The 57,177-nt window shown below is 73.3% G+C and carries 47 protein-coding genes and 1 pseudogene (2 of these 48 running past the window's edge); 25 read left to right on the forward strand and 23 right to left on the reverse strand.

Annotation, left to right across the window (positions count from 1 at the left end; translation table 11 throughout):
- Positions 1-112, forward strand: the end of a protein-coding gene (locus OM98_RS04535; protein ID WP_010533399.1) for an MFS transporter. 1,331 nt of this gene lie to the left of the window's left edge; 112 of the gene's 1,443 nt are visible here — the last part of the coding sequence; the start codon falls outside the window, past its left edge; the stop codon is at positions 110-112.
- Here the strand turns inward: OM98_RS04535 and OM98_RS04540 are convergent.
- Positions 42-545 (reverse strand): hypothetical protein, encoded by a 504-nt coding sequence (locus OM98_RS04540; RefSeq protein ID WP_010533400.1) that lies wholly within the window; start codon positions 543-545, stop codon positions 42-44. The two genes, OM98_RS04535 and OM98_RS04540, sit on opposite strands and share 71 nt — an antisense overlap.
- 662 nt (positions 546-1,207) lie before the next feature.
- Here OM98_RS04540 and OM98_RS04545 point away from each other — a divergent pair.
- Complete coding sequence (locus OM98_RS04545) at positions 1,208-2,284, forward strand: transglycosylase family protein (protein ID WP_010533401.1); 1,077 nt, start codon at positions 1,208-1,210, stop codon at positions 2,282-2,284.
- A gap of 142 nt (positions 2,285-2,426) precedes the next feature.
- Complete coding sequence (locus OM98_RS15975) at positions 2,427-4,067, forward strand: PHP domain-containing protein (RefSeq protein WP_010533402.1); 1,641 nt, start codon at positions 2,427-2,429, stop codon at positions 4,065-4,067.
- 17 nt (positions 4,068-4,084) lie between these two features.
- Here OM98_RS15975 and OM98_RS04555 read toward each other — a convergent pair whose 3' ends face one another.
- Entirely contained in the window at positions 4,085-4,534 is a 450-nt protein-coding gene (locus OM98_RS04555) for an FAD synthase family protein (protein ID WP_010533403.1), read from the reverse strand.
- Positions 4,535-4,783: 249 nt separating this feature from the next.
- Between OM98_RS04555 and OM98_RS04560 the strand changes: the two genes are divergently transcribed.
- From OM98_RS04560 to OM98_RS04575, 4 genes are read left to right on the forward strand one after another with little or no spacing between them, the layout of a single operon-like run.
- Complete coding sequence (locus tag OM98_RS04560) at positions 4,784-6,028, forward strand: DUF1972 domain-containing protein (RefSeq protein ID WP_010533404.1); 1,245 nt, start codon at positions 4,784-4,786, stop codon at positions 6,026-6,028.
- Positions 6,025-7,263, forward strand: coding sequence for a glycosyltransferase (locus OM98_RS04565; protein ID WP_010533405.1), 1,239 nt, complete (start codon positions 6,025-6,027; stop codon positions 7,261-7,263). Before OM98_RS04560 ends, OM98_RS04565 begins: the two co-directional genes overlap by 4 nt.
- Positions 7,260-8,372, forward strand: a complete 1,113-nt coding sequence (locus OM98_RS04570; RefSeq protein WP_010533406.1) for a polysaccharide pyruvyl transferase family protein — start codon at positions 7,260-7,262, stop codon at positions 8,370-8,372. The genes OM98_RS04565 and OM98_RS04570 overlap by 4 nt, the downstream gene beginning before the upstream one ends.
- 33 nt (positions 8,373-8,405) lie before the next feature.
- On the forward strand, positions 8,406-9,881 hold the full coding sequence (locus tag OM98_RS04575) for a lipopolysaccharide biosynthesis protein (RefSeq protein WP_010533407.1): 1,476 nt from the start codon (positions 8,406-8,408) through the stop codon (positions 9,879-9,881).
- A 26-nt stretch (positions 9,882-9,907) separates the two neighbouring features.
- Here OM98_RS04575 and OM98_RS14465 read toward each other — a convergent pair whose 3' ends face one another.
- The 6 genes from OM98_RS14465 to OM98_RS04605 are packed head-to-tail and all read right to left on the reverse strand — an operon-like array spanning position 9,908 to position 19,438.
- Positions 9,908-10,567 (reverse strand): YveK family protein, encoded by a 660-nt coding sequence (locus OM98_RS14465; RefSeq protein WP_010533408.1) that lies wholly within the window; start codon positions 10,565-10,567, stop codon positions 9,908-9,910.
- Positions 10,564-11,931: a hypothetical protein gene (locus tag OM98_RS04585; RefSeq protein ID WP_139017570.1), complete on the reverse strand. Its 1,368-nt coding sequence runs from the start codon at positions 11,929-11,931 to the stop codon at positions 10,564-10,566. Before OM98_RS04585 ends, OM98_RS14465 begins: the two co-directional genes overlap by 4 nt.
- Positions 11,928-15,542: a PKD domain-containing protein gene (locus OM98_RS15045; RefSeq protein ID WP_010533410.1), complete on the reverse strand. Its 3,615-nt coding sequence runs from the start codon at positions 15,540-15,542 to the stop codon at positions 11,928-11,930. The genes OM98_RS04585 and OM98_RS15045 overlap by 4 nt, the downstream gene beginning before the upstream one ends.
- Before the next feature lie 28 nt (positions 15,543-15,570).
- Positions 15,571-17,943, reverse strand: a complete 2,373-nt coding sequence (locus OM98_RS04595; RefSeq protein ID WP_010533411.1) for a LamG domain-containing protein — start codon at positions 17,941-17,943, stop codon at positions 15,571-15,573.
- On the reverse strand, positions 17,940-18,665 hold the full coding sequence (locus OM98_RS14730) for a hypothetical protein (RefSeq protein WP_010533412.1): 726 nt from the start codon (positions 18,663-18,665) through the stop codon (positions 17,940-17,942). Before OM98_RS14730 ends, OM98_RS04595 begins: the two co-directional genes overlap by 4 nt.
- A gap of 53 nt (positions 18,666-18,718) precedes the next feature.
- Positions 18,719-19,438, reverse strand: coding sequence for a CDP-alcohol phosphatidyltransferase family protein (locus OM98_RS04605; protein ID WP_010533413.1), 720 nt, complete (start codon positions 19,436-19,438; stop codon positions 18,719-18,721).
- A 229-nt stretch (positions 19,439-19,667) separates the two neighbouring features.
- Between OM98_RS04605 and OM98_RS15050 the strand changes: the two genes are divergently transcribed.
- Positions 19,668-21,683, forward strand: a complete 2,016-nt coding sequence (locus OM98_RS15050) for a glycosyltransferase family 2 protein (protein WP_010533414.1) — start codon at positions 19,668-19,670, stop codon at positions 21,681-21,683.
- Between the two features lie 48 nt (positions 21,684-21,731).
- On the opposite strand, the gene OM98_RS04615 is transcribed toward OM98_RS15050, so the two are convergent.
- The 3 genes and pseudogenes from OM98_RS04615 to OM98_RS04625 all read right to left on the reverse strand — a co-directional run bounded on the left by OM98_RS04615 (position 21,732) and on the right by OM98_RS04625 (position 25,654).
- Positions 21,732-22,739, reverse strand: a complete 1,008-nt coding sequence (locus tag OM98_RS04615) for a glycosyltransferase family 2 protein (RefSeq protein WP_029362688.1) — start codon at positions 22,737-22,739, stop codon at positions 21,732-21,734.
- 53 nt (positions 22,740-22,792) lie between these two features.
- Positions 22,793-24,017: pseudogene (locus OM98_RS14470) on the reverse strand (IS110 family RNA-guided transposase).
- 332 nt (positions 24,018-24,349) lie between these two features.
- Positions 24,350-25,654 carry an MATE family efflux transporter gene (locus tag OM98_RS04625; protein WP_010533416.1) on the reverse strand — a complete coding sequence of 435 codons (1,305 nt, stop codon included), beginning with the start codon at positions 25,652-25,654 and terminating at the stop codon, positions 24,350-24,352.
- A gap of 394 nt (positions 25,655-26,048) precedes the next feature.
- On the opposite strand from OM98_RS04625, the gene OM98_RS04630 reads away from it, so the two are divergent.
- The 3 genes from OM98_RS04630 (at position 26,049) to OM98_RS14735 (ending at position 31,791) form a co-directional block, all read left to right on the forward strand.
- Positions 26,049-29,483 carry an efflux RND transporter permease subunit gene (locus tag OM98_RS04630; protein ID WP_010533417.1) on the forward strand — a complete coding sequence of 1,145 codons (3,435 nt, stop codon included), beginning with the start codon at positions 26,049-26,051 and terminating at the stop codon, positions 29,481-29,483.
- A gap of 272 nt (positions 29,484-29,755) precedes the next feature.
- On the forward strand, positions 29,756-30,865 hold the full coding sequence (locus tag OM98_RS04640; protein ID WP_010533418.1) for a hypothetical protein: 1,110 nt from the start codon (positions 29,756-29,758) through the stop codon (positions 30,863-30,865).
- On the forward strand, positions 30,862-31,791 hold the full coding sequence (locus OM98_RS14735) for a glycosyltransferase family 2 protein (protein WP_010533419.1): 930 nt from the start codon (positions 30,862-30,864) through the stop codon (positions 31,789-31,791). Before OM98_RS04640 ends, OM98_RS14735 begins: the two co-directional genes overlap by 4 nt.
- A 33-nt stretch (positions 31,792-31,824) precedes the next feature.
- Here the strand turns inward: OM98_RS14735 and OM98_RS14740 are convergent, their stop codons facing one another.
- Positions 31,825-32,802 (reverse strand): glycosyltransferase family 2 protein, encoded by a 978-nt coding sequence (locus OM98_RS14740; protein ID WP_010533420.1) that lies wholly within the window; start codon positions 32,800-32,802, stop codon positions 31,825-31,827.
- 56 nt (positions 32,803-32,858) lie between these two features.
- Entirely contained in the window at positions 32,859-34,340 is a 1,482-nt protein-coding gene (locus OM98_RS04655) for a lipopolysaccharide biosynthesis protein (RefSeq protein WP_010533421.1), read from the reverse strand.
- A gap of 147 nt (positions 34,341-34,487) precedes the next feature.
- Here OM98_RS04655 and OM98_RS04660 point away from each other — a divergent pair, with 147 nt between their 5' ends.
- Positions 34,488-34,730, forward strand: coding sequence for a signal transduction histidine kinase (locus OM98_RS04660; RefSeq protein WP_010533422.1), 243 nt, complete (start codon positions 34,488-34,490; stop codon positions 34,728-34,730).
- Between the two features lie 120 nt (positions 34,731-34,850).
- On the opposite strand, the gene OM98_RS04665 is transcribed toward OM98_RS04660, so the two are convergent.
- From OM98_RS04665 to OM98_RS04675, 3 genes are all read right to left on the reverse strand, one after another.
- Complete coding sequence (locus OM98_RS04665; protein WP_010533423.1) at positions 34,851-35,882, reverse strand: hypothetical protein; 1,032 nt, start codon at positions 35,880-35,882, stop codon at positions 34,851-34,853.
- A gap of 164 nt (positions 35,883-36,046) precedes the next feature.
- A complete protein-coding gene (locus OM98_RS04670; protein WP_010533424.1) occupies positions 36,047-36,832 on the reverse strand; it encodes a ferritin-like domain-containing protein in 786 nt (261 codons plus the stop codon).
- Between the two features lie 2 nt (positions 36,833-36,834).
- Positions 36,835-37,830: a hypothetical protein gene (locus OM98_RS04675; RefSeq protein WP_010533425.1), complete on the reverse strand. Its 996-nt coding sequence runs from the start codon at positions 37,828-37,830 to the stop codon at positions 36,835-36,837.
- A 177-nt stretch (positions 37,831-38,007) separates the two neighbouring features.
- Between OM98_RS04675 and OM98_RS04680 the strand changes: the two genes are divergently transcribed.
- The 3 genes from OM98_RS04680 (at position 38,008) to OM98_RS04690 (ending at position 41,243) form a co-directional block, all read left to right on the forward strand.
- Positions 38,008-39,852, forward strand: coding sequence for a hypothetical protein (locus OM98_RS04680; RefSeq protein WP_010533426.1), 1,845 nt, complete (start codon positions 38,008-38,010; stop codon positions 39,850-39,852).
- A 44-nt stretch (positions 39,853-39,896) separates the two neighbouring features.
- Positions 39,897-40,607 (forward strand): DUF4097 family beta strand repeat-containing protein, encoded by a 711-nt coding sequence (locus OM98_RS04685; RefSeq protein WP_010533427.1) that lies wholly within the window; start codon positions 39,897-39,899, stop codon positions 40,605-40,607.
- A gap of 117 nt (positions 40,608-40,724) precedes the next feature.
- Positions 40,725-41,243 (forward strand): mycothiol transferase, encoded by a 519-nt coding sequence (locus OM98_RS04690; RefSeq protein WP_010533428.1) that lies wholly within the window; start codon positions 40,725-40,727, stop codon positions 41,241-41,243.
- A 139-nt stretch (positions 41,244-41,382) separates the two neighbouring features.
- Here the strand turns inward: OM98_RS04690 and OM98_RS04695 are convergent, their stop codons facing one another.
- The 4 genes from OM98_RS04695 to OM98_RS16340 all read right to left on the reverse strand — a co-directional run bounded on the left by OM98_RS04695 (position 41,383) and on the right by OM98_RS16340 (position 44,879).
- Positions 41,383-42,816 carry a carbohydrate-binding domain-containing protein gene (locus tag OM98_RS04695; protein WP_010533429.1) on the reverse strand — a complete coding sequence of 478 codons (1,434 nt, stop codon included), beginning with the start codon at positions 42,814-42,816 and terminating at the stop codon, positions 41,383-41,385.
- 218 nt (positions 42,817-43,034) lie between these two features.
- Complete coding sequence (locus OM98_RS04700; protein WP_010533430.1) at positions 43,035-43,985, reverse strand: VTC domain-containing protein; 951 nt, start codon at positions 43,983-43,985, stop codon at positions 43,035-43,037.
- Positions 43,982-44,635, reverse strand: a complete 654-nt coding sequence (locus OM98_RS04705; protein ID WP_010533431.1) for a DUF4956 domain-containing protein — start codon at positions 44,633-44,635, stop codon at positions 43,982-43,984. The genes OM98_RS04700 and OM98_RS04705 overlap by 4 nt, the downstream gene beginning before the upstream one ends.
- A 121-nt stretch (positions 44,636-44,756) precedes the next feature.
- Positions 44,757-44,879 carry a VOC family protein gene (locus OM98_RS16340; RefSeq protein WP_010533432.1) on the reverse strand — a complete coding sequence of 41 codons (123 nt, stop codon included), beginning with the start codon at positions 44,877-44,879 and terminating at the stop codon, positions 44,757-44,759.
- Between the two features lie 278 nt (positions 44,880-45,157).
- Here OM98_RS16340 and OM98_RS04715 point away from each other — a divergent pair, with 278 nt between their 5' ends.
- From OM98_RS04715 to OM98_RS04730, 4 genes are all read left to right on the forward strand, one after another.
- Positions 45,158-45,706: an MBL fold metallo-hydrolase gene (locus tag OM98_RS04715; RefSeq protein WP_010533433.1), complete on the forward strand. Its 549-nt coding sequence runs from the start codon at positions 45,158-45,160 to the stop codon at positions 45,704-45,706.
- A gap of 80 nt (positions 45,707-45,786) precedes the next feature.
- On the forward strand, positions 45,787-46,788 hold the full coding sequence (locus OM98_RS04720) for a phosphodiester glycosidase family protein (RefSeq protein ID WP_010533434.1): 1,002 nt from the start codon (positions 45,787-45,789) through the stop codon (positions 46,786-46,788).
- Between the two features lie 5 nt (positions 46,789-46,793).
- Positions 46,794-47,942 carry a bifunctional glycosyltransferase family 2/GtrA family protein gene (locus OM98_RS04725; RefSeq protein ID WP_010533435.1) on the forward strand — a complete coding sequence of 383 codons (1,149 nt, stop codon included), beginning with the start codon at positions 46,794-46,796 and terminating at the stop codon, positions 47,940-47,942.
- Positions 47,943-48,073: 131 nt separating this feature from the next.
- Positions 48,074-48,928, forward strand: coding sequence for a VOC family protein (locus tag OM98_RS04730; RefSeq protein ID WP_010533436.1), 855 nt, complete (start codon positions 48,074-48,076; stop codon positions 48,926-48,928).
- Between the two features lie 40 nt (positions 48,929-48,968).
- On the opposite strand, the gene OM98_RS04735 is transcribed toward OM98_RS04730, so the two are convergent.
- Positions 48,969-49,283, reverse strand: a complete 315-nt coding sequence (locus tag OM98_RS04735; protein ID WP_010533437.1) for a hypothetical protein — start codon at positions 49,281-49,283, stop codon at positions 48,969-48,971.
- Between the two features lie 144 nt (positions 49,284-49,427).
- Here OM98_RS04735 and dnaB point away from each other — a divergent pair, with 144 nt between their 5' ends.
- The 4 genes from dnaB (at position 49,428) to OM98_RS04755 (ending at position 52,978) form a co-directional block, all read left to right on the forward strand.
- A complete protein-coding gene (dnaB, locus tag OM98_RS04740) occupies positions 49,428-50,813 on the forward strand; it encodes a replicative DNA helicase (protein ID WP_010533438.1) in 1,386 nt (461 codons plus the stop codon).
- Between the two features lie 249 nt (positions 50,814-51,062).
- Positions 51,063-51,641 carry a hypothetical protein gene (locus OM98_RS04745; RefSeq protein ID WP_139017571.1) on the forward strand — a complete coding sequence of 193 codons (579 nt, stop codon included), beginning with the start codon at positions 51,063-51,065 and terminating at the stop codon, positions 51,639-51,641.
- Between the two features lie 95 nt (positions 51,642-51,736).
- The gene (locus OM98_RS04750) at positions 51,737-52,378 is read left to right on the forward strand and encodes a 2'-5' RNA ligase family protein (RefSeq protein WP_010533440.1); all 642 of its coding nucleotides are present in this window, start codon (positions 51,737-51,739) and stop codon (positions 52,376-52,378) included.
- A 36-nt stretch (positions 52,379-52,414) separates the two neighbouring features.
- Positions 52,415-52,978, forward strand: coding sequence for a YetF domain-containing protein (locus tag OM98_RS04755; protein ID WP_029362691.1), 564 nt, complete (start codon positions 52,415-52,417; stop codon positions 52,976-52,978).
- A 22-nt stretch (positions 52,979-53,000) separates the two neighbouring features.
- Here the strand turns inward: OM98_RS04755 and OM98_RS04760 are convergent, their stop codons facing one another.
- Together OM98_RS04760 and OM98_RS04765 are read right to left on the reverse strand one after the other, a co-directional pair.
- Positions 53,001-53,918 carry a hypothetical protein gene (locus OM98_RS04760; protein WP_010533442.1) on the reverse strand — a complete coding sequence of 306 codons (918 nt, stop codon included), beginning with the start codon at positions 53,916-53,918 and terminating at the stop codon, positions 53,001-53,003.
- A gap of 81 nt (positions 53,919-53,999) precedes the next feature.
- Complete coding sequence (locus OM98_RS04765; RefSeq protein ID WP_010533443.1) at positions 54,000-55,193, reverse strand: glycosyltransferase; 1,194 nt, start codon at positions 55,191-55,193, stop codon at positions 54,000-54,002.
- Positions 55,194-55,416: 223 nt separating this feature from the next.
- Between OM98_RS04765 and OM98_RS15815 the strand changes: the two genes are divergently transcribed.
- The gene (locus tag OM98_RS15815) at positions 55,417-56,052 is read left to right on the forward strand and encodes a TetR/AcrR family transcriptional regulator (RefSeq protein ID WP_010533444.1); all 636 of its coding nucleotides are present in this window, start codon (positions 55,417-55,419) and stop codon (positions 56,050-56,052) included.
- A gap of 43 nt (positions 56,053-56,095) precedes the next feature.
- Positions 56,096-57,177, forward strand: partial view of an MFS transporter gene (locus OM98_RS04775; RefSeq protein WP_010533445.1) — the 5' portion only. 175 nt of this gene lie beyond the right edge of the window; only the first 1,082 of its 1,257 coding nucleotides appear in the window; its start codon is at positions 56,096-56,098; the stop codon falls past the right edge of the window.

Below are 57,177 nucleotides of genomic sequence, written 5' to 3' on the forward strand. Positions count from 1 at the left end.
GCTGGAAGCCTTCACCATCGCCGTCGCGAGCATCATGGCGCTCACGCTGGCCGCGATGGGCGTGTCCATCGCGGACCGCGCCCGGGAGAAGGCGGCCTCGGCGAGCCTGTGACGGCACGGCGCTCCCGCCACCGCTGCGGCAGCTCCCGCAGCCGCTCGACGGGCAGGAACGCCGCCCAGCACACCACCGTGGGCAGGAAAAGGATGCGCAGCAGCACCAGCACCGCCAGGTGAAGCGCCCGTCCGCGCAGGAACAGCACCACCGGGGAGCACAGCTCCATCAGCAGGCCCGCCCACTGCGCCGGCACGAACACCCACGGCGTGTGCTCCACCATCCAGCGGGCCGGGCCGTTGCCTCGTCGGATCACCGCCCAGGTGAGGATCGCGCTGTTGCCCCAGGCGGCCAGCGACCCCGAGTAGCCGATCTTCGCCAGCACCGAGCAGAAGTACGTGGCGACCACGGCGATCTGGATCGCCCGGAGTGCCCACCCGGCCGCCTTGCTCGCCGTGTCGTCGCGCCAGGTGGCCTCCGCCACCACGAGCACCGAGCGCCTCCCGGCCGCCCGGGAGGCGCCGTGCCCTGCGGCAGCCCCGGTCGCGGGCGCCGTGCGCGCGGCGCTACCCTTCAGGCCGTGCTCCCACCAGGGCGGATCCCCTCGCCGTGGTGCTCGAGGAATCCGTCGGTGGCGCGCCAGGTGTCCGGCACCCTGAAGGAGGCCTCGCACCAGCCGTCCCCGCTCGGCTCCCCTTCCGCGCGGGGCGGCCTGGACAGGCGGTGCACGGGCACCCGGGGGACGAGGCCCTCGGGCCGGGCAGCAGGGGTCCCAGCTCAGCGAGGAGACCGGGCGACGAGAGGGGCACGCGCACAGCCAACCACGGTCACGACCGCCCGAGGGGCGCACTCGCCCCCGCGTCCCGGCGACGAGGAGCGCGCGCCGGCGTCCCAAGGTTCAATACGCCTCCTTTGCGCGACCCGCCAGCCGACACTCCCGCGCGTCTCGGCAAAAAGTTGGCAAAGCCGAGGGTCGGGCTTGGTCAGCAAGGGTTTTCCCGGGTCCCCGGGCCGGGCACGGTGGAGGGGCTTCGCCGCAGGATCGCAGGACTTCGCAGGTCACGGGCACCTCCCGGGGCGAGCGGGATCCCGGTCGGCCCGACGGCGGTGCCCCTTCCCCGCTTCCCCCGTTCTCCGACCTCCTCAGGAGCCCCGATGACCTCCACCCGTCAGCCGTCGCATCGCGCCGAGGGTGCCCCCGTCTACTTCCGCGGCGCTCGCATAGCCCCGAAGCTCGCCGCCGCCACCGGTGGCGCCGTGATCGCCACCGGCCTCGGCCTGGGTGGCGCCGGCGTCGCCACCGCCGACACCTCCGTCTGGGACGAGGTCGCGCAGTGCGAGTCCGGCGGCAACTGGTCGATCAACACCGGCAACGGCTACTACGGCGGCCTGCAGTTCTCCGACCGCACCTGGGACGCCTTCGGCGGCGAGGAGTACGCCTCCACCGCGAACAAGGCCAGCAAGGCCGAGCAGATCGCCATCGCCCAGCGCACCCTCGCCGCCCAGGGGCCCGGCGCCTGGCCCACCTGCGGCGCCCGGGCCGGCCTCACCAAGGCCAACGGCGGCGCCGACAGGAATGCGACGCCGGACGGCTCCTCCAACAGCTCCTCCTCCGGGGATTCCTCCTCCAGCAGCTCCGGCGCCCTCGCCGTCGACGGCAAGTTCGGCCCGAACACCACCCGCGCTCTGCAGGGCTGGATCGGCGTCAGCCAGGACGGCTCGCTGTCCAGCGGCGACATCAAGGCCCTGCAGTCCAAGGTCGGGGCGAGCGCGGACGGCAAAATCGGCTCCGAGACCACCCGCAAGCTGCGCGCCGCGATGGGGCTGTCCAGCAACGGCGCCTGGGACTTCCGCTCGAACTACTCCACCGTCAAGGCCCTGCAGCAGTTCCTCAACGAGGGTGGGCAGAGCGTCTCCACCGGCGGCGCGAGCTCCTCCGACTCCTCCTCGAGCTCCTCGAGCAGCGCAGACCTGGTGGTCGATGGCAAGTTCGGCCCGAACACCACGCGCGCGCTGCAGGGCTGGATCGGCGTCAGCCAGGACGGCTCGCTGTCCAGCAGCGACATCAAGGCCCTGCAGAAGAAGATCGGTGCCGAGCAGGACGGCAAGATCGGCGCCGAGACCACCCGCAAGCTGCGCGCCGCGATCGGGCAGGGCAACAACGGGGTCTGGGACTTCCGCACCTCCTACTCCACCGTGAAGGCGCTCCAGCAGCACCTCAACGCGAACTGACCCGGCCCGGGCCCGGCATCGACGGGCCTGTCCATCCGACGCACTCAGGTGGCATGTCGCGTGCATATCGCAGGCGACATGCCACCTGAGTGCGTTCGGGGGACGGGGTCGCCCGGCGCGGTGCCCGTGAGAGGCTCGCCGCATGAGCCTGCCCGCCGACTCGCACGTGCACAGCCAGTTCTCCTGGGACACCGGCGGGCCCGCGCTCGCCGCCGGACGTATGGAGGCCACCTGCGCCCGTGCCGTGCGGATCGGCCTGCCCGCCCTGTTCTTCACCGAGCACCTGGATCTCGACCCGGACTGGTGGACCGCCCCGGAGGACATGGAGGACCACGCGAAGCCCCTGGTGGGCGACGACGGACTGGTGCGGACGCCGGCCTTCGACGTCGAGGGCTACCTCGCGGAGGTGGAGCGCTGCCGGGCACTGTTCCCCGGCCTGCGCATCGGCACCGGTCTCGAGGTCGGCCAGCCCCACCGCCACCTGGCCGGTGCCGCCCCCTGGCTGGGCCTTGACCGCTTCGACCGGGTGCTGGGCTCCCTGCACACGATCCCGGACGGAGACGTGCGCTGCGAGCCGAACACCGCCTTCCGCCGGCACGTGCCGGGCGAGGTGGTCCGGGCCTACCTGGCCGAGATCCCTGCGATGGTGGCGAGCGACGCCCCCTTCGCGGTGGTCACCCATCTGGACTACGCGCTGCGGTACTGGCCGGAGGAGGGGGTCGGGCCGGTGGATCCCCGGGAGTTCGAGGAGGAGTTCCGGGTGGCGCTGCGAGCGCTCGCCGCGAGCGGCCGCGCCCTGGAGCTGAACACCCGGCGGCTGTGGCCCTGGCTGGTGGACTGGTGGCGGCAGGAGGGCGGCCGCGCCGTGAGCCTCGGCAGTGACGCCCACGAACCGGCCCGCCTGGCCCACGGCCTGCCCGAGGCCGCCGCCATGGCCGAGGCGTTCGGCTTCCTGCCCGCCGCCGACCCCGCCGAGCTCTGGCGACGCCGTGAGCCGCTCGCCGTGGCGACGCCGCCGCGCGACGAGGTGCACGACGAGGAAGAGACCACCGGTGGCCGGGAGCCGGAGGGGATGCCGGGGGACGACCCTTCGCGCGACGAGGCGACCGCGCTGACCGAGCGGCGCCTCGCCGCCCTCCTCGCCCAGCGCTATCCCCGCGACACCGCCGGCAGCGACCGCGGGATGGGCTTCGGGTTGGAGCTGGTGCGTGCCGCCGGGATCGACACCGTCGAAGGGCTCGCCGCGGCGCTGGACGGGGTCGACGGCCTGGCCGTGCGCCGCCACATGGACACCGCCACCGAGGTCACCCGGGTGCGACGGCTGGACGACGAGCTGCTGGCCCGCTTCGGGGAGGACTACATCGTCGCGACCGCCGGCATCGGCCGGGGCGAGCACCGCGAAGAGCAGCTGCGGGCCCGGCACGAACGGCTGCGGGACCAGGTCGTCGCGACCGCGGACTACCGGCTGCTGGGCGAGGACTCCCCGCCGCGGCTGCGCGGGACGACGATGCCCGCCGCCCGCGTGGTGCGTGAGGTGGCGCACCTGCTCGCCGAGCGCGACGGGGCGTCCCGCGCCCTCTTCGACGGGGTGGTCAGCCGCTCCGGCGGTCTGGACCACGCCGCCCGCGCCCGCCCCGTCGCCCTGGACGCCGAGGAGCCGCTGTGGGTGGCGACCCAGATCGCCCCGCGGGAGGCGGAGCGCCTGGCCGTCCAGCTGCTGGAGCGCTACGGCGAGGGCCTGGTGCTGATGCGGGCGGGGGAGCGGATCCACCCGCCCCGCTGAGCCGACCCTCCCGCAGGTCAGCTCAGGCGCAGCGCCGTCGGGTCCAGGGGCGGCGCGGTGAGCGCGTCCAGGGCCCGGCGCAGCTTCGTCGAGGAGGTGTGCGCGGTGTACGGGAAGTAGACGACCTCCACCCCGACCTCGGCGAACTGCTCCTCCAGGCGGCGGCCCTTCTCGGTGCCGCGCCAGTCGTCACCCTTGAAGAAATGCGTGAAGCCCACCGCGCGCCAGGCGTCCATCTTCGAGGGGGTGGTCTCCACGTGCACCTGGTCCACCACGCGCACCCCGGCCACGATCTCGGCCCGCTCGACCGTGGGGATCACGGACTCGACGCCCTTGACCTCGCGCAGCATCTCGTCGCTGACCACGCCCGCGACCAGATGGTCGCACTGCTCCTTGGCGTGCTGGAGCAGGCGCAGGTGGCCGATGTGGAACAGGTCGTAGGCGCCCGCGGCGTAGCCGATACGCATCCGGGGTCCCCCTCCGGGTCTCGATGTTCGGCCCCGTCGGGTGCCCGAGGCCGTGACATCCGTGAGGACTCCCGGTCGACGCCCGGCAGAGACCGGGACCGACCCGTGAGACGGGCCGCAGATCGACGGATTCGGAACAACGGATGAATCGCGGGTAGCGTACCCTGAATGTCCGATCTACGACAGTTGTCCGGACCGGAAGAGTGACCGGGAGCGTCCTGGGCTGGCCGAGGAGTAGTACGCGCAGTGATGACCACCAGACCCGTCCAGGACGTGGCGCCCCGGCGCCCCGTCGCCGCCCCTCCCGCCCGTCCGGTCCGAGGATCACGCTCCGGCCTGCTGGAGATCGCGATGGTCGGCACCCGCGGCGTCCCCGCCGCCTACGGGGGATTCGAGACCGCGGTCGAGGAGGTGGGCAGGCGCCTCGTGGAGCGCGGGCACCGGGTGACCGTGTACTCCCGCCGCGCCGAGCAGCGCGTCCGCGAGCACCTCGGGATGCGCGTCGTGCACCTGCCCGCGCTGCACCAGAAGCAGCTCGAGACCCTGAGCCACACCGGCCTGTCCGCGCTGCACCTGGTCACGCGGCACCGTCCCGACGCCGCCTTCGTCTTCAATGCCGCCAACTCGCCCTTGCTGGGGGTGCTCCGCGCCCGCCGGGTGCCCGTCGCCCTGCACATGGACGGCCTGGAGTGGCGCCGTTCCAAGTGGGGGCCGCGCGGCCAGGCCTACTACCTCCGCGCCGAGGAGCACGGCGTGCGCACCGCTGACGCCCTGATCGCCGACGCCCCCGGCATCGCGGACTACTACCGCCACCAGTTCGACGTGCCGACCGAGCTGATCCGTTACGGCGCCCCGATCCTCGAGGACGTCGCCGCCGCCCCGCTCGTCGAGCTGGGCCTGGAGGCGGGCCGCTACCACGTGGTCGTCGCCCGCTTCGAGCCCGAGAACCACGTGCGCGAGATCGTCGAGGGGTACCACCGCAGCGACGCCCGACTGCCGCTGGTGGTCGTCGGCTCCGCTCCCTACAGCGCCGGCTACACCCAGGCCATCCAGCGCGCCGCCGAGACCGACCAGCGGATCCGCCTGCTCGGTGCCGTCTACGACCAGGATGTGCTGGACGCCCTCTACACCCACGCGGCCACCTACGTGCACGGCCACTCGGTGGGCGGCACCAACCCCTCGCTGCTGCGGGCCATGGGCGCCGGCACCCCGGTGATCTCCTACGACGTCGGCTTCAACCGGGAGACCCTCGACGGGGACGCCTGGTTCTTCACCGGGGCCGAGGACCTGCCGGCCGCCCTGCACGAGGCCGAGGCCGACGCGGAGGTCACCGCCCGCCGCGGCGCCCGCCACCGCGACCGGGCCCGTGAGGCCTTCCGCTGGGAGGACGTCGCCACCGCCTACGAGGACCTCGCGCGCCGCCTCGCGGCCGGGGAGAGCGTGCACCCGCGCGCCCGCCGCGCCCGACGCCGGGTCGAGGAGTGGCCCGGGTGAGCGGCCGCCCCCGCACCGTCCTGGTGGTGCACCCCGGCGGCGAGATGTTCGGCTCGGACCGGATGATGCTCGAGACCGTCACCGGCCTCACCGGCGCCGGTCACCCTGTTGAGGTGCTGCTGCCCGAGGGCGGGCCGCTGGTGGCCGAGCTGGAGGCTGTCGGGGCGCGGGTCACCGTCGCCCCGGTCCTGGTGCTCCGCAAGTCCCTGCTGAAGCCCCGTGGTTGGCCGCGACTGCTCTCCCTTGCGGTGCGCGGCGGGGTCGCCGGTTGGCGCCTGCTTAGGCGCCATCGACCCGACGCCGTCTACGTCTCCACCATCACCCTGCCGCAGTGGCCCCTGCTGGCGCGACTGGCCGGCGCCCGCGCGATCACCCACGTGCACGAGGCGGAATCCTCCGCCCCCCGCGTGGTCCGCACCGGGCTGTACCTGCCGCACCTCGCCGCCACCGGAGTGGCCGTCAACAGCGAGGTCGCCCGACGCACGCTGGCCTCCGCCCTGCCCCGGCTCGCGCGCCGGGCCGAGGTGATCCACAACGGCGTCGCCTCCCCGGACGAGCCGCCGCCACCCCGCCCGGAGATCGAGGCCGAGCTGCGGGTGCTGTACGTCGGCCGGCTCTCCCCGCGCAAGGGCCCCGACCTGGTGATCGAGGCCGCCGCCCGGCTGCAGGAGGAGGGCATTCCGGTGCGGGTGCGGATCCTCGGGGCCGTCTTCCCCGGCTACGAGTGGTTCGAGCGGGAGCTACGCGCCCAGGCCGAGGCCTCGGGTGTGCCCGTCGATCTGCTGGGCTTCGACCCGGACGTGTGGCCCGCCCTCGCCGCCGCCGACGTGCTGGTGGTGCCCTCCCGAGGGGACGAGTCCTTCGGGAACACTGCCCTGGAAGGGGTGCTGGCACGGCGGCCCGTGGTCCTCAGCGACCGGCCCGGACTGCTGGAGGCGGCGAGCGGCTACGCCACCACCCGCGTGGTCCCCGCCGATGACGCCGCCGCGATCGCCGCCGCCCTCGCCGAGGTGCGTACCCGCTGGTCGGAGCTGGGCGCCGAGCTCGACCGGAGCCGGGAGGAGGCCCGCGACCGGCACGCCCCCGCGCGCTACCGGTCGCGCATCGTGGCGGCCGTCACCGGGGAGCCCCTGCGCCCCGTCACGGCGGACGACGGGGATGCAGTGAATGTCTATTATGTCCCGATCGCCCGGAACGACCGGGGCGCAGCGGAGACCCCGGAACGAGAGTCATGACCGGCAGCACCACCCCGGCGGGCACGCCCCCGCGCATCCTGATCCTCTGGGCGGCGGAGGCCTCCGTGAACCTCGGGGTGGCGGCCCTGGCCCGCGGCTCCCGGGACCTGCTGCGCCGCGCCCACCCGGACGCCGAGTTCGTCTATGCCGACTACGGCAGCCGCCCCCGCGAGATCCCCTTCGGCCTGCCCCGCTCCCTGCTGCGCGAGCGCGTGCAGGGACGCTTCGGGATGCAGGAGTACCTGGCCGGCTTCGACCTGGCCTGGGACACCCGCTCTGGCGACAGCTTCGCCGACATCTACGGCGTGCCCCGCCACCTCACGATGAGCCTGGTCCACGAGTTCACCGTGGAGGCCGGCACCCCCGTGGTGATGGCCCCGCAGACCATCGGCCCCTTCGCGACCCGCCGCGGCCGCGCCCTGGCCCGCCGCACCCTGCGCCGCTCGGCCCTGGTCATCGCCCGCGACCCCCGCAGCGCGGAGGCCGCGACCGAGCTGGGCCGCGCCCCCGACCTCACCGCCGCCGACCTGGTCTTCGCGATCGACCCGCCCGAGCCCGGCCCCGACCGGGACGTGCTGGTGAACGTCTCCGGCCTGCTGTGGACCGAGAACCCCCACGTCGACGCCGCCGGCTACCGCCGCGCGATCCGCGAGACCGTCCAGGGCCTGCGCGCCGAGGGCCGCGAGGTGGCGCTGCTGGCCCACGTGCTCGAGTCCGACAACCCCGACAACGACGTGCCCGCGGTGCGGGCGCTGCGTGAGGAGCTCGGGGAGGACCTCGAGATCATCGTCCCCACCGACCTGGACTCGGTCCGCGGCGCCATCGCCGGGGCGAACCTGGTGATCGCCTCCCGCATGCACGCCTGCCTCAACGCCCTCTCCGTCGGGGTGCCGACGATCCCGCTGGCCTATTCCCGCAAGTTCGCCCCGCTGCTGGGCTCGGTGGGCTGGGAGACCGGCTTCGACCTGCGCCACGACGACCTGTTCTCCCTGCCGCCGCGGGTGCTGGCCGCCGCCTCCCAGGTGCGCCGGGAGGACGCCGAGGCCGCCGCCGCGCGCGGCTGCGCCAGCCTGGAGGCGGTGCTCGAGCTGGTCCGGACCCTGCGGTGACGCCGCGTCCGTCCCACCCGCGGGGGTGCCGGCGTGGCCGCTAGCCTCGGCTCGACCGCCGCCCGCGGCGCCCTGATGACCCTCGGCGGCCAGGGCGGCCGCATCCTGCTGCAGTTCCTCGGCATCGTGGTGCTGGCCCGCCTGCTCGACCCGGAGGACTACGGGCTGCTGGCCGTGGTCACCGTGATCATCGGGGTGGGGGAGATCTTCCGCGACTTCGGGCTGTCCTCCGCGGCGGTCCGCGCGAAGACCCTCAGCCACGGCGAGAGCTCCAACCTGTTCTGGATCAACTCCGGGATCGGGGCGCTGCTGGGCCTGATCCTCATCGCGATCTCCCCCCTGGTCGCGGATGCCGTCGGGCGCGAGGAAGTGCAGGGCATCGCCCAGGCGATGTCGCTGGTGTTCCTGCTCAACGGCCTGGCCACGCAGTTCCGGGCGCACCTGATGCGCTCGCTGCGGTTCCGCCAGCTCGCCACGGTGGACGTGTGTGCCCCGGCGCTGGCGCTCGCCGTCGCGGTCGGCGGGGCGCTGCTGGGCTGGGGGTACTGGGCGCTGGTGGCCCAGCAGATCACCCAGGCGCTGGTGGTGCTGGTGGGCGCCGCCCTGGTGGGGAGCTGGCGGCCCGGTCGACCCCGGCGCGACGTCTCCGTACGCTCCTTCCTCCGCTTCGGCACCGGCCTGGTCGGCTCGCAGCTGGTCAACTACGGCACCAACAACGTGGACACGGCCATCGTCGGCGTCGTCCACGGTGCCACCGACCTAGGCCTGTACAACCGGGCCTACCAGCTGGTGATCACCCCGCTCGCGCAGGTGCAGGCGCCCGTCACCTCGGTGGCGGTGCCGGTGCTCTCGAAGATCCAGGACGAGCAGGCCCGCTTCGGCGCCTACCTGCTGCGCGGGCAGCTTGCGCTGGGCTATCCGATCTCGCTGGTGCTGGCCCTGGTGGCCGTCGAGGCGGAGAACATCGTCGCGCTGATGCTGGGGGAGAAGTGGCTCGCGGCGGTCCCGCTGCTGCAGCTGTTCGCCCTGGCCGGTATCGCCCGCAACCTCGCCTACGTGGGCTACTGGGTGTACGTGGTGCGCGGCCTCAGCCGCTCCCTGTTCCGCTACTCGCTGCTGACCGGGGCGGTCCGCGTGCTCTGCGTGGCGATCGGCGCCTCCTTCGGCGTGGTGGGCGTCGCCGCGGGCCTCGCGATCGCCCCCTGGATCGCCTGGCCGATCTCCCTGGCCTGGCTGTCCCGGGTGACGACAGTGCCCACCCGCGGCCTGTACGCCGGGGCGCTGCGGATCATCGCGGTGGCGGTGCTGGCCGGGGGCACGGGGTTCGGGCTGTCGCTCGCGCTGCCCGCGCTCCCCGCTGTCCTCGAGATCGCCCTGGTGGGCCTCATGATGCTGCTGGTCGCCGCGGCCCTGTGCCTGCTGCCCGCCTTCCGCCGCGACGTCCGCGACCTGCGCGACGTGGCCCGGCTGGTGCGCGACCGGCGCTCCCGCCGGAGCGACCCCGCCTGACCCGCTCGGGTCGGCGGGGCCGTGGCTCAGCGCTCGGCGCGCCGACCGTTGGCCGCGCCGCTGCCGGGGTCCCGGATCAGGCCGATGACCAGCACGATCGCCAGTCCCACCACGGCGCCGCCAGCCATGCCGATGACGGCCTGGCGCGGGGTGTTCGGGGCCGACTGCACGGTGGGGGCCACGGCCTCGTCGATCACCTCGGCGGAGACGGTGGTGTCGCCCTCCGGGGTCTCGGGGGTGACGGCCTGAACCTGCTCGATGAGCTGCTCGGAGACGGCGGTGGCGATCTCGGCGGAACGCTCCCCGTCCGTGGTCGTCGCCGTGACCTCGAGGATCGCGGTGTCCTGGGGGATCGTCACCTCGATCTGCTCGGCGAGGTCGGCGGCGTCGCCCTCCAGACCCAACTCTTCCACCACCGGGGTCAGCACCGTGGAGCCCTCCGCGAGCTGCGCGTAGGTGAGCATCTGGGCGAGCGTGTAGGTGGAGCCCTGGGAGAGCGCGGTCGCCGAGGCGCCGTCGTCGGCGGTGAAGTGTACGGCGGCGGTGGACTCGTACTGCGGGGTCTGCATCGAGGACCAGCCCGCGCTCGCGATCCCGCCGATGACGGTGGCCACGGCGATCACCCACCAGAGGCGACGCACCGCCGGGATCAGGGTGCGGGCGATGAGGGTCTGCTCGGTGGTCATGCGGGGATCTCCAGCTCGTCAGTGGTGGTGGTCACGGGATCGTGGGGGTCGGTCGGATCAGGGTCGTCGGTCGGGTCGGGGTGCTCGGGCGGTTCGTCGCCGGCGCGGAGCCGGGGGCCGGGTGGACGGTCGTGCAGGGCGGGCAGGCCGTCGGGGCCCGGGGCGGCCCAGGCCACCGTGAGGCCGACGCAGAACCACAGCAGCACCCCGTACTGGGTGATGAGGTCGACGACGAACAGGGCGGGCACCTGCCCCGCCACGGCGATCGCGGCGGGGGAGCGGGTGAGGCGGTTCCGCAGCGCCCAGATCGCGCAGAGCAGCACCGCCAGCAGCAGCGCCGTCGGCACCATGCCGTAGCGCAGCAGCATCAGCAGCACCGCGTTGTCGACCGAGGCGGCGAAGGTGCCCAGGTAGTGGCCGTCTTCGGTGACGGTGGTGGTCCAGTCGCCGGGATTCCCGAACCAGGAGACCTGCCGCAGCAGGGTCCACAGGTCCGCCCGGTAGCCGGCGCTGCCGGAGGCCTCGGAGCCGGCGGCCCCCAGCACCATCCAGACCAGCGGCACCACGGCCGCCAGGCACACGGTGCCCAGGACGGCGATGGTCACCCGCGTGCGGCGGGCGAGATCCGGCTGCAGCAGCGTCGCCAGCGCCAGGGTGAGCACCAGGGTGATCAGACCGGCCCGACTGAAGGTGACCACGGTCGCCATCGACACCAGTCCGACACCGAGGATCGTGGGCAGCAGCCGCCAGCGGGCACCGATCACGAAGGCCGAGGACATCGCCAGGCAGGTGCCCAGCGCGATCGAGTGGCCGAGGGCGCCCTCCGCCCGGGGCAGCCCGCCGCGGGTCTGGATCTCCGTCCAGGTGGAGCGCAGCGGCTCCGCGCCGGGGATGCGCACGAAGGGGTTGGTGCCCGTGGCCACCTCGAGCAGGGCGAGGGCGGCGGCGACGACGGCGATCACGGCGATCGTCCGCACGATGAGCAACGGTTCGACCCGGCCCGGGGCGACACGGCCGCCGAGGTAGGACAGCACCCAGATCGAGCCCGCGCCGACCAGCGCCGCGTAGTCCACCGCGCCCACCGCCTGCAGGCCCAGGATCAGCAGCACGAAGGCCGCCATCCAGCCGTCCGCGGGCCGCAGCGGGACCGGCGTGGCCAGGCCGATCACCAGCAGCACCGTGGCCAGGGCGATGCCCGTCCACTGGATGCCCGCGGAGACACTCACCCACACGGGCACGAAGAACAGCACCAGCGTCCAGCCGACCACGGTCACCCGTGGCAGGGAGCGCGCCAGGATCGACGCGACCACGGCGGTCGCGGCGAGCACCAGCAGCAGCGCCAGCAGGGGGATCATCGCGCTCATCCCTCACCCCCGTCCGAACCATCCGTGCCGTCCGCTCCGTCGGCGTCCTCCTCGGGAGTCGCCTCGGCGGCCTGCGAGGCGAGCTCCTGCACCTCGAACTCCTCGACGGTGACGACGGCCGCGTCGCTGCCGCTGCGGGAACGGTAGGCGTAGACGCCGGGGGCGCCCTCCCCGGTGAGCGCCTCGGAGGCGTCCACGGTGTGCTCCAGCTGCCAGTCCTCGGGCTCCTCCTGGCCCTCGACCCAGGCCTTCGCCCGCAGCGTGGTCTCCCCGTCACCGGTGACCTCGCTGTCCAGGTGGATGGTGTCGCCGTCCTGCCAGGTGTCCGGCAGCGGCTGGCTGGACAGCACGGTGCCGTCGCGCTGGATCAGCAGCCACATGGAGCCGTCCGCCCGGTGCCACACCAGGGCGCGGTAGTTGCCCTCCGCGGTGGAGCGGGCCACCGTCCCGGCGTACAGCGAGCCGGCGTCGGGGCCGGGGGAGAGGGTGTAGGAGACCTCGCTCGCGGTGTCCCTGGCCTGCACGGAGGGCAGGGTCATGGTGCGGCCGCTGCCCGGTGGCAGGGTCAGCACGCCGGCGCCGCCGGACACGGAGGCGGCAATCGGGGTGCCGCCCGCCAGGGTCCAGTCCCCGCCGGTGTCCGCGGTGCCCCAGGAGCCGGTGGCCTCCCGCTCGAAGGAGTCGGAGACGACCACCTCGCCGCGGCTCACCTCCACCTCGGTGGTGGCCTCCGAGGTGGCCCCGTAGGAGTCGGTGACGGTGAGGGTGACGGTGTAGGTGCCGTCCTCGGCATAGGTGTGCTCGGCGGTGACGCCCTCGCCGGTGGAGCCGTCCCCGAAGTCCCAGACGTACTCCGCCTCGGCGTCGTCGAACAGCTCCGTGCCCGAGGCGTCGACGGCGAGCTCCCGGCCGGTGGCGGTGGCCTCGAAGGCCGCTGCCGGGGCCGCGTGCTCGACGGTGACCTGCTCGGTGACGCTGTGGCTGCCGCCCTGGTCGTCGGTGACGGTGAGGGTGACGGGGTAGGTGCCGGCAGCACCGTAGGTGTGCTCGACGGTCTCGCCCTCGGCGGTGGTGCCGTCGCCGAGGTCCCAGTCCCAGGAGACGATCTCGGCGCCCTCATCGGCCGTGGACGAGGAGGCGTCCAGCTGCACGGCGAGTCCGGAGGCCTGCTCGGTGAAGGCCGCGGTGGGGGCCTCCCAGACGCGGCCGAGGCGGTAGTGCTCGGCGATGCGGTCCCGGGGAAGCACCCGGTCGTACACGGCGGCCTCGTCAAGGTCCCCGGTCAGGAAGTCGGTGCTGGGCCGGTCGGGCCAGCCGTTCACCGAGTCGCCGCCGAATCGCCAGGAGCCCTCGCGGTCGTCGGCCCCGGTGACGTCCGGGTCGGTGGCGAGGACCTGCCCGTCGACGGTGAGGGTCATCCCGTCGGCGCCCTGGGAGGCGACGACGTGGTGCCACTGTCCGTCGTTGAAGGACTCCTCGGTGCCGATGGTATGGGTGGTGCCGTTCGGGTAGGTGCCGAACCGGAGCGTGCCGGCGTCTGTCATGTACACCTGTCGGTCGTAGGTGAGGGAGGTGCCGGAGCTGCGGTCGCCGAAGCCGAGCAGCTTCCCCCCGGTGGTGGTCTCGGTGCGGACCCACACCTCGGCGCTCCACTCCTCGGGCGCCGGGCCCGTCGCGCCGTTCTCCCCGATGGTCGCGTCGCTCCCGCCGTCCAGGCCCGAGGGGCCGGTGGCCGAGTTCGAGATGCCGTCCTGGCCGGGTGCGACCCCGGCCCCGAACAGGGCGGGGTCGGTGCCGGCCCAGGCGGCCTCGGTGTCCCCGAGCGGGTAGTAGAGCAGCGGATCGTCCTCCAGGACGGCGGCGGTGTAGGAGGGGGTCTCGCCCTCCTCGGCCTGCAGGTCGATCCCGGCGCTGCTGACTTCGTTGCCGTCCCCGTCACGGGCCCGCACGGTGTAGGTGTGCGTGGTGCCGGGCTCGGCAGTGGTGTCCTCGAGGCCGATCTCGGGCTGCTCCCACCAGGTGGAGTCCGCGACGACGGTGTCCACGGGGTCGTCCAGGTCCTCGCGCCACAGCTCGTAGGTGAGGGTGAGGTCGTCCCGGTCCCAGGTGCCGGGGATCGTGAGCCGTGTCCGCCCCGGGATGCCGGGATTGGCGACCGGCTGCCAGTCCTCGCCGCCGATGCGGGGCCCGTCGGCGGCACCGCCCTCGGGGTCGGTCGCGAAACGCACGATGCCCTGGTAGTTGCCGTCGTTGACGCCGACGAACTCGCCGGCCACCGCGATGTACTCGTCGTTGCCGGTGATGGTCAGGCCGGCCTGGCCGAGACCGGTGGCGGTGCCGACGAGGAAGTCCGGGTACCAGACATAGGGGGAGGGCGCGGGGCTGCCGCCCCAGTTCTTGTAGCCCGAGACATCGCTCTCGGCGACCACACCGCGGGCCTCCGTCGTGAAGGCCTCGACGTAGCGGTTCTCGCGGGGGTCCTGCTCGGGGGCGAGGCCCACGGTCTCGCAGGAGTGGGTGTGGCCGGTGGTGTAGACGGTCTCGCCGCTCGAGAACACGCCGTAATGGTCCCCGTGGCAGTCCGCCACCCAGCGCAGCTCACCGGTGCCGGCCTCGGCGGCGAAGGTGCCCTCGAGCTTCCGCTCCTGATCCCAGAAGGCCCAGCCGGTGCCGTAGACGGCCCCCTCGTCGGCTGCGAGGGCGAAGATGCCGGCCTGACCGCGCGCTGTCGCCAGGGCGCCGCTCTCCACGGTCTCGGGGAGCACCCAGTCGGTGTCGACCTCACCGGTGGTGCGGTGCACGGCCCCGATGCCCTTCAGGCTGCCGTCGCCGTTCACCGCGGTGAAGCGGCCGCCGAGGACGATGTCTTCCCCCGCGGGGTCCGCGACCATCGCGTCGATCTGTCGATCGGGCTCGGGGGCCCAGGCGCGCAGGGCCCCGTCCTGCTCCGCGAAGGCTGCGGCATTGCGCCGTGCCGCCCCGTTGGCCTGGGTGAACAGACCCCCGGCGTAGACGGTGTCCCCGTCGGCCACCAGGGAGTACACCCCGGTGCCGCCGATCGCGGGGCGGAAGTCGTCGAGCACCTCGCCCGTCACCGGGTCCAGGGCGGCGATCCCCCAGCGCGACTCCCCGTTGACCCGGTTGAAGGATCCGCCGATGTAGATCCGGCTGCCGTCGGGGGAGGCGGCGACCGCCTTGACCGGACCGTTGACCTCGGGGGCGAAGTTCTGGTCGAGGTCCCCCGTGGTGATGTCGTAGGCCAGGGCGTTCGTGCGGGGCGTGAGCCAGGTGCCGGGATCCGCGCGCGGCGCGCGGGCGTTGTCGAAGCCGCCGACGGCGTAGACGGTGTCGCCGATCATCGTCTGCGCCCAGACGTAGCCCTCGTCGATCTGCACGGTGGGCAGGGCATCCGCCGTCACCACGTTCTCGTCCCGCTGCAGCAACGGCGGCACACCCTCGTCGGCACCCGCCGGCGGCGAGACGCCGGGGCCGAGCACCGAGGTGGCGAGCACCAGGGCCCCGAGCAGGGTGAGGGCCAGGGCGGAGCGCAGGGCCTGCGGCCTCGGCGGGACGGGGTCGCGGGTCTCGTGGTCACGCGGGGAGTCGTGCACAAGAACCTCCTGGGGTGGGGCGGCAGCGTCAACCGCGGCCGATCTCGTAGTGGGCGGTGATCTCCGCGGGCGTCAGGACGCGGTCGTAGACGGCCGCCTCGTCCAGCTCCCCGTCGAGGGAGGTGTCCGAGGGACGGTCGGGCCACCGCGGGCCGAGGTAGTCGCCGCCGAAGCGCCAGTAGCCGCGATGCCCGCTGGCCTCGGTGACGTCCGGATCGGAGGCGACGACCTCCCCGTCGACGGTAAGCGTCATGCCGTCGGCGCCCTGGGAGGCGACGACGTGATGCCACTCGCCGTCATTGAAGGACTCCTCGCTGGTGACGGTGTCCGGCCCGGAGGGGTAGACGCCGAACACCAGGCGGCCCTCATCGGTCATGTAGACGAGGCGGTCGTGACGGGAGGAGCTCCAGGTCTGGCGGTTGCTGAAGCCGGAGATCCGGCCGCCGTCGCGCGAATCGCTGCGCATCCAGACCTCGGTGGTGAACTCCTCCGGGGCGGTCGCGGAGGAGCCGTCCGGCGCCAGGTAGGCGCGGGAGCCGCCGTTCAGGGTGGAGGAGCCGGTGTCCGAGTTCGCGATGCCGTCCGTGTCCGCGCCGACCCCGCTGCCGGTCAGCAGCTCCTCGTCGCCGACGAGGGGATCGGTGGTGTCCCCGAGCGGGTAGTAGAGGATCGGGGAGTCCGCGAGCACGGCCTCCGAGTAGTCCGAGACGCTGCCGTCGACGACGTCGATCGTGACGGGGGCGCTGGAGACCTCGTTGCCGTCGGCGTCGCGGGCCACCACCGTGTAGGTGGCTTCGCCGGGCTCCGCGGCGGGGTCCTCGAGCTCGATCTCCGCGGGGTTCCACCAGGTGGAGTCCGCCGTCGTCGAGTCCGCGGGCTCGGAGGCGCCCTCGCGCCACAGCTCGTAGGTGAGGGTGAGGTCGTCGCGGTCCCAGTTGCCGCCGATGCCGACCCGGGCGGTGCCCGGTCCGGAGCTCAGGGCCTCGGGCTGCCAGTCCTCGCCGGCCAGCTCCGGGCCCATCCGCGGACCGCCCGCCGGATCGGTGGAGAAGCGGACGATGCCCTGGTAGCGGCCGCCGTTGACGCCGGGGAACTCCCCGGCCACCGAGATGATGTCCTGGGTGCCGGTGATCGAGAGCACCGCCTGGTCGAGGCCCGAGGTGGTGCCGTTGTAGAAGTGCGGCTCCCAGGCATAGGCGGAGGGTGCGGGGGTGCCAGTCCAGCTGGTGTAGTTGCGGTCCGGATTGGTGCCGAGGGTGCCGCGGGCATCGGTCGTGTAGGCCTCGACGTGGCGGGCCCGGGCGGGGGACTGGTCGGCGTGCAGGCCCATCGTGGAGCAGCCGTGGGTGTGGCCGGCCGCGTAGACCGTCTCCCCGGTGGAGAACACGTCGTAGTGGTCGCCGTGGCAGTCGGCCATCCAGCGCAGCTCGCCGTTGCCGGCCTCGGCGGCGAAGGTGCCCTCGAGGTTGCGCTGCCGAGTGCTCCAGGTCCAGCCGGTGCCGTAGACGGCGTCCCCGTCGGTGCTCAGCGAGGAGATCCCGGCGTGGGTGCGGTTGCCCACGTAGATGCCGTTCTTGATGACGTCGGAGAGCTCCCAGTCCTGGTCCAGGGCGCCGCTGGTGCGGTCCACCGCCGCCAGGCCCTGCTTCTCGTCGTCCCCGTTCACTGCCATGAAGCGGCCGCCGAGGATGATGTCCTGCCCGGCGGGATCGGCGACCATCGCGTCGACCTGGTGGTCGGGCTCGGGGGCCCAGGCGCGCAGGGCGCCGTCGCGGGTGGCGAAGGCGGCGACGTTGCGGCGGGCGGTGCCGTTGGCCTGGGTGAACAGGCCGCCGGCGTAGACGGTGTCCTCGGTGACGGTGAGGGAGTAGACGCCGGTGCCGCCGATGGCGGGGCGCACGCCGTCCACCAGTTCGCCGGTCCGCGCGTCGAGCACCGCGATGTTCCAGCGGGACTCGCCGTTGACGCGGGAGAAGGAGCCGCCGATGTAGATGCGGCTGCCGTCGGGGGAGGCGGCGACGGCCTTGACGGGGCCGTTGACCTCGGGCGCCCAGTCCGGATCGAGCTCGCCCGTGGTGATGTCGAAGGCCAGGGCGTTGCTCCGCGGGGTGAGCTGCGTGCCGGGCGCCGCGAGCGGGGCGCGGGCGTTGTCGAAGTCGCCGACGGCGTAGACGGTGTCGCCGTTCATGGTCTGGGCCCAGACGTAGCCCTCGTCGATCTGCACGGTGGGCAGGGCGTCGGCGGTGACGACGTCCTCGGTGCGCTGCAGCACCGGGGGGACGGCCGCCTCGGCGCGGGGGGTGAGGCCGGGCGTGAGCACGAGCGTGCTCGCCACCAGCGCCGCCATCAGGGCGAGCGCGGTCAGGGACCGGAGACCGCCGGTACGGGTCGCGGCGGTCACGGGGTGGTCCCCGTGAAGACGGAGGCGGTGTCGCCGGGGGTGGGCTGCACGGTCACGGTGACCTCACGGTCCGTCGGGTCCTCCAGCAGGAAGACGTACAGGGCGCTGGTGCTCTCGCCGGCGGCGAGCTCCCCCTCGAAGGGGGCGAAGGGCTCGGAGAAGGTGGGGACGGCCAGTTCCCCGTCGGCCGTCTCCACGGAGACGGTGGTCGAGCCCAGGTCCTGGGCCTCCTCGCCGTCGTTGCTGATCTCCACCTCGACGACGAGCGCGGGGCCGTCGACCTCGCCGGGGGTGGCGGCCTCCACCTCGGTGGCGCCGATCTCGCCGAGGGAGACGACGAGGCCGTCCCCGACCTCGGCGGTCTCGTCGATGCCGGCCTCGGTCTCGTGCACCTCGGGGGCGGCGGTGGGGCCGACCTCCTCGGGGTCGGCGGGGGCCTCCCAGGTGCTGGTGGGCTCCTCGGGGGTCGGGTCGTCCCCGGCTGCCCGGGTCTCGGGGGCCTCGGAGCTCCAGTCCTCGGGGCTCCTGGTCGATCCTCCGCCGTCGGAGGCGCCGCCGCCGGCGGTGCTGCCCCCGGTATCGGAGGCGGTGCCCGGGTCGGCGGCGGGCTCCTGCTCGGAGCAGGCGGAGGCGCCGATCGCGAGGCCGGCGGCGAGGGTGGTGGTGGCGAGCACGCGCAGCGCGCGCCGTGGTCGAAGGAGGGAGCGGGGGGAGTCGAGCATCTCGGTCTCCAGACGCGGCAGGGCGGGAACGGGGCGGCCGGGGGCGGCCGGGGTCAGGTGCTGGGCAGGGCACCCATCTCGCGGAACCACTTGGCGGCCGCGAGGAGGAGGAAGCCGACGCTCGCCGCGGTGAGCAGACCGTAGCCGAGCAGGAAGGGCACGGGCAGTCCCCACAGCAGGAAGACGAGGCACACCAGGCCGAAGTCGGTGGGCGCCAGCAGCAGGGAGCGCCCGAGGGTGCCCCCGCCGCGCTCATGGGTGGAGGCGGTGCCGTGCTTGCCCTTGAGCAGGTCGTTCAGCAGCATCGCGGAGAAGAAGGTGCTCGCGCTGATCGAGAAGAAGATCGGCACCAGCAACGTCCAGGTCTGCCCGTCCGGGACGGTCCGGAACATGCCGATGAGCACGGCGAGGTGCAGGGAGGAGATCTTCAGGGTGTCGATGAAGTGGTCCAGCCACTCGCCCTGGGGGCTGCCGCCGCCGCGCAGCCGCGCCACCTGACCGTCGGCCGAGTCCCAGGCGTAGCCGAGCGCCAGCAGCAGGGCGATCACGATGCCCATCACCACGGTGCGGGGCGCCGCGGCGATCAGGACGATGGCAACGGCCGAATGCGTGGCGGAGACCAGGGAGACCTGGTTCGGGGTGAGGCCGATCCGGTAGGCGACGGCGGCGAGTACGCGGCCCAGCCGACGGTTGACGTAGACGGAGTAGGCGGGCGCACCGCGGGCGTGGCCCTTCTGTGCGCGGCTGAGCCGGTGATAGGCCTCGGCGACCATGCGTACTTCCTGATCGTGCGGGGGGTAGGGGTGGGGGAGGACGGTCGGGATCCCCGTCCGTCGGAGTCGTCCGGTATGGTCCGGATCATCCGATATCGCCTGAAACATACCCCGCGCCGGGATCGTTCTTGGTTTTCGTGTGACCTGTTCGAGGCGTTGTGATCGGTTCGTGTCCTAGCCGTCGCGTGATCGCGACGGTCCCCCTCCCGTCCCCTCCTGGAGCCGTTCCGTGCCCGAGTCCTCCGGCAACGTCCTCGCCCTCAGCAGTACCTGGCCGAGCGGCGGCCCCGAGCCAGCGGTCTCCGCCGTGGAGGGAGAGGAGGAGCGGATTCCCCTCGCGGTGGTCGTGGTGAGCTACGGCGACCCCGCCCTGATCGCCCGCACCCTCGACCCCGCCCTGGACGCGGACCCCTCCGCCCTCGTGGTCGTGGTCGACAACTTCTCCCGCGCCGACCATCGCGAGCGGGTCCGCGAGCTCGCGGCGGAGCGCGGGTGGCTGCTGGTCCCCGCGGCGAACGAGGGCTTCGGGGCCGGGGTGAACCGCGGGCTTGAGGCCGCCATCCGCCGCGGCCACCGTGCCCTGATCCTGCTGAACCCGGATGCTGTCGCCCCGCTGCCCGTGCTGCAGGAGCTGGCCCGCCAGGTCACCGCGGACCCCGAGGTGCTGGTCTCGCCCTTCATGGACACCTCCGCGGGGCACCGTCACTACCGCGGCACCTCGGTCAACCACCGCACCGGCCGGATGCGCTCGGTGTGGACCGAGGGGGACACCGACCCCGAGTGGGGCAACTGGCTCAGCGGCGCCTGCCTTGCCCTCAGCGACCACGCCGCCGAGCGGCTCGGCGGGATGAGCGAGGACTACTTCCTGTACTGGGAGGACGTGGACGTCTCCCGGCGGGCCGCGGCCCGGGGCCTGCGACTCGCCCTGCGCCCGGACCTGCGGGTCGTCCACGACGAGGGCGGCACCCACGGGCGTCGTCACTCGCTGGCGAAGTCGCCGCTGTACTACCGCTGGTCGATCCGCAACCGGCTGCTGTTCGGGCGCCGTCACCGCCGCGGACTCGCCTGGTGGCGCTGGGTGGCCGCGACCCCGCGCGAGTCCTGGATGATCTGGCTGCGCGGCGGGCGCAAGCAGCTGTTCACCGACCCCCGCGGTGTGCTGGGCGCGGGTCGGGGCCTGCTGGAGGGGCTGACCCTGCTGGGTCGGCGGCCCGGCCCCGGTCCGGCCGAGCGACGCGGCGGGCTCTCCGAGGACCTCGGGGCGGACCCTGCCCCGGACGGGGCGCCGGGGGAGCGGCGCGGGACGGGCCTGAGCCTGCGCATCGCCGTGCCCACCTTCCGGCGGCCCGCGCAGCTCGCCCGGCTGCTCGCCGCCATCCCCGAGCGGGTTCAGGAGCTGGCGGCGACCGAGCCCGAGCTCACGGTCGACGTGCTGGTGGTCGACAACGACCCCGAGGGCTCCGCCTCCGCCGTCGTCGCCGCGGCCGAGGGTCCCGTGCCGCTGCGCCACGTGGTCGAGGCGACACCCGGCATCGCCGCCGTGCGGGAGCGCGCCCTGCGTGAGAGCGGCCAGAGCGACCTGCTGGTCTTCATCGACGACGACGAGGTTCCCCGCGCGCGCTGGCTGACCGCGCTGCTGGAGGTGTGGCGCGCCCACCGGCCCGCCGCCGTCGCCGGCCGCGTCGTCTCCCTGCTGCCCGAGGGGCTCGACCCGTGGATCGTCGCCTCCGGCACCTTCCGCCGCCCCGAGCGCCCCACCGGCGCCCGGCTCGACGCCGCCGCCACCGGGAACCTGCTGCTGGACCTGCGCCGGGTGCGGGCCGCCGGGATCGGCTTCGACCCCGCGCGCGGGCTCTCCGGCGGGGAGGACACCCTGTTCACGCGGCGCCTGGCCGCCGCGGGGGAGACCCTCGTCTGGTGCGGGGAGTCCGTCACCGAGGACGAGGTGGTGCCCGAGCGCCTGACCCGCGACTGGGCCCTGCGTCGCGCGGTCAGCACCGCGAACTCCACCGTCGACACGGCCCTGCACCTGGCCTCCGGCGGGGCTGGGCGCCTGCGGGTGCGGGCCCGCTACGTGCTGGGCGGCGCGGCGCGGCTCCTCGCCGGGCGCGGGCGGGAACTGCTGGGCCGGGCGACCGGGAACCTGGTCCACGAGGCACGCGGCGCCCGGGCCGCCGCCCGGGGACGCGGCATGGTCTCCGGCGCGCTTGGTCAGCGGGTGCAGGAGTACGCCCGCCCGGACTGAGGTGCGCGACGTGACCTGCGCGGCGTGAGCGGTGGCGTCGTCCCGGGGTCAGGCTCCCCGGGTCGCCCGGCGCGGCGCGCGCTGCCACCGCGGACCGGAGCGGGCGTAGGGCGCGGCGACGAAGCCGAGGCAACCGGCCAGCACCCCGAGGCCGCTGGCCTGCCGGATCTCGCCGCGCGCCCGCAGGGGCAGGGACCCGCGGACCCGTCCCAGCAGGGTCTGCAGGGTCCCGGCCGCCAGCTGTCGCAGGCCGATGAGGACCCACCGGGCCTGCTGCCCCCACCGGGCGACGAGGTCCGGCGCGAGCAGCCGGTCCACCAGCACGTGCGTGGCCGACTGCGCCCGCCGTCGGGCGAGGTGGAAGGCGCGGGTGTTGCGCTCCGGCGGGATGGTCTCCTCGACGCCCGCCTCGGCGCACCAGAGGATGCGGCCGCCCGCGGCGGTGAGCTGCCCCGTCAGCAGCGAGTCCTCCCCGCCGGACAGGCCGAGGGCGGGGTCGAACCGCAGCCCGTGCGCCTGCACGAACGCGAGGTCGAGCAGCAGGTTGTTGGTGGCCGCGCGGGACAACGGGTAGCCGGTGGGCAGGCCGGGACGCTCCTCGCGACGGGAGACGCCCCCGGCGGCGATCCAGGGGTCCTCGCCGCCCAGGAAGACCGGGTGCACGGGGCCGGCCACGGCGGTGGCCTCGTGCCGCGAGGCCGTGGCGAGCAGGCCGGTCAGCCATCCGGGACGGGGGCGTTCGTCGTCGTCGAGGAGCACGAGGACATCGGCCCCGGCGGCCTCGGTGAGGATCCGGTTGCGGGCGTGGCTGATGCCGGGCCGCGGTTCGTGGACGTAGCGCAGGGGCACCGCCGTGGCCGCCGCGGCGGCCTCCACCGCGGTGCGCGCGCTCGCCTCCGGGTCGTTGTCCACCACCAGCAGCTCGACCCGCGGGGCCGGGTCGCCGCTGCGCATCACGGCGCGGGCCTGCGTCTGCAGGGCGGGCAGCAGGGCGGCCAAGGTCTCCGGGCGACGGTAGGTCGCGGCGGCGACGACCACGCGGGAGGGCTGGGGCACGGCGGGACCTCCGGGTCGGCCAGGGATGCAGGGGGGTGTCCCTATGTTCTGAGTCAAGCCGCAAGAGCGGCCGGCTCTGGGGTCGGGGTGGTGGTCGGGGGCTGGTAGTAGGTGCCGTCGCGGAGCATCGCGAAGATGACGTTGCAGCGGCGGCGGGCCAGGCAGATCACGGCGGCGTTGTGGCGCTTGCCCCTCGGCGCGTTTGCGATCGTAGTAGGCCTTGGAGATCGGGTCCGAGTGAGAGGCGACCCAGGCGGAGTAGAACAGCGCGTTCTTGAGCCGCTTGTTGCCTGAACGTGCGGGGAACTCTCCGCGGATCGAGGTGCCGGATCTTCGTGTGACCGGCGCGATTCCGGCATAGGCCGCGAGGTGGCCTGGGGTCTCGAACGCGGAGGCGTCGCCGATGGTCAGGAGGATCTGGGCGGCGGTCTTGATGCCGATCCCCGGCATGCTCATCAAGACCGAGGCGAGAGGGAAGTCCTCCAGCATGGTCTCGACCTCCCTCGCCACGGTCGCCCGCTGCTCCTTCAGCTCCTTCACCTGACCAGCGACTCTGGGAATCACGAGCTCCACTGCCGCGGTCGCTGGCACGATCACGGTCTGCTCCGCGAGCGCGGTGAAGATCTGGTCGATCAGTACTTCGGGGTTGCGGCGCGAATGGGTCCGGGCGAACCGTAGAACCCTGCTCCGGCCTGCACTCTTGAACCCGGTCGGGCCTCCGAACTTCTCCAGCAGGTCCAGCACGAGCCCGGTCGAGAGGGTCCCGCCGACGAAGACTCGCTCGAGCGCGGGATGAATCTGCGTGAGCAGAGACCGGATCCGGTTCAGCGCCCGCGTGGTCTCGTGGGCGAGGTCCTCGTCGAAGCCAGCGAGCACCTTCAGAGCGGAGAGGACGTCGCTGTCGCGGTCGACCTGTCGGAGGGTGTGGGGCATGGTCCGGGCCGTGTCAGCGATGATGAACGCGTCCCGCGCGTCGGTCTTTGACCTGCCCGGATAGAGGTCTGCGGCCTTCCGCATCGCCAGGCCCGGCAGGTAGGCGACGGAGCAGCCGACGTCGCGGGCGACCGCGATCGGCAACGCTCCGATGGTGTTGGGCTGATCGACCACCATCAGTACTTCACCGTGGTTCTGCAGCTGGGTGAACAGCTCGCGGAGCTCGGACTCGTCCTGCGGGAGAGGCTTGTCGAACAGCTTGTTCCCGGCGGGATCTAGCGCGCAGGCATGATGACTGCTCTTCCCGACGTCGAGGCCGACGACGACCGCGAATCGTGTGTCCATGATGCTGTCCTTCCCTGGAGCATCATTGCTGGTCGCAGTCTTGACACCCGGTGCCGGCACCCACGTTACGAAGAGACCTCAGCAATGCTGGGCCGTGTCCCTATCAGCGGTCAACGCGTGTCTCCCGGCCGGGCGGCAACACCCCCCGGACCATTGATGGCAGGGCAACAAAGCCATACCCGGCCGAGCGACCAGACCCCGTCCATCGGGGTGCTCACAAGGTAACGGGCGGCGCGCCGCGGGGAACCGTGCGACGCGCCGCTCGCAGCGAAGACTAGAGAGCCCGGGGCGGAACGGACAAATCGGTCCCGTCCGCTGTGGATCGGGAGGGATCAGTCCTCGAGCCGCATCCAGGCATCGCCCCGCACCCGCAGGCCCAGCGTCACCGCCCGGGCGATCAGGAAGATCAGCGTGCAGGCCACCCACAGCGCCGCCAGCCCCCACGGCCCGGACCAGCCCGAGACGTACACGAAGCCCGCGAAGGGCAGGGTGACCAGGGCATTGATCACGCCGACGCGGGCCAGGTAGGGGGCGTCGCCGGCGCCCATCAGCACCCCGTCCAGCACGAAGACGTAGCCGGCCACGGGCTGGGCGATCATCAGCACCCAGAGCGCGGCGCGCAGGTTCTCCTGCACGGCGACGTCGGGGGTGAACAGGGCGGGGACCACGTAGCTCGCGCCCAGCAGCAGCACCCCGGTCACCACGCCGCCGCCCACGCCCCACCACATCAGCCGACCGGTCACGGCGCGGACGGCGGGGGCGTCCCTGGCGCCGAGGTGGCGGCCGGTGAGGGCCTGCCCGGCGATGGCGAGGGCGTCCAGGGCGAGGGACAGCAGGGTGAACACGGTCAGGGCGATCTGGTGGGCGGCGAGCTGCACGGTGCCGAGCTGCGTGGCCACCAGCGTCCCGGCCAGCAGCACCACCCGCAGCGAGAGCGTCCGCACGAACATCGGCACCGCGTCCCGGCCCGCCGCCGCCATCTGCCCCGGGTGGGGGCGCAGCCCCACCTGTTCGCGCCGCGCGGCCCGGGCCACGACCACCAGGAGCACCAGGGCCATGCCCCACTGCGCGATCACGGTGCCGATCGCACTGCCGGCGATGCCGAGGCCCGCCCCGAAGATCAGCGCCGCGTTCAGCGGGATGTTCACGAGCGCACCGGCGACGGCCACCACCAGCGGCAGCCGGGCATCCTGCAGGCCGCGGACCAGGCCGGTGGCGGCCTGCACGGCCAGCATCGCGGGGATCCCGGCGGCGCTGATCCGCAGGTAGATCGTGGCCTGCTCGAGCACCTCGGGGCTCGGCCCGAAGAGGACCAGCAGCGGTCGGCCCGCCAGCAGCAGGATCAGCGCGGCCGCCAGGCCGATCGCGAGCGCCAGCCAGCAGGCGTCGATCCCGCGGGCCAGGGCCTCCCGGCGGCGCCCGGCCCCGAAGGCCCGGGCCACGGCGGCGGTGGTCGAGTAGGCCAGGAACACCGACAGCCCCACCACCGTGGTGAGGATCGCCGAGGCCAGGCCCAGGCCCGCCAGCGGCACCGTGCCCACCCGGGCGATGAAGGCCGAGTCCGCCATCACGAACAGCGGCTCCGCCACCAGCGCCCCGAGGCTCGGCACGGCCAGGCGCAGGATGTCCCGGTCCACTGCCTGCCGCGCCCGGCCCGGGGACGTCCCTGCCGGGTCGGGGGAGGGCGGGGAGTCGGGGGAGCGCGAGGTCACCCCACCATTCTGGTCCAGCCCGCCCCGTGGTGGTGCCCCCACCGTGTCGGGTCCGCACCGCTGAGAACGGGCGTCAGGTGCACCGTCAAGGCTCAGGAGGCGTTCGTGGTGCACGGGGAGCCGGTTTTCAGCGCTGAGGCCAGCCGCCGTGCCCGGGTGTGACCTGATCGGGCCCCAAACTCCTACGGAGGTCGGATACGGAGGCGTATCGGGGCGTGGGAGAGTACCCGGGCAGGGTTCCGGAGGAGTGTGCTCCGCAGCTGGTCGACGGTCCGGGCACCCCGCGCCACGCGCCACCTTGACCTCCCCGAGGAGCCTCATGTCCCGCCTCGCTCGCCTGAGCCTGAACAACCGCGCCTTCATCGCGCTGGTGTGCATCGCGGTCTCGATCATCGGCGCCTTCGCCATGACGACCATGCGCCAGGAGCTGATCCCCTCCGTCTCGCTGCCGCAGGTGCAGGTGGTGACCTCCTCGCCGGGCTCCTCCTCGGAGCAGATCCAGGAGCGCATCTCCGGCCCCATCGAGCAGGCCGTCAGCGGGCTCGAGAACGTCGAGTCCACCACCTCGACCTCGCAGGCCGGCACCTCGATGGTCACCCTCGAGATGTCCTACGGCACCGACGTGGCCCGCACCTCCAACCAGGTCGACGCCGCGCTGAACCAGATCGAGGACCAGCTGCCCGAGGACGCCGAGCCGCAGGTCGTCTCCGGCGGCACCAGCGATCTGCCGGCCGTGGTGCTCTCGGTCTCCTCCGACCTCGAGCCCTCCGAGCTGGCCGATCGCCTCGACGCCGCCGTGGTCGAGGACCTCGAGCGCATCGACGGCGTCTCCTCCGTGGCCGTGATCGGCGCGCCCGAGGAGATCGTCCGCATCACCCCCGACGAGGACGAGCTGGCCGCCCGCGGCCTCAGCGAGTCCGACATCTCCACCGCCCTGGACGAGAACGGCCTCTCGGTGCCCGGCGGCTCCGTGACCGACGGGGACAAGAGCCTCGACGTGGTCGTGGGCCAGTCCATGGACAGCATCGAGGACCTCGAGACGATGGTGCTGATGCCCTCCGAGGAGGCCCAGGAGCAGGCGCAGTCCGCCGGCCAGACCCTGGAGACCACCACCCTGGCCGACGTCGCCACCGTGGAGCGCACCACCGAGGACGCCACCTCCATCTCCCGCACCGACGGCCGCGAGTCCCTGGTGCTGATGGTGACCGCCACCGCCGACGGCAACGTCGTGGACATCTCCGAGGACGTCGACGCAGTCCTCGAGGACACCCTCGCCGACGTCGGCGGCGACGCCGAGAGCGCCGTCGTCTTCGACCAGGCGCCCTTCATCGAGGAGTCCATCGTCGCGCTCGCCGAGGAGGGCCTGCTGGGCCTGGTGATGGCGATCGGCGTGATCCTGCTGTTCCTGCGCCGGGTGCGCCCCACCATCGTCACCGCGATCTCGATCCCCACCTCGCTGCTGATCGCCTTCATCGGCATGCTGGTCACCGGCTACACGCTGAACATGCTGACCCTGGCCGCGCTGACCATCTCCATCGGGCGCGTGGTCGACGACTCGATCGTGGTCATCGAGAACATCACCCGCCACCTGTCCTACGGCAAGGCGCGGATGCGGGCCATCCTCGACGCGGTGGGCGAGGTGGCCGGCGCGATCACCGCCTCCACCCTGGCCACCGTCGTCGTGTTCCTCCCGATCGCGCTGGTCTCGGGCATGTCCGGGGAGCTGTTCCGGCCCTTCGCCCTCACCGTGGCGATCGCGATGCTGAGCTCCCTGCTGGTCTCCCTGACGATCGTGCCGGTGCTGGCGTACTGGTTCCTGCGCCGCCCCAAGGACGCCCCCTCCGCGCACGACGAAGAGGGCGCCGCCGCGGCCCGCGAAGCCGCCGAGGCGAAGGAGGAGCGCTCGATCCTGCACCGGATCTACGCCCCGATCCTCCACCTCACCCTGGACACCCTGCCCCGCCGCCTGGCGACCCTCGCGGTCTCCCTGGTGGTCCTGGTGGGCACCGTGTTCCTGGTGCCGCTGCTGACCATCAACTTCCTGGGCGACACCGGGCAGAACCTCGCATCGATCACCCAGACCCTCCCCGCCGGCACCTCGCTCGAGGACTCCTCGGACAAGGCCGCCGAGGGTGAGGAGGCGCTGATGGACCTCGACGGCGTCGAGACGGTGCAGACCACCATCGGCGGCAGCCAGTTCTCCTTCTCCAGCGCCGAGAACGAGATCAGCTACTCCATCACCACCGACACCGAGGCGGACCAGGAGGCCCTGACCGACGAGATGGTCTCGGTGCTGGCCGACATCCCCGACTCCGGGGAGGTGGAGGCGGCCGACGTCACCTCCGCCACCGGCTCCACCTCGGTGGACATCCAGATCACCGGCCCCACCGCCGAGGCCCGCCAGGAGGCCAACGACCTGCTGCTGGCCGAGCTGGACCCGCTGCCTGCGGGCGTCGAGGAGGTCACCAGTGACCTGGAGGGCGACCAGCCCACCGCCGTGGTGACCGTGGACCGCGAGGCCGCCGCCGAGCGGGGCTTCACCGAGGAGGCCGTGGTCGGCCTGGTGGCCCAGCAGCTCTACCCGGGCGCCATCGGCACCATCACCCTCGAGGACACCGAGCTGGACATCGTCGTGGAGCAGGGCGACAGCGTCGACACCCTGCAGCAGCTGCGCGACCTCGAGCTCGCCCCCGAGGTGTCGCTCACCGACGTGGCCTCCGTGGACGAGGAGCTCTCCCGCCCCTCGATCACCACCCAGGACGGCCTGCAGACCGTCACCGTCTCCCTCGCTCCCGAGGGTGAGGACGTGGGCGCCGTGACCACGGCGGCGAACGAGGCGATCGAGGCGGTGGACCTGCCCGAGGGCGTCTCCGCCACCGTGGGCGGCACCTCCGCGGACATCGACGAGACCTTCGGGCAGCTCGGCATCGCCATGCTGGCCGCGATCCTGCTGGTGTACGTCCTGCTGGTGTGGATCTTCAAGTCCCTCGTGCAGCCCCTGGTGCTGCTGGTCTCGATCCCCTTCGCCGCCACCGGCGCCCTGGGCCTGCTGGTCATCACCGGGGTGGCCCTGGGGCTGCCCTCGATGATCGGCCTGCTGATGCTGGTGGGCATCGTGGTCACCAATGCGATCGTGCTGATCGATCTGGTGAACCAGTACCGCCGCCAGGGCATGGGCCTGGACGAGGCGCTGCACCTCGGCGCCGCCAAGCGTCTGCGCCCGATCCTGATGACCGCCGCGGCGACGATCTTCGCGCTGCTGCCGATGGCCTTCGGCATCACCGGCAACGGCGGCTTCATCGCCCAGCCGCTCGCGGTGGTCGTGATCGGCGGCCTGATCTCCTCCACCCTGCTGACCCTGGTGATCGTGCCGGTGCTGTATCGGATCACCGAGGGCCCGGGGGAGCGGCGCCGCCTGCGCCGCGAGGAGCGGGAGGTCGCGGAGAAGGCCGCCGCCGACCGGGCGGCCGCAGAGCGCCGTGCCCGCCACCGTAGCGAGGCCGCCGAGGAGACTTCAGTGCCCACGGAGGCCGCGGCGATGAGCTCTTCTCCGGTCCCGAGCGCGGAGAGTTCCTCCGCATCGCAAGTCGGCCCGGAGGACACCGCCGCGCGCGGGGCAGATGTTGCCCCGGCGGAGGACTCGACCCCGGCGGCCTCGACCGGCCCCGCGGCGGCCGGACACGGCGCCCGCAAGCCCTCCCTCAAGGAGCGCGGCGGCCTCGTGGGCATCCTGCGCCGACGCCGCCGACGCTGATCTCCGGCTCCCGAAGACCGGACGCCGGTGCGTCCCGCCCTCGCGGCGGGGTGCGCCGGCGTCCTGCGCGTTCCGGCCCGGCATCGGGCCGATGCCGCAGGGTCCGGTCCCTGCCCCGTAGAACCGTCGGATGGCACCGCGGACAGGAGTGGAAACGACAGGAGTGGAAACATGGTAGAAAAGGGGCGAAAACGGTGCGTCTCCCGATTGGTCGGGAGGTCCGCCCTGCCCCGCCGCCTCCCCGTCCGCCCGCACCGTCTGCTGAGGTAGTCATGTTCCAGCGTGCCCGCCCCGAGAGCCCCACGGTGGGGCAGATCACGCGCCGCCGTGTGATCGGGGCGAGTGCGGCCACAGGTCTCGTGCTGGCGACGTCCGGGGCCACGGGGCAGCGCGAGCAGCTGTCCGACCGGCGGGTCGCGACCAACCTGTTCACCACGGGGCCGCCACCGGGGATGGGTGCGACCATCGGATCCTTCGACGACACGGGCTCGAACGCGGCGGACCTGCACGAGGACCTGCGACGCATTTCTGAGCTCGGAGGCACGTGGGCGCGGATGAACCTCTCCGCCGGCCACCTGGTGTCCGATTGGGACGCGCCCGACGGACCCGTCACCCTCCGCCCCGCCGCTGTTGAGCAGAACCATGCTCTGCTCGACGATGCCGCCCAGCGCGGGCTCGCCATCTGCATGATGTACATCAACCACTACCCTCGCACCGAGGCGAGCCACGCCACCTGGGTCGAACGGACCACTGCCTGGTGGAGAGTCGCCAGTGCCGAGTTCGCGCCCAAGATCGCGATGGCGCAGATCTTCAATGAAGCAGCCGGCCATCACTACCGCTTCTACCGGGATGTTCCCGCGGTACGCGAGGAGGCCTATCGCCGGGAGATGGCGGATCTGATCCTGCTGGCTCGCTCGGTGATCCATGAGTTCAACCCTCAGGTGCAGGTCACCACCAATCTCTACGGCTGGCCCGTGGGACCGGACATCGAGGAGCAGTGGCACCGCGAACAGGCGGATCTCGCCCCGGTGCAGGACCTGCTGACCGTGGACGCCTACGTGGACTGGGGCGATGAGGGCGCCGAGACGCTGAACGGGTTGATCCCCCGCGTCGCGCGGCTCGAGGAGGCCTTCGGCAAGCGGGTCGCGATCGGAGAGATCGGCGTGCCCGACCTCGGGCTCGCCCCGTCCGTTCACGCCGACCGGCTGGAGCGGATCGTCACCATCGTCAAGGCTGCCCTTCCGACCGCCTACGCCACCTTCATCTATCAGCTGCGGGATTCGACGGTCGGCCCGGAGTTCGAGCAGACCTTCGGGCTGGTCGAGGCCGACGGCACGCCCAAGGAGGCGTTCCGACGCCTGGAGAGGATCGGACTGGCATGAACGACCACGGAGCGCAGCCCCACGTCCCCCCACAGATCTCCGTGCTGATCCCGGTGTACAACGGTGAGGGGTCCCTGGAGGCCCAGCTCGATGCGCTGGCATCGCAGCAGGTGCCGGAGCCTTGGGAGGTCATCGTCTCCGACAACGGGTCGACGGACGGCACCCGGGACCTGGTTCTCTCCCGGCGCGAGGAGTTCCCCGTCCCGCTCCGGGTGATCGACTCCGGCGCGCACCCCGGCGTCTCCTACGCGCGCAACGCCGCGATCCAGGCGGCACGTGCCGATCGGATCGCGATCTGCGATGCCGACGACGTGGTGGGCCCCCAGTGGTTGCGCGGGGCCCTGGATGGTCTGGCCCGCCATGATGCCGTCGGGGGCCCACTCCGCCGGCTGCTGGACCCCTTCGACCCCGATGCCCCGACGATCGCCTTCGAGTCGGTGGGGCCGGAAGGCCTGATGGGCAACAACGTCGCGATGCGCATGGAGATCGTGCAGGCGATCGGCGGCTTCGACGGGTCCTTCACGACGTATGGGCGTGAAGATTTCGAGTTCTCGGTGCGACTCCTGCGAGCAGGCGCAGATCTGGGCCGCGATGACCGGGTGCTGCTGTACTACAACCTCTCGGACACGAGTTGGACATTCGTGCGCAAGATCTTCGACAGCGCCCGGTCCGACGTCCAGATCTGGCGACGCCACCCGGAGGACTTCCCGGATCGCCAGGGGCGCTCCTATGTCGTGCGGCGATTCCTCACCCTCCCGCTGGAGGTCGTCCGAGCGTGGAGTCGTGGGGGCGCCCGGCCGGCAGCCCGAGTGGTCGTGAGTCTCGCGGGTCACGCCCGGGCTCTGCTTCCTCCGCAGCGGCCGCTGCTGCCGCCGATGTACCTTGCCGACATGCCGCCGGTGACGGAGATCGACGCCCTCGACTGAGGACTCCGCGAGGTCCGCCGCCGGAGCGGGCGCTCAGCCCTTGCGGCGGTCCCGGAACTGGTAGGCACGGCGGTGCAGGGCGGGGGAGAGCAGGGCCAGCGTCCAGGAGGCGGCGTCCTTGCGGTGCCCGTCCCTGGCCAGGGTGAGCACGTCCTTCCAGCTCATCCGTGCGCGGCACCACGAGGTGACCTCGGTCCGCAGCTCGCTCGGGCGACTCTCCCGGGCCGCCTTGTTCAGCATGTGGGAGACGGTCAGGCGACGCATGGTCGTATCCAGCCGGGCGGCCTCGGTGGGGTCGAAGACCTCACGGATCATCGGCGTGACGAAGCCGGGGACCTCGGCCAGTGTCCACACGGACTCGTGCAGGCCCCCGGCGATCGACTCGGCGTGGATCGTGTACCGGTACAGCGGGCGCTCCACGTAGGCCACCAGGGTCGAGGTCGCGAGGTGGCGGAGGAGGAACACCCAGTCCGAGTAGACGAGCTCCTCGGGGGAGGTGACGGTGGGGCGGCGCAGGAGCACGTGCTGGCTGCCGGCGATATCGTTGTGCAGCAGACGCCGCATCGCCTCCTTCTCGTCGGAGACCGAGCCCGGCGGCGGATTCCAGAGCTGCGTCCCGATCTCGTGGCCGTCGCGCACGCAGAGGATCGGTGCCAGCACCGCGTCGGCCCCGAACCGTTCGCCGGCCTCCAGCATGACGGCGAGGTAGTCCGGCTCGATCAGGTCATCGGCGTCGACGAACACGACCCATTCGCCGCGGGCGCGGGCGATCGCATGGTTGGTCACGGCCGCGTACCCGCCGTTGACGGGGCGACGGTCCACGATCAGGCGGGGGTCGTCGGGGAGGTCGTCGGGCACCGGCTGGTCCGGTGAGCCGTCGTCGATCACCAGCAGTTCCAGATCGTCCATCGTCTGGGCGAGCACCGAATCGAGCGTGGGTCGGATGCCCTCGCCGACACGGTATGCCGCGACGACGACGGTCACGCGGGGAGAGGTGGAGGGGGCGGTCATGGGCTGCTCCTGGAGAGATGGGGAGGTCCGGGGGAGGCGGTCGGGCCGGGGGGCTGCTAGGTGTCGAGCGGAAGGGGCCCGATGTCCGCGCGATGGCGGCCGCCCGCCGTGGGGGCTCGAGAGGAGACGGGGACCCCTTCGTCGCGGCGGCGACCGTGCAGCGGGTCGGCGGCGTCCGGGTTCCGGGTGGGCATGACCGGGTCGTCCTCGCCGCCCTCCGGGTCGTCCCCTGCGCCCTCGCCACCACGGCGGCGCAGCATCAGGTGATCGACCACGAACATCGCCGCCAGCAATCCGTCGGAGACCGCCACGGCGATCCCCGCGCCCACGGCTCCCCAGAGCCAGCCGGCCGGGAGCACCAGGGCAAGGTGCACGATCGCCCCGAGCACGGAGATCCGCGCGACCTGGCGGAAACGGTGCGCGGCAGTGGCGCGCAGCTGCAGCGACTGGGTGAGTCCCACGAAGGCGAGGGCCACCCCGAGCAGCTGCGTCACCGGCACGGCGGGGGCCATCTCGGCGCCCAGGTACCACGGCACGAACCAGGGAGCGGTCAGGATCAGCGCGAGCCCGGCCAGCGCGTAGATCCCGATCAGACCGATCGTGATCACGCGCTGCAGGTGGGCGGCGTGCTCGCCCTCGCGGGTCATGCGCGGCAGCATCACGTCGACCACGCCGCGCATCACCCCGCGCACGGCGTTGGAGAAGCGTTCGGCGGCGCCGAAGAAGGCCACCTGGGTGGGCGTGGCGACCACGCCGAGCACCACCGAGTTCGAGCTGCCCAGGATGATGCCGGAGGCGTTGGAGACGAACAGCGGGAAGGAGTCGCGCAGCGCCTCGGTGACGTCGGCGAAGCGCAGGGGCACCCGCTGCACGGAATGCCAGACCCGCCAGATCATCAGCCAGGAGGTCAGGGCGGACAGCGCGAGCGGGAGCTGCTGCCACAGCATCGCCAGCACCAGGTCCTCCGGGCCGCGCACGGTGAGCACCAGGAAAACGAGCGCGACCAGGCGGGAGGTGGCGGTGAGCAGGGCGAAGGCCTTGACTCTCCCGGTGCCCTGCAGCAGCCAGGTGGGGTACATCGCGCCCACCCCGATGGCGAGCAGCCCCACCAGGTACATCGCCCAGTACTCGCGGAGCTGAGGCGCCAGCAGCACGATCCCGATCAGCACGCCGCCGGAGACCACCCAGAGCAGGGCCTTCGCGGCGAGGGTCGAGACCACCACGAGGGAGCGCTCCTCCCGGCTCCCGGCCACCGCGATGCGGCGCAGGGCGCTCATGCCGAAGCCGAAGTCGATCACGTAGATCACGACCTGCAGCACCGCCAGCGCGAACATCAGGTGCCCGAGCGGGACCACCCCGACCACGCGGGTCAGGAACGGTAGGGAGACCAGGGGATAGGCGAAGGAGGCCAGGTATCCCAGGCCCACCACGAGGGCGTCGGAGCCGACCTTGCGGGTGGAGTCCTCCCCCTCGACGGCTCCCTCCGCGACGGAGGCGTCGCGCGCGGGTTCGTCGGTCGGTGACGTGTCCTCTCGCATGCGCCTTCCTCCGGGTCTCGGGGTGCTGCCACCGCGGCGCGGGCGCGCTCGGCCCGCTCATCGTGGCCCCACCTCGCCGGGAATGTCCATTCCCTCCCGCCCGGGACGTGATCGGCACCTCCTGGATCGGCCCTCCACGATGCCTGCATGGCCCCCGACAGGACCTCCCGCGACGCCCGTCGCGCGGCCCGGGGCGGATGGACCGTCCGCACCCGGGTGCTCTCGACGATGCTGGCCTTCATGGCCGCCGGGCTCGCCGTCACCGGGGTGCTCACCTATGCCGCCCAGTTCCGGGCCCTCGAGGACCGGGTGGAGGCCGAGCTGGGCCAGGAGCTGCGGGAGCTGGAGCGGATCGCCCAGGCCGCCGAGCGCCGCCCGGCCGAGCCCTAGCAGCACCAGCTGCGCCATCCAGCCGCGGCGCCGGCCCCCAGCAGCGGCGGCAGCGGTGGGATCGGGCCCTCCGCGGGGGACGATCCGGTGGCGGACTCCGAGGCGGGGGAGCGCGTCGTCTCAGGCCGCACGACGGGCCCGCGCGCCGAGCACCGCGGCGACGGCCTCGCAGGCCTCCGCCGGGTCCGCGAGATCCAGGGTCGGCACCACCGGCACCTCCAGCGCCCGCCGGGTCTCGGCGGTGGCCAGCGGCGAGGCGGTCAGCACGCCGGAGACCAGCAGCGGGGTGCGGTCCAGGGCGCTCAGCGCCCCGACCCCGCCGACGGCGCCGCCGGAGGCGAGCTCCTCGACCATGCCGGAGAACAGCTCCCGGACGCGGTCGGCGGACAGCCCGAAGGCGGAGGAGTGGCCGAAGTCGGTGAAGTCCGGCACCCGCGCAGCGACCGCGTCCACGAAAAGGCCGCGGTCGTTGCCGGCCCCGGTGCCGGTGGCCTTCCCGGCCGCCCCCCGCAGCCCGGCGCCGGCCAGGCCGTGGGCGAGCTGGGCCAGCAGGGTGGTCTTGCCGGAGTTCATCGAGGTGCCCAGCACCACGATCACCGGCACCCGCGCTCCCTCGCAGACCGTCGGACGGGGGCCGGCGGTGTGCGGGGCGGGGCGCTCCAGGGTGAGGGGGCCGGTGGCGCCGCGCACCACCCCGATCGGGGTGATCACGGTGGCCTCGTCGATGCGGTCGTGCTGGTCCACCACCCGGGAGGCGAGGCCCCCGGCGGCCGCGAGATGGCAGGGGCCGAGGTCGCCGGGGATCATGGCCAGGAACTGGTCGGCCGCGTAGCGGGAGCCGTATGCCACCAGGACCTCGTCGCCCTCGAACAGGACCTGGCGGCGGGAGGCGGGGCTCTTCAGACGCTTGTGCTGGCCGATCTCCGTGACCCGGGCCAGCACCAGCTCGCCGGGGGCGGGGGTGTGCCCGGCGGTGACCAGCTCGAGCTGCTCGGCGCGCTCCAGGTGGGCGGCGGCGAAGCGGGTGGAGTAGACGTGCTTGGCGCGCAGCAGACGGCGGCGCAGGCTCTCGCCGCGGGGGGCGCCGGGGGCGGCGGCCGCGACCGGGGCGGTGGGGACGGTGCGGATGACGGGGGTGGCGATCGCGGTCATGGCGGACTCCTCGGGTCACGGGGCGGGGATCCGGGGATCCCCCCCTGGTGCCGAGCAGTGAACCGGGCCGCAATGAGGCGGCCGTGAGGCGCCGATGAGACGCCTCTCATCGCCGGTGGCCGAGGGGGCGGCGGTGCCGGACGGGACGCGCCCGTCGGCCGCGCTCAGGCGATGCCGAGGCGCGCGAAGGAGTTGCGGAAGATGGTGAGCTCCTCCAGACCGGGGAGCTTCTGGATGCGCTTGTCGAGCTTGTCCAGCTCCTCCAGGTGGCCCGCGAAGAGGTGGCCCATCACGTGCTTGACCTCGCTCTCGGCCATCATCCCGGATCCCACCGGCTTCCACACCTTCGACAGCACCAGGTTCACCAGGGAGCGGGCCTTCTCCGAGGCCTCCAGCCGCGCCCGGCCCTGGGTGGTGTAGAAGGCGACGTGGCGGGTCTCCTGCTGGGCGATGCGCTTGAGCAGCGGGGACAGCGCCGGATGGTCGGTCATCGCGGCCAGGCGACGGTAGGCGGCCACAGCGGAGAGCTCGTTGGCGGCGCCCCAGGTCATGTGCACGGCCACGAAGTCGGTGCCGGCCAGGTTGCTCAGCGCCGACTGCTTGAGGGTGGACAGGGCGTTGTTCCAGCCCAGCTTCACCCGCTTCGCCTTCAGCTCGTCGTAGTCCACGACGATGCCGTGGCGGCGCAGCACCGTGGCGAGCGCCTCGCCGTGCCAGAACTCCTCGCGGTTCCACATGGTCATGAAGCCGCCGGCGTCCTCCTCCCGGTGGGAGGGGGTGACCAGCATGTCCCGCAGGAAGCAGGAGGTGTGGAACTCGACGTCACACATGTAGCGCAGCGAGCGCAGGGTGTTCGTATCCAGGGGCTGGGTGACGAAGGTGTCGAAGTCGAGGTCCTCGTACTTCACGGGCTCGGAGGTCTCGGCGAACTGCTCGAGGTCGAAGGCCATGCTCAGGCTCCGATCGTGGGGAGGGGGAGCAGGGGGGAGGTGCGCAGACCGCGGGGGGTGAGCGGACGAAGCGGCAGCAGACGGGTGATCTCCTCGGCGTCGCGGCGCAGGTCCGCCCGCACGGCCGGGTCGGCGGCGATCACGGCGAGCGCGGCCGGCAGCTCCGGGTCGGGGACGCCTCCGCCGTGGGCGGGGGAGTCCAGCGCCAGCACGAGGCGGGCGGTGCGGGCCTCGCCGCGGGAGCGGGTCACCCGGGCCCGGGCCTCGGCCACGAAGAAGGCGACCGCGTCGTCGTGACCGGCGGCGACCTCGGTCACGAGGGCGCGAGCGGTCGGGGGCAGCGTCGGTGCCAGGGCGCGCAGGGCGGTGCGCAGCCAGGACTCCTGCAACGCCGTCCGGGCCATGTGCCCGGCGGTGACTTCCTCCCCGGCCAGCGCCGTCCAGGCGGGGGCCAGCAGCGGCTGCACGCGGTCCACGTGCACGCGGCGCAGGCGCGCGGATGGGGAGGGGGCGGGGGGCTCCGGATCGGGCCGCGTCTGGCGTTCGGCGTCCAGGGCCAGCAGATCGCGCAGGGCGCGGGACTGCCAGCGCCGCCACACCATCCAGGTGGCGAGGAAGGCGGTGATGCGGGCCTCGTTGCCGGTCCAGGTGGCGAGCATCGCGCGGGACTCGGCCAGTGCTGAGGCCTCCAGGCGCTGCAGGACGCGCAGGGCGAGGCGCTGCGGCGGGGTCAGCGGCGCCTCGGCCGCGAGGGCCTCGGCGTCCACGGGCAGCCGGGCGGGGCCGGAGCGGGTGTAGGCCTCGACGTCCACCTCGGTGTGCAGCACGGCGGCGACCTCGGGGCCGCGGTGCAGGTGGCCCTCGTGGAGCCCGCGGGCGGGGTCGGTGACCGGGGCGGGCAGCGGGGCGGCGGGCGCCGGGCCGGCCGGCGGGGCCGTGGAGCGGGTGCGGTCGGCGGCCGCGGCGGGGGCCGCGTCGATCGTCGACGAACTGCTCACGCTCCACCTCTCTTCCGGGGGTCCGGACGGTCACCCCCCGGGGTCTTCGGGGCCACGGCCAGGACGGATTGCCGGCCCCATCCTACGGAGCACGGGCGGGGACCTCCCGGACGTCCGGGGCGGACCGGGAACGAGAAGGACATTCCGGGACTCCTGACAAGTTGGTAGGTTGCGACCGTGACCGCTCTCGGTGCTGACTCCGTGCCGGGCTCCGACGGCCGCGACGACCAGCACCTCGTCCCCGATCCCGAGGAACTCCGGCTCGCTCTGCGGTCTCCCGAGCTCCCCCTGCCTGCCGCCCTCACGGCGCTCGAGGCGGCCCAGCGTGTGAGCGATCTCATCCGGGCGGAACGACCCCGCGAGGCCGTCGCCGTGGCCTCCCACGGAACCCGTCTGCCCGGCACCGACCGGGACCGCGCGCAGCTCGCCGAGGCCCGGCTGTCAGCGGTGCTGGTGCCGCGGGAGGTCCCGGCCGTGGAGCGCGGACACGTGCCCCGGCTCCGGGCGCTGCCCGAGCCTGTGGACCCCGCCCCCGCCGCGGGCGAGTGGGTCGCCGCGATCGACCGCGCCGGTGCCCCGCTGCTGGCGGAGGCCGTCGCCGCCGTGCTGCTGGAGCGCGGGATCCTCACGCCGCCCCCGGCCGGGCCCGGCCCTCGCGGGGGCCGACGCCGCGCCGCGCCCCGGGAGCTGCCCGCGGACCTGCTGGCCGTGGTGCGCCTGCTGGACCTGCCCGCCGCCCCCGCCGTGGAGCCCCTGGTCCGCAGCCGGGCGCTGCGCGAGACCCTGGCCGCGGCGGACCGGCTCGAGGCGGCGCAGGACCCGGAGCTGCCGACCCTGCTGGAGGACCCCCGTCCGCTGCTGCAGGTGCGGCTCGCCCAGGCCCTCGAGGAGGCGGGGCGCCGGGAGGCCGCCGTGACCCCCGCCCTCGACGCCCTGGAGGCGCTCGAGCACCAGGCCGTCGAGCAGGGCGAGCACCCCGATCCGCGCCGTCTCGCCGTCGCCGCCCACGCTGTGCTCGCACGCGCCCTGGCCGCCACGCGGCCGCTGGTCGCCGTCGATCACGCCCTCCAGGCCCTGGACGCCCTGGAGGGCGTGGACGACCCGCCGCTGCGCGTGGGCCTGGCCACGGACCTGCTGAACGCCCTGGTCGCCGCCGATCTGACCGACCACGCGGCCTACGCCGCCGACCGGCTGCTCTCCCTGCAGCGTTCCCTGCGACAGGACGGGCAGCGACTGGCCCCGCTGCTCGCCGTGGCCACCCAGCGGGTGCGCACGGGCCGCGACCGCGCCGCCCGGGAGGTGCTCGAGGAGGTCGCACCCCTGGCCCGTGCCCAGCGCGACCGCCGCGCCTCGATGGAGGCGGCCCGCCTGGCCGCGGTGATGGCGGACCGGGCCGGGGACGGCCCGGCCACGCTGCGTCACCTCCGCCGCACCGCGGCCGACGCCCGCTGGCTCGCGGACGACCTCGCCACCCCTTCCACCGCCCGCGGTCCGCTGCTGCGCGCGGAACTGGAGGCGCACGCCCTCATCCTGCGTCGCGCCCTGGACCTCGGCGAGTTCGCCCACGCCCGCGCCGCGGCCCGCGCCGTCGAGCGCCGCACCCGGCCCGACGGCGGTCGCCTGCTGCTGCCGGCGGCGCTGCTGTGGGACCACCGGGTCGATGCCCGGGTCGGCGAGGTCATCGCCCACGGCGAGGACCTCGGCCGGCGCCATCGCGACGGGCAGGGGCTCCCGGATCGTGCCGAGCAGGAGGCCGCGGAACTGCTGGCCGCCGCCGAGGAGGCCATCGCCCTGGCCCCGGGCGGGCACCGTGAGCGGGCCCGGTACTGGGAGGCCTACCTGATCGAACGGCACGCCGCCCTGCTCGCCGGCCGGGGACGGCATGCGGCCGCGCTCTCCGCCGCCCGGCGCGCCCACGACGCCTGGCAGCGCCAGGACGCCGACCCCGAGGACCTCGAGCGCAGCGCGGCGCTGGTCGAGGACCTCTCCCGGTACCGTTCCGGGGGGCGCCGACGGGCCTGAGCAGGCGATCCGACAGGCAGGACGAGATCCGAAGGAGTCTCCGCATGGCCGATGTGACCTCCTGGCCCGAGCCCGCGGAGGAGCCTCCGGGCACCCCCGCGACGGGTCGGCGCGTGCGCAGCTTCGCCCTCGGGGGACCCCTCGAGGTCGACGTGCGCTGCCTGCGCGGGGACGTCACCCTCACCACCGGGCCCGCCGACCGCGCGCAGGTGACCCTCACGCCCCGCAGCCCGGCCGGGGAGGACCTCGCCGAGCGGACCGTGGTGCGCCTGGACCAGGGACGCCTCACCGTCGACGCGAGCGCGGAGGGCGGGGTCGAGATGGGCCAGCGCCTCGGTGCCGCGCTGCAGGCGCTGCTCGCCCCCGGTCAGGAGGAGGACTTCGCGGAGCGGGTCGCCGCCGGGGTGCAGGACGTGGTGGCCGTGAGCGAGGGGGAGGCCGCGATGGTCGACGTGGAGGTGATGGTGCCCGAGCACTCCCGGGTGGTGCTCTCCACCGGGATCGGCACCGTCACCGTGCTGGGGGAGCCGGCCCGCTGCGAGGCCCGCTCCCGTCTGACCGCCGGGGTCGGGGACATCAAAATCGCCCGCGCTGCCTCCGGCCTGATCGACGTCCGCACCGGGCTGGGGGCGGTCGAGGTGGCGGTGCCCCGGGGGACCGCTGTGCTGCTGGACCTCGCAACGGGGACGGACTGCGGGACGTGCGACTGGACGCCGCCGCGCAGCGCGGCCCCGTCGCCCGGGTGCTGGAGCTGAAGGGGCGCAGCGGCAAGGGTGACGTGCGGGTGGTGCGGCTGGACCCCTGATGCCCCGCGGCCCGTGGGAGACGGCATGGGGACTCGTCGGTCGGGGTGGGGGCGTACCGTGCCGGGCATGAGCATCGCCCTGGACCTCCTCATCGACGCCGCCTCCCGCCCCCGCGAGGCCCTGGACACCCTGCGGCAGGGGATCGCCGCCGCCCCGCGCGCCCTGGACGCCCACCCCGGCGGGCACGACAACTCCGTGGCCTGGCTGCTGTGGCACACCGGCCGCGAGATCGACGTGCAGGTCGCCGACCTCAGCGGGCAGCCCGAGCGCTGGGACGGCGGCGGCTTCGCCGAACGCACCGGCCTCGGCGAGGCGGGGGCCGGGATCGGCTACGGCCACACCCCCGAGCAGGCCCGCGCCATCACGGTGAGGGCGGCCGAGCCGCTGCTGGAATACCTCGACGCCGCCGTCGGCTCCCTGCTGGAGTACCTGGGCACACTCACCGAGGCGGACCTCACCGCGGTCATCGACGAGGCCTGGGACCCGCCGGTCACCCGCGGTGCCCGCCTGGTCAGCATCATCGACGACGCGGCCAAGCACATCGGGCAGGCGGCCTACGTGTTGGGGATGCCCGAGCTCCGCTGAGCCCCACCCGGGAACAGGGCGACCCCGGCTCCCGTCAGGGGGGGGGGAGGAGCCGGGGTCGCGGGGGCGGCGCACGCAGGGGGATGGGCGCCGCCCGGTCGGAGGGGCCCCGTGGGCCCGCGCTCCGACAGCTGGTGGATCAGCCGTTCTGCGGGGGAGTGCCACCCATGTCGCCGCCCCCGCCCCCGCCGCCCATCTGGGTGCCGAGCTCGTCGGCCGAGGTGATCTCGGTGCCGTTGGCGGTCACGGTGGCCCCGTCCAGGGTGATGTCGCCATTGGCGTCCACCGGGCCCTCGCCGCCGTTGTCGGCGCTGGTGATGTCCACGGTGCCGCCGGTCAGGGAGACGGAGCCGTTGGAGTCCAGGCCGTCGGCCCCGGCGTCCACCGTGACGGTGCCGCCGTTGATCGACAACCAGGAACCGTCGTCGGTCTCGGAGCCACCGCCCATCGCCCCGGCGCTGCCGGCGTCGGCGGTGGAGTCATCCTCGGAATCGGTGGTGGAGGCGGCGGTGGCGTTCATGCCGTCGTCGGAGGCGGTGATGTCGATGGTGCCGCCCTCGATCATGATGTCCTGGGCCTCGAAGCCCTCCACGGACTCGGAGACGGTCACCGTGCCGTCGAGCACCTCGATGGCCTGCTCGGCGTCGATCGCGTCATCGCCGGAGGCGATCGCGAAGGTGCCGGCGCTGATCAGCACCCAGCCGCGGTCCTCGTCCTCGTAGTTGTCGGACTTGATGGCGTCGCCGCCGGCGGTGATGTCGAAGGTGCCGTCGGTGATGGAGACGTAGTCCTTGCCGCGGATGGCGTCGTCGGCGGCGGTGACGGTGAGGTCGCCGGAGACGATCGCGAGGCCGTCGGAGCTGGAGATGCCGTCGTTGGTGCTGCCGGTGACGGTCAGCGAACCGGAGCCCGCGATGGTGAGGTCCGAGGCGGAGGCGATCGCGGCCACCGGGGTGGAGTCGTCGTCCACCGTGTAGTCCGAGCCGTCGCTCACGGAGTTCTCGGTGCCGTCCTCGAGGTACAGGGTGGCCTCGTCGGCGCTGGTCACGGCGATGCCGGTGCCGTCGCTGTGGGTGATGGTGACGCCGTCGAGGATGACGGTGACGGTCTCGTCGTCGGCCGCGGCGATGACCAGCTGGCCGTCGGTCAGCTCGCCGGAGATGCGGTACACGCCGCCGGAGGTGATGGTGACGGTCGAGCCGTCCACGGTCACCGCGTCGGAGGAGGGGCTGGAGCCGTCGTCGGAGAGGGTGACGGTCTCCTCCTCGGAGGCCTCCCAGCTCAGATCGTCGTCGTCGTAGTGGGTGTCCAGGGTGGTGAGGTCCAGCGAGCTCAGCAGGTCGTTGCTGTAGTCGGTGGTGGTGGCCGCCGCGGTGTCGCTGGTGTCGGTGCTGGAGCTCGAGGAGCTGGTGGTCGTGGTGGTCTCCGAGGAGTCCGTGCCGGTGATCGCGGTGGCGGCGCCACAGGCGGCCAGGGCGAGGGTGGCGGCGCCCGCGGCGACCGTGGCCGTGATGCGACGGACGCCGCGCAGGCCGCCGGTGCGTCCGGCGGAGGTGGTCTTCGTGGTGCGCATGGGGATCTGCCTTTCGTGGGAGGGCCGGAAGGGCCGGGCCGGGGTCCTGACCGGGGCTGTCCCGGCGATGAGTTCACTCTCCGGGCCGAAGCTGTGCATCGGCTATGTCCGCCGGATGGTCCGCCTGTGAGGGACGTGGATGTGAGGTGGGAGACGCCCGAGCGGCCCGCACCCGGGGTGGGTGCGGGCCGCTCGATCGGGATCCCTGCGGGTGGGGTTCAGGCCGTCGCCGGCCGGTGGATGGGGGCGCTCAGGCGGCCCAGGGTGCGGTGCCAGCGTTTGGCCGGCAGGTCGCGGTGCATCAGCGCCAGACCGGTGGCGTACTTCGAGAGCCGCTGCGGGCGGTAGCCGGCGGTCCACAGCATCCGGTCGACGCTGCCGGGGCGGGTGCCGGCCTTGGTCTCCACCACCACCTGGTCCTCCAACCGGCTGTGGCGGCCGTCCGGGTCGACCCACACCAGGGCGTCGTCCAGGGTGAGGCGCGCCTCCTCCTGCTCCAGCAGCACGGTGGTGCGCTGGTAACGGGTGGACAGCACCGGCAGCAGCTCCCCGCTGGGCAGCGGGCAGTCGGCGGCGGCGAGGGTGTCCAGCACGAACTCGCGGGGCGCCCCGTCCAGGGGACGGGTGCGGGCGCCGTGCTCCGCATCGGCGGGGGAGTCCAGCGCGATGCGCAGCTTCGAGGACTCGCCGCGGCCGGTGCGGGTCTTCACCTCCAGGAAGGAGGTGCCGGTGTCCAGGTAGTCGCGGCGGCGGGTCTTCCAGCGGCGGCGTCGCCCGGTGGCGGCCGCCCGGTAGGAGGCCAGCTCCGCGGTGTCGTAGTAGGTGGAGCGGTAGCCGAAGCCGCGGCGGCCGTCGATCTCGAGCACCCGCAGGCGGTCGTCGATCCGGCCCAGCAGCTCCTCGATGACGGGGCGCGGCACCAGGTACTTGCGGTCCACCCGGGTCATCAGGGCGGCCCGCTCGGCGAGCTCCTCCAGCCCGATGGCCGGGAGGGCTGCCAGGGGGTCGGTGGGGCGGGCCGCGCGGCGGGCCCGGGCTGGCTGCGGGGCGATGTGGGCGGTGGCGCGCCGGTCCTGGACGCCCGCGGTGGTGGTGCGGTGAGCGGCGGTGGGCGCCGGGTGGGCGGCGGTGCCGGCGGGCAGCGGGAGGGTGCGGTCCCGGGCGCTCATCGGCTCACCGCCGGCACCGTGGTGGTGGGGGTGACGTGGCCGCCCAGCGGATGCTCGTCGCGCTCGACCGCGGCGGCGCCGAGCTCGACGGCCCCGGCGCGGCGACCGGCGCGGAGACGGTAGCGGACGTCCACCCAGGTGGTGTCGGCGACCAGGTCCAGGCGCTGCACGGAGACGGCGGTGACGTCGGCGCCGAGCATCTCCTCGAGGTGGGCGCGCAGCTCGTCCTCGTCCTGGATGGCATGGTCCACCACGATCACCTGGCGGCGGTGCGCCCCCAGCAGGGAGGGGTGGTCCACGATCGCCATGGTGGCGACGATGACCGCCATGAAGGCGATCCCGAGCACGCTCGGGGTGGTGGACAGGCCCGCGACCAGGCCCAGGGCCAGCACCGCGAAGTAGTAGGCGATCTCGTGCTGCGCCAGCTCGTCGGAGCGCAGGCGGATGATCGACAGCACACCGAACAGGCCCAGGCCCAGGCCCGCGGTCACGGAGGACCCGGCGAGCAGCGCGGCCACGGCCAGCACGCCCGCGTTGATGCCGATGAAGGCGACCACGAGGTCGCGGCGGCGGTGGCGGGGCCAGTAGATGCCGAAGGTCAGGACCGTGACGGCGATGAGGTCCAGGGCGTACATGGGGTAGGTGGACATGGGTGCTCCTTGGGGGATGCGGGGATCTCGACGGGAACGAGACTCCGCCGCGGACCTGTGCATCTCCTATGTCTGCCCTGTCGCGGGTGTATGAGAGCTGAACGACAGATGTCGCCCCTGGTCAGGGGGTCGTGGCCACGACCTCCAGCTCGAATCCCTGGGCGTGCTCGAGGGAAAGGGCGGTGTGCTCGGGGCCGCCGGCGTGCGGGTAGCGGCTGCCGAACAGCTCCGTCCAGCCGTGCACGGGAGCCGCGGCTCGCAGGGCATCCAGCCACCCGCCGCCCCTGTCTCTCCTCCACTCGCGGGCGAATCTGGGCACAAACCTGGCTGTGGTGGTAGGCAACCCGCATATGTGCAGGTTGCCTACCACCACAACCAGGTTTGTGTACGCGGCCGGGGAAGAACGCACTCCGCGAGGCCCGGTGGACGCCGGGTCGGCGGCGGGGCAGGCTGGGCACGGGGCCGCCCGGCACCGACGCCGACCTGCCACCGCCCCGCAGGACCCGCGCCGAAGGAGCCGCCATGTCCGACCAGCACAGCACCCAGCCCGCCCCCGCCACGCTGTCCGAGGCGGCCCTCGACCTGCTGGGCGCCCGGCGCCAGTGCTCCACCTGCGGGGTGGAGGCGCCCGCCGCCCTCGACGACGCCCTCGTGTGGATCGCCGAGCCCGATGCGCACTGGCTGCAGCACCGCCCCGCGGCGACCGAGATCTTCACGGGCACCCGCGAGGTGCTGCCCGAGGTGCGGGTCGCCGTGCTCGGCGGGCACTTCCCCGGCAACTGCGTCGTGCACTGGGACGGCCGCGACGGTGCCGGAGTGCTGCTCAACGGGGACACCATCGCCCCCCACCCCGACCGCCGCACGGTCGCCTTCATGCGCTCCTTCCCCGACCGCATCCCGCTGTCCGGGGCGGTGGCGCTGCGCGTCGCCGAGGCGGCCGCCGCGCACCCCTTCGCGCGGGTCTCCGGCAACTTCGAGAACCTCGTGCCTCGGGACGCCCGGCAGACCGTGCGGGACTCCGCCCGTCGCCACGCCGCCTGGACCGACGGCGAGCACGACGACCTCACCTGAGTCCCCTCCCGGCGGGCGCACAGCCACCGCACAGGCGCAGCCGGGATCGGGGCACAGCACCGCGTCCCAGGCTTGCCGCCATGACCACCGCGCACCCCGACCGCTCGCCGGAGGACCCGGCCCCGGACACCTCGCAGACCACCGCGACCGACGACGCGACCGGCCGCCGCCGCGTCATCGCCCGCCGCTCCCTGATCGGCGGCGGCATCGCCGTGCTGGCCGGCGCCGGCGGCTCCGCCGCCTGGGCCTACGACCGTTTCCTGCGCGAGAAGGTCGCCGTGGACAGCGTCTCCGCCGCCGAGGAGGAGGCCGGCACCGCCACCACCGCGGCCGCCACCAGCAGCGACGGCAGCTTCACCGAGGACGGATACACCTCCTCCACCACCACCCTCACCGTCACCACCACCTCCACCGTCACCTACTACGCCGCCGAGATCGAGGTGAGCGACGCCAGCATCGTGCGCACCGCGCTCGCCGAGGACTCCTTCGGTCAGAACATCACCGCCCTGCCCAGTGACATGGCCGCCGACGTCGACGCCGTCCTCGCCATCAACGGCGACTACTACGGCTTCCGCGAGGACGGCATCCAGATCCGCAACGGCGTCCTCTACCGCGACGAGCCCGCCCGCGAGGGCCTCGTGCTCTTCGCCGACGGCAGCGTCGAGGTGTACGACGAGACCACAACCACCGGCCAGGAGCTGCTGGACGCCGGCGCCTGGACCACCCTCAGCTTCGGCCCCGCCGTGCTGGTGGACGGCGACCTGCCCGGGGGCATCGAGGAGGTGGAGGTCGACACCAACGTCGGCAACCACTCCATCCAGTGCAACCAGCCGCGCACCGCCATCGGCGTCATCGGCGACAACCACCTGGTCTTCCTCGTGGTCGACGGCCGCGAGGAGGGCTACTCCCGCGGCGTCACCCTCCCGGAGGTCGGTGAGATCCTCGCCGAGCTCGGCTGCACCACCGGGTACAACCTCGACGGCGGCGGCTCCTCGACGATGGTGTTCGACGGCGTGGTCATCAATCAGCCGTCCAACCGCGGCGAGCGCGAGACCAGCGACATCTTCTACGTGGCGGGCTGACGACGATGACCACCGCCCCGCTCCGACTGCACCGCCCGCTGACCGGCCGCCGCGCCGCCGCCCCCGCCCGGGGCCTCGCCCCGGCCGCCCCCGTTCCCTCGGCCGCGGCTCCGAGCGCCCTCGCCGTCGTCGTGATCCCCGCGCTGGAGCCCGGCACCGAGCTGGTCGAGCTGGTCGACGCCCTGGTGGACCAGGGCAGCGACGTGCTCGTGATCGACGACGGCTCCGGCCCCGCCTACGCGGTCACCTTCGACCGCTGCGAGGTGCTCGGCGCGACCATCGTCCACCTCCCCGAGAACCGCGGCAAGGGCTTCGCCCTGCGGGAGGCGCTCCGCGTCGTGGAGGCCGCCTTCCCCGGCCGCGGCGTCGTCACCGCCGACGCGGACGGTCAGCACACCCTGGGCGACATCCGCCGCGTCCAGGACCGCCTCGCCGCCGACGAGGACGACGGCGACCGCGCCGGGATCGTGCTGGGCGTGCGCTCCTTCGCCCGCGGCGAGGTGCCCCTGCGCTCCTGGTTCGGGAACCTGGTCAGCACCAAGCTGTTCCAGTCGTTCGCCGGGGTGCGCCTCGGCGACACCCAGACCGGGCTGCGCGGCATCCCCGCCCGGCACCTGGAGTGGGCCGGCACCCTGCCCGGGGACCGCTACGAATACGAGTACACGATGCTCGTGCAGGCGGCGCGGGCCGGCATCGAGCTGGTGCAGGTGCCGATCGAGACCATCTACGTCGACGAGAACGCGACCAGCCACTTCCGGCCGCTGCGGGACTCGCTGCGGGTGCTGGCCCCGGTGCTGGGCTTCGCCGGGACCGGCCTGGCCTCCTTCGCGCTGGACACGGCCCTGTTCCTGGGCTTCTCGGCGCTCGGCGCCGAGATCTGGCTGGCCCTGGGCCTGGCCCGGGTCCTCAGCGGAGGCATGAACTTCACCCTGAACCGGCACCTGGTGTTCCGCGGCGGCCGCCGCACCCCGCTGGGGGCCGCTCTGGTCCGGTACGTGGTGCTGGCGGGCGTGGTGCTCGCCGGGGGCGTGCTGCTGGTGGACACGCTGGCCGCGATCGGGCTGCCGCTGGTGGTCGCGAAGGTGGGCGCGGATCTGCTGCTGTTCGCCGTCAGCTACCTGGTGCAGCGTCTGGTGGTGTTCCGCGGCCGCTGACCCGGCCCCGGGGTGGCGGACGGGAGCAGGGGAGAGCTCCCGTCCGTCACCCCCGTGCAGTACGGTGCCCAGCAGCGGGCGGCCTCCTCGCGCCGCACGGCGCACCGCCCCCGATCCGTGAGGAGACATCGATGTCCGAGCACCAGCCCGACCCCTCGGTCGAGACCCGCAGCCCCCGCGAGCCCGGCTCGCCCTGCTGGCTGGACCTGACCACCCACGACATCGAGGGCGCCAAGGCCTTCTACGGCGAGCTGTTCGACTGGGACTTCCACGACACCGGTGCCGAGTACGGCCACTACCACCTGGTGACCCGCGGCGCCGCGACCGTCGCCGGGCTGATGGCCGCCATGAACCCCGACGGCACCGTCCCGGACCTCTCCGAGATGCCCACCGCCTGGAGCGTCTACCTGGCCACGAAGAACGCGGCCGCCACCGCGGAGGCCGTCGTCGCCGCGGGCGGCACCGTGCTGTTCGACCCGATGGAGGTGCCGAGCCTGGGCACCATGTCGGTCGCGATCGACCCGGCCGGCAGCGCCGTCGGCTTCTGGGAGGCCGGGCCCTTCGTCGGCTTCGACCTGCCGCTGGAGGCCGGCACCCCGGTCTGGTTCGAGGACATGAGCATCGGCTACGCCGCCGCGCAGGGCTTCTACCGCGACGTCTTCGGCTGGGACATCACCCCGATGCCGGGTTCCGACGAGGACGGCAGCACCGGCTCCGGCTTCCGCTACGCCACCAACGGCGGCGAGGACGAGGCCACCGCCGGGCTGTGCGATGCGAGCGGGATGCTGCCCGAGGGCACCCCCGGCTTCTGGCGCGCCTACATCCGGGTGCTGGACTGCGACGTCGCCGCCACCCGGGTGACCGAGCTCGGCGGCACCGTGCTGGACGGCCCCGCGGACAGCCCCTTCGGGCGGGTCGCGACCATCGCCGACCCGGCCGGCGGCACCCTGCAGATCATCGACACCACCACCGTCTCCGAGGGCTGAGCAGCCCCGATCCGGCGCCCGGTGCCGCGGCCCTGCAAGGTCAGCGGCGCCGGGCGCGCGTGCGCGGGGAGACTGCGCGGTCGGGGGTCTCGGACGTCGCGGCGGCCGCGGCCGCGCGCTCGCGGCGGTCGCGCAGCACGTCCACCAGCGCCCAGATCAGCAGCGCGCCGAGCACGGCCAGCAGCACCCACTCCTCGGCGACGATCGCGATGACCACCGCGAGGGTGAGGGCGGCCAGGTGGATGCCGTCCAGCAGGTGCAGCGGCAGCCGCAGCAGGCGGCGCGCGGGCCGGGTGCGCAGCAGGCGCAGCAGCAGCACGCCGACGACGATGCCGAGGATCAGATAGCGCAGCACGAGCCCTCCGGGGCCGCTCGGGGACGAGGCCGCCCCAGCCTATGCCGGGTGTGTCGGTGCTCGGGGAGGAGCGGCGCCGTGGGATCCGTCCCCCGTGGGGGGAGCCTGGGCTCGTCGGTCGGGGCGGGTTCCTAGACTGTCGGGGTGACGACCACCGAAGCCTTCGAAGCCGGATCCGACCGCGCCCTGGAGCGCACCCCGCCGCAGGACCTCTCCGCGGAGCGAGGCGTGCTGGGCGGCATGATGCTGTCCAAGGACGCCATCGCGGACGTGGTCGAGACGGTGCGCGGCAACGACTTCTACCGGCCCGCGCACGAGATGATCTACGAGGCGATCATCGACCTGTACGGCCGCGGCGAGCCGGCCGACCTGGTCACCGTCTCCGATGAGCTGACCAAGCGCGGCGAGCTGGCCCGCGTCGGCGGAGGCGCCTACCTCGCGGACCTCATCGACATGGTGCCCACCGCCGCCAACGCCGGCTTCTACGCCGAGATCGTGGTGGAGCGGGCCCAGCTGCGGCGCCTGGTCGAGGCCGGCACGCGCATCGTCCAGCTCGGATACGCGGCCGACGGCGGCGAGGTCGACGAGGTCATCAACGAGGCCCAGGCCCAGGTGTACGCGGTCACCGAGCGCGGCGCCTCGGACGACTTCGTGCCGTTGGGCGAGGTGATCGACGAGACCCTCAACACCATCGAGGCCACCCAGAACCGCGGCGGCCAGGTGACCGGCGTGCCCACCGGCTTCGCCGAGTTCGACGACCTCACCCAGGGCCTGCACGGAGGCCAGATGATCATCTTCGCGGGCCGTCCCGCGATGGGTAAGACCACGCTCGGCATGGACGTGCTGCGCTCGGCGTCGATCCACAACGGCCAGGCCAGCGTCATCTTCTCCCTGGAGATGGACAAGACCGAGATCACGATGCGTCTGCTCTCGGCCGAGGCGCAGGTGCCGATGAACCGGATGCGCGACGGCTCGATGGACGACCGCGACTGGCAGGCGATGGCCCGTGCGATGAGCCGCATCGCCGACGCCCCGCTGTTCATGGACGACTCGGCGAACATGTCGCTGATGGAGATCCGCGCCAAGTGCCGCCGCCTCAAGCAGAAGCACGACCTCAAGCTGGTGGTCATCGACTACCTGCAGCTGATGAGCTCCGGCAAGAAGGTCGAGTCCCGCCAGCAGGAGGTCTCCGAGTTCTCGCGGGCGCTGAAGCTGCTGGCCAAGGAGATCGAGGTGCCGGTCATCGCCATCTCGCAGCTGAACCGTGGCAGCGAGCAGCGCCAGGACAAGACCCCGATGATGAGCGACCTGCGCGAGTCCGGCTCGATCGAGCAGGACGCCGACCTGATCCTCCTGATCCACCGCGAGGACTACTACGAGAAGGAGTCCGCCCGCGCCGGCGAGGCGGACCTGATCATCGCCAAGCACCGCAACGGCGCCACCAAGACCATCCCCGTGGCCTTCGAGGGCCACTACTCGCGCTTCAAGGACATGCCCGGCGGGGGCGGAGGCGGCGGCTTCAGCGGTTGACCCGCCTCGCGACCTGCGCAGCCGCACGAGGTTCCCGACGCTGGTCGAGCGCTCCCGGACGGGAAGCGGGACGAATCGGACGTCCTTCCGCTGAGCAGTGGTGGAGCCCGCTGCGATCACTAGGCTCTCCCCACCGGACGAGCCGCGGCCCGAGGGAGGGTCGGGACAGGGGTGGGGATGAATGCAGTGGCCTGGCGGGACGTGTGGGAGCGGGTCGCAGACGACCTGGACGGCTGGGGATCACGGGGAATGGGGCATCTCCTCACGGAGGACGTGCTCCGGTTCGCCACCATCCGGCACCTGATCGACCTCGGGGCTCCGGCGGATTCCCTGCAGATCGAGTGGCGGCGTCCCGATTCCCGTGATGCGGTGGACCTCGTCCTGGGTACCCCGGAGCGGAGCGCCGTCCTGGGTACCCCGGAGCGGAGCGCCATCGAGTTCAAGTTCCCTCGGGAGCCGCGGCCGGAGAACGCCGCCTGGACCACGCACCTCGGCGAGCTGCTCAAGGACTACTACCGACTCGCCACCATGCCCGAGGCATTCGAGGAGCGGTGGATCGTCCAGCTCCTGCCGGCCCCGTTCCGCGCCTACCTGCGCGGGGCCGAGACCCGCCACCCCCGCCTGCTCCTGCCGGAGACGGAAGGAGCGGAGACCGCGCTCGATCCTGACTTGCTGAGGGCGCTACCGCGATCGGTGTCCTCCCTGATGGACCGGTGGGCGCCGCGCGGTCTGACCGTGAGGGCCCGCTGCGTGGAGTCCCGGCCGATCGGGGACGGTCTCCTCCTGCTCGTGCATGCCGTGGACCCGGTTCCCGGGCCGGATGACTGAAAAGGGGACGTGGGTGCACCCTCGTGGCCGTATAACGGTTGAGGGTGCATGGGCGTCCCTTTTTCAGCGATGACCGACGGAGAGGCAGGGCGCGGATGAGGCTGGAGATCGAGGACGGCGTCACCGAGACGGCCGACCACTGGTGGTGGCGGCCGGGCTGGCGGCCCGGTCGCCGGATGGTGACGCTGCACGTCACGGTGCCGTTCGAGGCGGAGCTGCACGACCTCGCCCGGCGGTCCGCGCCGGTGCTGGAGGGCCTGGGCGCCTTCGACCCGGTGCCCGTGCACGGCTTGCACCTGACCATGACCGGGGTGGGTTTCACCGATGAGCTGACCGCGGGCCAGGCCGAGAAGGTGTGGGAGGAGGTGCTGGGGTCCCTGGCGGACCTGGAGCCGGCCCCGATCGTGCTGGACCGGTTCTTCCTCGGATCGGGCGGGGTGATGCTGTCCGGCCCGCCCATGCCGTGGTTGCAGGAGTTCTGCCAAGCACAGCGCGCAGCCGTGGACCGTATGCGGGGCAGCAGCGAGGACCGTGGCCCCTTCCACCCCCACATCTCCCTCGCCTACGCCAACGCCCCGATGCCCATGGGACAGGTCGCCGCGGCCCTCGCCCCGATCGCCGAGCAGACCCCACCGATTATCCTCCACCGTCCGGTGCTGACCATGATGCGGCTGGGCCGCGACACCCACGAGTACGCCTGGGACGTCCTCGCCGAACAGGAGCTGCTGCCCACCTGAGCCGCCCCGCCGCCGCCCGGGCGGGACAATGGGTCCATGGATCCTGTGCGCGAGGTCTGGGCCCACGGCGGCATCGACGGCTGGGGGGTGCTGTCGGTCGTCGTCGCGACCTCGGTGCTCTACCTGGTCTACACCCTGATCCTGCAGGTCGCGGGGCAGCGACTGAGCGCGAACCCCTCGGTGCTGAGCTTCTCGCTGCTGGCCCTGCTGGGCGCGCTGGTGGCCCGCGCGATGCTGGGGGAGACCCCGACCATGCTCGGCGGCCTGGTCGCGATCGGCACCCTGATGGTGCTGGAGTTCGTGCTGGGGCGGATGCGGGGCGCCCTGGCCCGGGTGCTGGTCCCGCACGGTCCGCGGCCGACGGTGGTGATGGTGCACGGGCACGTGCTGCGCTGGCAGCTGCGGCATGTCGGCATGGACCTCGACCACCTCTACACAGTGCTGCGCCGCGCCGGGCTGCTGCACCTGCACGAGGCGGACCTGGTGATCATGGAGTCGCGCGGCACCCTCACCGTGGTGCGCCGCGGGGAACGCATCGACCGGGCGCTGCTGGCCGACGTGCGCGGCGCCGAGATCGTGCCGCGCTCCCTGATCTCCTGAGTCGCCCCGCCCGCGGGACGGCTCAGGCCAGACGGAGGCCCGACTCCGCCCGCACCGCGGCATCGTGGCGCCGCACCAGCTCCGCCTCGATGCCCCGCGCCTCGGGGCCGTGGGTGCCGATCAGACGGCAGACGGCCACCTCCGCAGAGGCCCGCCCGTAGGCGTCCAACCAGCCCGCGAACCAGCGCTCCCGCGCCGACCACGGCCGGACCGGGGCGGGTGCCCGCGAGTCCACCCGCCAGGGCTTCGGCGTCAGCCGCGCCCGGTAGCTCTCGTGCACCCGGCACAGCGTCGTGTACAGCGGGTCGGTGCCCAGCTCCCGCATCAGCTCCTCGGCCCCCGCCGAGCCGGGGAGCAGACCGCTGCCGGTGATCAGCAGGCGGAAGCCGTTCCGGGTGCGGTAGACCCGCACGCCGAGCTCCGGACGGGCGACGCAGAACGCCCCGACCTGCTGCAACGTCAGATCGTGCGCCTCCCGGGCGGCACCCTCCCCGGGAAGGCCCAGCGCGTGCTCGTCGGGCTCGGCGCCTCCGCGTCCGAGCAGCCGGCCCAGCAGGCCCGGACGCCGCTCGGCCCGTTCCGCTTCCCGCGCCACTTCGGTTGGGAAGTCGACGTCGCAGATCAGCAGCAGATCGGTGTTCAGCACCTCCGCGCCGTAGCGGTTGCGGGTGACGGCGGCGACCAGCACGCCGTGCTCGTCGTGGATCTCCTCGAGGATCTCCTCGGGCAGGTGCCGCCGCGGGTAGTACTCCTCCGTCGCCTCGCCACCTCGGACCGGGCCGCCGCGGTCGACCACCTCCTGCCAGCGCTGCCGCGCATGGCGCTCCGCCTCGGCCGGGGAGTCGGCCGACCAGCCCCACAGGGCCAGGTCCAGCTCACCCCGCCCGGGCAGGTCGACGGTATCCCGGTGGACGGCCCAGTGGCGTGGCAGCGCGCGCATGGCTCGACGGTACGGGACCGTGCAACGGAGACTCGGGCCGTCTCCTGGATCGGGAACCGGTGAGCGGATCGACCGCCGTGCTCAGGATCGAGGCTGCCTCGCCAGCAGTTCGGTGATGATCCGTGCGCTCCCTGCCGCGCCGTCGACGGCTCGATACCGGACGGAGGCCTCGCGCGCCCGTTCCCGATAGGCCGGGTCGTCCAGGACGGAGCGCAGAGCGCGGCGGAGCCGCCGACCGCCGGGCTTGAGGTCGCCGGACGCCAGCGCGACGGCGTGCCCGTCTCGGGCGCAGACGTCGACGTTCCAGCGCTGCTCCGCGCTCTGCCCGATACCGATGAAGGGGACCCCGGTCGCGGTTGCCGTCTGCACGGTGCCCTGCCCTCCGTGCAGGATGGCGGCATCGACCACCCCGCCGAGCGAATGGGCTGGGAGGAGATCGGTCAGGTGCACGTTCGGTGGCACCCTGCTGTGGTCTTCGGGTCGGAGGTATTGGCGCAGCGGCGCGATCACCTCGATCTCCTCCCCGGCGACGGCGGCCAGCGCGCGCAGAGCCAGGCGACGGCTCCCCGAGGACCCGAAAGCCATGTACACCAGCGGTCGTGGTCCGGCAGCAAGTTCCTCCACCGAGGCAGGAACCGGCGCGTCGAGATGCGCGAAGATCGGCCCGACCGCATGGTGTCCGGCGGGCAGCTCCGCCCCGTCGAGCTCTTCCTCCAAGCAGGTCAGCAGGGTGATGTCGGCCCCGAGGAGGTCGAACAGCCCGCGGAGGCGTACGCCGTGCTCGGCCGCGACCTCGCGGAAGGAACGAGGGAGCAGCCCTGGGACGCGTGTTGCCAGGCGCCCGGCCAACGGAGAGAGCAGCCGGTTCACGACGCGGCCCGCTCCACGCTCCATCGCCAGTGGGAGCGGGCGCTGCCCCGCGAGCATCGGAGCGCTCCAGGCGTAGGGGACCGGGTACACCAGAGGTACCCTCTCCGCGCGTGCCGAGATCGGTGAGGTGGGGTTGGTGCCGTGCAGCACCGCCCCGGCGCCCAGGCGGCGGATCGCCCGCCGCTCGGTCACCACGCGATGGGCCACCCGTTCCCGGGTGAAGGGGTGGCGCCAGGTGTGCCCCTGATCCGCCGCGATGGCCTGGGCCTGCTGTGCGGGGGACAGGGAGGGGGATCCGGGGACGCGACGGAAGCCCGCCGCATCCACCAGGTGGTCGAAGCCCGTGTCATGCACCAGGAAGATCGGCTCGACGTGCGAGGGAAGTGCACGAGCGACCTCGATCATACGCGTCACCTCGGCGAGGTTGAAACCCAAGGGAGTCACCAGGACCCGCTCACGCCGTGCGGGAGGAGGTGGAGGACTGGACGAAACGACATCGAATTCATTCATGGACCAAACGGTACAAGAATTCCACTGGAACCGACAGACCCTCGGCTACTCTCGACCACGGCCCCGCGCAGCCGTCTTGCGGAACCCGCGTGGTGACCGACGAGTGAAAGGAGGAGGCATGGCCAGGCCGGCACGCCCCTTGGCGGAAGACACCCGTCAGCGCCTCTTCCGTGAGACCAGCTCCGCCCTGCTCGCCCACGGCTACCGCGGCGCCTCCCTCAACGCGGTCCTGCACGCCGCAGGGGTGTCCAAGAGCAGCTTCTACCACCGCTTCGCCGACAAACAGGCCCTGGTCAGCGCACTCGTGGAGGACCGGATCGCGGCGCTCGCCGCCCATGTCGAACTTCCCGATCCCACCCCTCTCGACCGGGCGACCTACTGGCCCGCGGTGGATACCCTGCTCGCTGACCTCGGTGCCGCAGCCGCCGCGGACCCGCGTACTCTCGAAGCTGGACGACTCCTGCATCTCGAGGACCTCCCGGCGATCCCCGCCGTCGACCGCATGACGGTGCAGCTGGGGGAGTGGGCCGACGGCATGCTCGCGCGGGGCCGGACCATCGGATGCGTGGACTCCTCGACTCCCCCCGACCTGCAGCGCTCCCTGGTCGTGTCGGTCGCCACGGAGCTGGACCGCTGGGCACTGGAGCACGCCGGTCGGCGACCCCTATCTGCCGGGGGCGACGACGCCGCGAAGGCCGTCGAGGACGCCCACGCCCTCGCCGCACAGCTGCTGCGCCGCCTGCTGGCCGCCTGACACCCGCTGGCCCCCGCGCCCCGCCCGGGTGTAGAAGGAGGCGGTGACCTCCTCCACCTCCCGCCCCGACCCCACCCTGCCCGCGGAACCCCGGCCCGGCCGTGCCCGCCGCGGGGTCGGCGTCGGCGGGGTGCTCGCGGTCATCGCCGTCGGCACCATCGCCCTGAACCTGCGTCCGGGCGCGACCGGTGTCGGCCCGCTGATGGAGCCCATCGTCGCGAGCTTCGGGCAGGGCGCGACCGCCTCGGGGATCCTCACGGCGCTGCCCTGCCTCGCCTTCGGCGTGCTCGGCGCGGTGGCGGTGCCGGTGGGGCGGCGCCTGGGCCTGACCGGCACCGTCGTCGCCTCCTTCGTGCTGGTCGCGATCGGCCTGCTGCTGCGCCCGAGCGCCGACACCTTCGGCATGTTCCTGGCCCTCTCGGTGCTGTCGCTGGTGGGGCCCGCGCTGGGCAACGTGCTGATCCCCGCCTGGATCAAGCAGCACGGCGGCGCCCGCGTGGTCGGGCTGATGTCGCTGTACAGCGTGGCCCTCGCGATCGGCGGCAGCCTCGGCCCGATCCTGGCGGTGCCGCTGGCCGGTCCCGGCCCCGAGGGCTGGCGGGAATCCCTGCCGATCTGGGGCCTCGCTGCCGTGGTGCCCGTGATCGTGTGGGCGGTGGTGCTGACCCGCACCGGCCACGACTTCCCACCCGCCCCGCCGGAGGGGGAGCTGCGCGGCTCCCTGCTGCGCTCGCCGACCGCGATCGCCCTGACCATCATGTTCGCGATGCAGTCGATGAACGCCTACACCCAGTTCGGGATGCTCCCGCAGGTGCTCACCCACGCCGGCACCGACCCCGCCCGGGCGGGCCTGATCGTCGGCTCGATCGGCGCCTGGGGCATCGTCGGCGGCCTGGTGATGCCGAGCGTCATCGCCCGTTCCCGCCACGTCCCGTGGATCTGCGCCGGCTTCGGCGTGCTCACCGTCGCCGGCTACCTGGGCCTGCTGCTGCTCCCCGGCGTCGACCCCTTCGTGTGGGCGACCGTGCTGGGCATCGGTGGCCTCGCCTTCCCCACCGCCATCGCCCTGATCCCCGCCCGCAGCCGCTCCGTGGTGGTCACCGCCCGGCTCTCGGGAATGACGCA

The organism is Brachybacterium squillarum M-6-3 (genome assembly GCF_000225825.1).
Classification (GTDB): Bacteria; Actinomycetota; Actinomycetes; order Actinomycetales; family Dermabacteraceae; genus Brachybacterium; species Brachybacterium squillarum.

What these genes read in the sequence shown, in the direction of transcription:
- OM98_RS04585 (WP_139017570.1), bottom strand. Translation starts at nt 11,931, where the DNA reads ATGAGCGCGATGATCCCCCTGCTGGCGCTGCTGCTGGTGCTCGCCGCG.
- OM98_RS14465 (WP_010533408.1), bottom strand. Translation starts at nt 10,567, where the DNA reads ATGACCACCGAGCAGACCCTCATCGCCCGCACCCTGATCCCGGCGGTG.
- OM98_RS04655 (WP_010533421.1), bottom strand. Translation starts at nt 34,340, where the DNA reads ATGCGAGAGGACACGTCACCGACCGACGAACCCGCGCGCGACGCCTCC.
- OM98_RS04690 (WP_010533428.1), top strand. Translation starts at nt 40,725, where the DNA reads ATGAGCATCGCCCTGGACCTCCTCATCGACGCCGCCTCCCGCCCCCGC.
- OM98_RS14740 (WP_010533420.1), bottom strand. Translation starts at nt 32,802, where the DNA reads ATGACCGCCCCCTCCACCTCTCCCCGCGTGACCGTCGTCGTCGCGGCA.
- OM98_RS04720 (WP_010533434.1), top strand. Translation starts at nt 45,787, where the DNA reads ATGACCACCGCGCACCCCGACCGCTCGCCGGAGGACCCGGCCCCGGAC.
- OM98_RS04705 (WP_010533431.1), bottom strand. Translation starts at nt 44,635, where the DNA reads ATGTCCACCTACCCCATGTACGCCCTGGACCTCATCGCCGTCACGGTC.
- OM98_RS04605 (WP_010533413.1), bottom strand. Translation starts at nt 19,438, where the DNA reads ATGGTCGCCGAGGCCTATCACCGGCTCAGCCGCGCACAGAAGGGCCAC.
- OM98_RS04670 (WP_010533424.1), bottom strand. Translation starts at nt 36,832, where the DNA reads ATGGCCTTCGACCTCGAGCAGTTCGCCGAGACCTCCGAGCCCGTGAAG.
- OM98_RS04745 (WP_139017571.1), top strand. Translation starts at nt 51,063, where the DNA reads ATGGGGCATCTCCTCACGGAGGACGTGCTCCGGTTCGCCACCATCCGG.
- OM98_RS04755 (WP_029362691.1), top strand. Translation starts at nt 52,415, where the DNA reads ATGGATCCTGTGCGCGAGGTCTGGGCCCACGGCGGCATCGACGGCTGG.
- OM98_RS04630 (WP_010533417.1), top strand. Translation starts at nt 26,049, where the DNA reads ATGTCCCGCCTCGCTCGCCTGAGCCTGAACAACCGCGCCTTCATCGCG.
- OM98_RS04700 (WP_010533430.1), bottom strand. Translation starts at nt 43,985, where the DNA reads ATGAGCGCCCGGGACCGCACCCTCCCGCTGCCCGCCGGCACCGCCGCC.
- OM98_RS15815 (WP_010533444.1), top strand. Translation starts at nt 55,417, where the DNA reads ATGGCCAGGCCGGCACGCCCCTTGGCGGAAGACACCCGTCAGCGCCTC.
- OM98_RS04555 (WP_010533403.1), bottom strand. Translation starts at nt 4,534, where the DNA reads ATGCGTATCGGCTACGCCGCGGGCGCCTACGACCTGTTCCACATCGGC.
- OM98_RS04685 (WP_010533427.1), top strand. Translation starts at nt 39,897, where the DNA reads ATGGCCGATGTGACCTCCTGGCCCGAGCCCGCGGAGGAGCCTCCGGGC.
- OM98_RS04640 (WP_010533418.1), top strand. Translation starts at nt 29,756, where the DNA reads ATGTTCCAGCGTGCCCGCCCCGAGAGCCCCACGGTGGGGCAGATCACG.
- OM98_RS04545 (WP_010533401.1), top strand. Translation starts at nt 1,208, where the DNA reads ATGACCTCCACCCGTCAGCCGTCGCATCGCGCCGAGGGTGCCCCCGTC.
- OM98_RS04660 (WP_010533422.1), top strand. Translation starts at nt 34,488, where the DNA reads ATGGCCCCCGACAGGACCTCCCGCGACGCCCGTCGCGCGGCCCGGGGC.
- OM98_RS15975 (WP_010533402.1), top strand. Translation starts at nt 2,427, where the DNA reads ATGAGCCTGCCCGCCGACTCGCACGTGCACAGCCAGTTCTCCTGGGAC.
- OM98_RS04760 (WP_010533442.1), bottom strand. Translation starts at nt 53,918, where the DNA reads ATGCGCGCGCTGCCACGCCACTGGGCCGTCCACCGGGATACCGTCGAC.
- OM98_RS14730 (WP_010533412.1), bottom strand. Translation starts at nt 18,665, where the DNA reads ATGCTCGACTCCCCCCGCTCCCTCCTTCGACCACGGCGCGCGCTGCGC.
- OM98_RS04730 (WP_010533436.1), top strand. Translation starts at nt 48,074, where the DNA reads ATGTCCGAGCACCAGCCCGACCCCTCGGTCGAGACCCGCAGCCCCCGC.
- OM98_RS04695 (WP_010533429.1), bottom strand. Translation starts at nt 42,816, where the DNA reads ATGCGCACCACGAAGACCACCTCCGCCGGACGCACCGGCGGCCTGCGC.
- OM98_RS04750 (WP_010533440.1), top strand. Translation starts at nt 51,737, where the DNA reads ATGAGGCTGGAGATCGAGGACGGCGTCACCGAGACGGCCGACCACTGG.
- OM98_RS14735 (WP_010533419.1), top strand. Translation starts at nt 30,862, where the DNA reads ATGAACGACCACGGAGCGCAGCCCCACGTCCCCCCACAGATCTCCGTG.
- OM98_RS04715 (WP_010533433.1), top strand. Translation starts at nt 45,158, where the DNA reads ATGTCCGACCAGCACAGCACCCAGCCCGCCCCCGCCACGCTGTCCGAG.
- OM98_RS04725 (WP_010533435.1), top strand. Translation starts at nt 46,794, where the DNA reads ATGACCACCGCCCCGCTCCGACTGCACCGCCCGCTGACCGGCCGCCGC.
- OM98_RS04665 (WP_010533423.1), bottom strand. Translation starts at nt 35,882, where the DNA reads ATGACCGCGATCGCCACCCCCGTCATCCGCACCGTCCCCACCGCCCCG.
- OM98_RS04570 (WP_010533406.1), top strand. Translation starts at nt 7,260, where the DNA reads ATGACCGGCAGCACCACCCCGGCGGGCACGCCCCCGCGCATCCTGATC.
- OM98_RS04560 (WP_010533404.1), top strand. Translation starts at nt 4,784, where the DNA reads ATGACCACCAGACCCGTCCAGGACGTGGCGCCCCGGCGCCCCGTCGCC.
- OM98_RS04765 (WP_010533443.1), bottom strand. Translation starts at nt 55,193, where the DNA reads ATGATCGAGGTCGCTCGTGCACTTCCCTCGCACGTCGAGCCGATCTTC.